Here is a 57,671-nt window from a genome sequence, read left to right as displayed (position 1 = left end):
GTGCCAAATCAAGAACCCGATGAAATTGTAGCACTTTTAAAAGCACATATTGAAAAACATAAACCAACTGGCGTTGAAGTGACAATCTCTGAATTCGATAAAGGTCGTCCATTCTTAACACCATTTGATCATCCACTTATCCAAGCAGCTGGTCGCTCGTACGAAAAAGTATATAATGTGCCAACTGCTTACACACGTGGAGGAGGATCAATCCCTATCGTGGCTGCTTTTGATGAAATTTTAGAATTACCAGTAGTGCTAATGGGCTTCGGTTTATCTAGTGAAAACTTCCATGCCCCAAATGAACACTTCCATTTAGAAAACTTCGATAAAGGATTACGCGTTTTAAGCGATTATTTATTCGAGGTAGCTGAATTACAAAAATAAAATCAACAAATCCCCTCGCATTTTTTTACGAGGGGATTTTACTATGTTATTCTCCAAAAATCGTAACGATATCTGCTGATTTTTTACGTTCTTTCCCTTTTGGTATTTCATCAAAATAGCCAACTTGTAGCATTGCGATAATACGCTCACCTGGCTGGACTTTTAAAGCTTCACGGAATTTTGGGTTATCTAGGAAAGCAGGAGTTTTCCAGCATGAACCGATCCCTCTATCCCATGCAAGCAATTGAATGTTTTGAATAAAAATACTTGCCGCCGCGTAATCTTCTAAACGCTCTTTTTGTCGTACATCCTCAGGAACAATCACAAAAGCATAACCACCCGGTAATGTGAATGTCATCATTTGCTTCGCTAAATCTTCACTTGAAAGCTCCTGCCATTTCGGTATAGCTAAATCACGCAATACATGATGAAGGGCAGATAACTCCTTTCCACATGCAACGACTAAACGCCAAGGCTCTCGATTACCATGATTCGGTGCCCATACCGCATCTTCAATAATTGCCAGTAAATCTTCACGATTTACTGGCTGCCCATTAAACTTTTTAATAGAACGACGCTCAATAATCGCATCCCTAACAGACAAAAATTGTTCGCTCATATACTCGTATCTCCTTCTATAACATTACAGCTATATTTTCTATCTTTTACATTATCACAAAATGATGAGCTTTAATACTGCTACCTTCCTAAGCAAAACTATCATCTATATGAATATAATAATAAGTCATGCTTGGCGTATAGGCCGTTGAATCTTCATAAAAATATGGCCGATTAATACTATCTGAAGTATGTGCGTTAACGTATGGAATACCATTTTGAATACTCGTCACAATTACAGAATGGTCAATCCTTCCATCACCTTGGAAATCATAAAAAATGACATCTCCAAGATCTAATTCCTCAGCAGATTGCACACGCCTTCCCTTCAAGCCATTTTTAGAGCCCTCCAAATACCATCTAAGGGAATGTGCAACAGACCAGCTAAAGCTCCAATTGCTATGTTGAACCCACCAACCTCTCTCTCTATTTGGAGCACCTCGCATTGGTGCTCCTCCAGCAAGTAAGCATTGAGAAATATAGTTCGTACAATCGACAGTAAAATTCGGAAATGCTGGATTACGCCTGTTCCACCACAAATTCGCATATTGTACAGCGGCCTGTCTGTTATACATTTTTGCCACACTTCCCCTCCTTATATTCATCATATGTACAAAGAGGTGTTTCTATTAGCTAGGTCCATATTCGAAAACCTATATAAAGTGGTCTTTATCGGTGGTATCTTTTCAATTTTAAGGTAGTTTTTGCTACAATAAGGTTAAAAGAAATATACATTTTTATTTTATGACTGGAAGGGATGTTGAAAGTGAAGCAGCATGCTGAGAAAGAAATTATACAGCCTACTCTTTTATGCGATAAAAAAGGTAATTTAAATCCAGCTGCCATCGGATTTGCACGTAAACCCCTCATAAACAGCAATTTAAGTGGCCATATTCTGCGCAAAAAGAAATGGAATTATTGGTGTGTCTACGGTGACGAGATCATATTCTCTGCTACTATTAGTCATCTAGACTACGCGGCGGTCTGCTTCGTTTATTTCCTTGAATATGAAACACAGCGCTATTTTGAAAAAACGATTACAATTCCATTAGGCGGAAATTTAAAAATGCCTACACAGGTGCTAGATTCCGTATCATACAAAAATAGTGACATGATGATTGAGATGACTTATATACAAAATGAAACACATCTATCCGTTTCAATTCCGGACTTCGATGGAGATGTTTTACGTGCGAAGCTTGTCATTCAGCATCCACCAACAGATGAGTCATTGAATGTAGTCATTCCTTGGAACCGTAAAACATTTCAATTTACAGGTAAGCATCATATACTTCCTACTTCTGGAGTTGTAACAATTGGCACTCGTCGCTTTACATTTTCACCTGAAGAAAACTTCTCTGTACTAGAATATAGTCGTGGTGTTTGGCCGCGTGAGTCAACATGGAATTGGGGTATGGCCTCACAGCGAGTTCGAGGTAGACGAATTGGGCTCAATTTAGGCGGTAAGTGGACTGACGGGACTGGAATGACCGAAAATGCTGTTTTCGTTGAAGGTCAAATGACAAAAATACATGAAGATGTACTGTTCAATTATAATCAAGAGGATTTAATGCAACGGTGGAAAATTAAGACGAAATTCTCTAACCAAGTTTCATTAACATTCTCCCCGTTTTTCGAGCGCGTATCTGTCACAAAGGCCGGACTTGTAAAATCTGAAGTACATCAAATGTTTGGCTATTACGACGGCTCCGTATTACTAGACAACGGTGAAACACTTGTAATCAAGCAAATGCTAGGCAGTATAGAAGAAAATCGTGTGAAATGGTAAGAACAAAATAAATTAATTGCTATATCCTTCTCATACTAGGGTTTAACGCACTGACATTCGCACATCCTCAGCGCGTTAAATCCGAAAAAGCCCATGACTCGCGTCTATTCGTCGCTTTAGCGGTTCTTTCCCCTCGCTCTGTCGGGGCTATCCACGATTTTGACGGTTCTATCCACGTTTTTGACGGTTCTATCCGTCGTTCTGGCCTTTCTTTCCGTCGATCTCGGCTTTCTATCCGTCACTTTGACCTTTCTTTCCGTCGCTTCGGCTCTTCTATCCGTCGCTTTGACCTTTCTTTCCGTCGCTTTGACCTTTCTTTCCGTCGCTTCGGCGATTCTATCCGTCGCTTTGACTTCTATCGGTCACCTTGGCCTTTCTTTCCGTCGCTCTCGGCTTTCTATCCGTCACTTTGACCTTTCTTTCCGTCACTTAAGGCGATTCTATCCGTCGTTCTGGCCACTCTTTCCGTCGCTTTGACCTTTCTTTCCGTCGCTTCGGCGATTCTATCCGTCGCTTCGGCGATTCTATCCGTCGCTTTGACTTCTATCCGTCACCTTGGCCTTTCTTTCCGTCGCTCTCGGCTTTCTATCCGTCACTTTACCTTTCTTTCCGTCACTTCGGCTCTTCTATCCGTCGCTTTGACTTCTATCCGTCACCTTGGCCTTTCTTTCCGTCGCTCTCGCCTTTCTTTCCGTCGCTTTGGCCACTCTATCCGTCGCTCTCGCCTTCCTACCCATCACTTTGGTGATTCTATCCGTCGCCCCTACTTCTAGCCGTCACCTTAGCTCTTTCATCCGCCACTTTGACCGTTCCATCACTGCGTCTATCCCCCCGGCCATTCCATCCAATCAATCTGCTAATGCAGATACTATCTTCTCCGGGTCATCTGTAAATATTGCCTGTACACCAAGCTGCTGCAGTTGCTTTGCATACTCAACATCATTTACTGTATACACACGTACAACGGCTCCTTCATTAAGAGCTTCTTTAACTGATTTCCGAAACGCTGTTGCTAAGCTGACATGTATAGCATTTGCCGGAATTTGAGCTGTGTAGCCATAAAAATCAACTAAAATTTCTGCAAATAGCGCCGCTTTTTCGATATACGGTGCCCTTTGTGAGACGATCTGAATGGATTCATGATTGAAGGAGGAAAGAATCACTCTCTCTGTCATTTGGTATGCAGCAACTTCCTTAATGACAAGAGCTTCTATACCGTTATACGGAAATATATCTGTTTTAAGTTCAATATTAATACGATGATTTGTACCTGCAAACAGCTCTAATATATCACCTAGCGTTGGAATCCTTTCACCCTCAAATTCAGGAGAAAACCATGAACCAAAATCAAATGCGCGAAGTTCTTGTAGCGTATAATCCTTTACGTAGCCAGAACCGTTAGATGTGCGATCAATCGTTTCATCATGAATCACGACCAACTCCCTATCCGCTGTTAAATGAACATCTAATTCAATCCCAACAATCGGAAGCTTGGATGCAGCTACAAACGCAGCGATAGTATTTTCAGGGTAACGTGCAGAAACGCCTCTATGGGCAAAAATATCCAATTCTAATAACCTCCTATTTCGCCCACCTCTCATCAGATTAGCGGGCGGGCCTTGAATTTCGGTTTTCCTTCTTCCTAAATAATCCTATTACAATTTCACTTGATGGTAAATATTTTATATAGTAGTATGAGAATCTACTTGAAATTGTAAGTACTTAGGAGGTGCTAAAATATGACTGTACAACATCCAGATTTTCAGGCTGAAGTGGAACGGCTAGTTTACACCAAAAATTACATGCAGCAAATTTTAAATGAATCGCAAAAAGATTTGCGATCTGCTCAGGAAAATATCCGTAAGTCGATGGCAGATCTTGATTATTTAGATTCAAGTTTGAGCTATTTAAATATCTTAGCAAATGCTCGTTTCTTTGAAATGGCTCGAAACCAAAAGGAAGGCTTAGAGGCTGTTCAAAAAAAGCCATACTTTGCCCGAATTCATTTTCAAAAAACTGGAGATCCTGAAGAATTTCTTTATATCGGTAAAACCTCTTTGTTTCATCGAGAAACCCATGAGCCTATTATAGTCGATTGGCGTTCACCGGTAGCAAACGTCTATTATGATGGTCGCCTTGGGGATATGGAATATGATGTGCGTGGAGAGATCCATAAGGGACACCTATTTGCAAAGCGTCAATATAAAATAGAAGATGGTAAATTGCTTGATATACAGGATATTGATTTAACAACAAACGATGAATTACTGCAAGAAGCGTTAGCTGGAAAAGCAGATGTGCGTTTAACAGAAATCGTCTCCACCATCCAAAAAGAGCAAAATGAAATTATTCGAGCTCATCTTCGTCAGCCTATCATCGTACAAGGGGCTGCTGGTAGTGGAAAAACAACAATTGCCTTACACCGAATATCTTACTTCCTCTACACAATGGGCGAACACTTTAACCCTGAGCAGCTCATGATTTTAGCACCAAATAAGTTATTTATCGATTATATTGGTGACGTTTTACCAGAGCTTGGTGTCGATAAAATTTGTCAAACAACCTTTACCGATTATGTTCTAGCTGCAACTAAACTAAAACTGAAACTTCAAAACCCTAATGAACAATTAGAATCTCTTGTTGCAGGAGAAGCCCAACAGACCATCTCTTGGATATCCGAAATAAAGGGCTCTCTTTATTATCGGGATGTAATCGAACGATATGTTCAAAAAATAGAGCAGGAAATTGCCAACCAATTCGAGGATGTTTCCATTGAAAAATATTGCATTATGCGCGCCTCCCATTTAAAGAAGCTATTTTTATATGAATTTTCTTATATGCCGATTGAAAAACGACTAGCTCATATTAAAAAGGTGCTAGCAAGCCATGTTCGTCAAAAGAAACAGGCTATTTTAAATATGCTCCATAAAAAATATGACGAAGCACTTGGTAAAGCACTGAATGGTATTCGTGATGATGACAAACGTCGTCGCGTTGTCACTAAGTTTATCGATGAACGTGATGAACGTATTCCTGCTATTGAGAAAGAGGCAAAATCAACAGTATCTGTTTATATGCGTCGCTTTGCTAAACATAACATTAAAACTCTCTATCGTACCCTTCTAACAAATGCTGAGCTTTTAGCAGAGCTTGCACCAGAATGGCATTATCTTGAGCAACAGCAATTTTTACAAATGCATGCTAAAGAACAATGGGTGCTTGAAGATTTAGCTGCACTTTATTATTTACAAGCTCGTATAAAAGGAATTCCAGATGAATGGAAAATGCGAGTTGTCTTTATCGATGAAGTACAGGACTATAGTTTATTTCAGCTTGCCGCTTTAAAAACAGGGCTTGAAACGGATATGTTTACTATGGTTGGTGATTTAGCACAAGGCATTCACAGTTATCGATCTCTTACTGCCTGGGAACCCGTTCAAAATCTATTTCCCCGAGCAAGCTTCAGAACACTTCAAAAAAGCTATCGAACAACAATTGAAATTATGGAGGTAGCGAACAAGATTTTAGCACAAATGGACGAACAGCTTCCCTTGGTTGAGCCCGTGGTTCGTCATGGCCATGTACCTACCTATATACAGGCACAATCATTTGATGCCCAGCAAATTAAGCAAATTTTTGAGAACATTCGAGCCAATGGACATCATTCCATTGCTTTAATTTGCAAAACTACTGCAGAGGCAAGATCCATGCAGCAAGCATTAAAAAACAATAAGATTGCCGCTCAGCTCCTAACTGAAACTGAGTCCATCAATCAGGAATTATTGCTCGTTGTTCCAAGTCATTTAGCTAAAGGCCTTGAGTTTGATGCAGTCATCGTAGCTGCCTTCGATATCCCTTTCTATGATACGAAGATTGATCGAAAGCTACTTTACGTGGCACTCACTCGAGCAATGCATGAGCTTTATTTAATTGGCCCATCAAAAAATACTTTTCTATTAGAAAATGAACAGATATAATAATCAGTTTCGCCTCGGCGTAATTGTAGCTGACGCTTTGCTTTCGCTACAGAAAACAATGGTAGCTGACGCTTCGCTTTCGCGCAGATTAACAATGCGTCCGGATTTTGAATTGCGGGACGTGGCGTTCTTAGACTGAGTTCCCCTATTTCAGCAGGTGTTACTGAAAAGAAACCACACACGCATACATCTCAACACTTTCTGAGGCGGGAGTCTTCTGCTGAATGAAAATAAAAAAGTCGCTATCACGGCGACTTTTTTATTTTATTGAATGCTCATTTATCAATTCCGAGGTGGTAGACGGTAAAACTTCCCTCTGAATAAATACGCTTTAACAACCTTCCACCATGAACGAGGTGCTTCCTTTCGAGGAGACTTTTTTTTAGGCAATGCCGGCATTCGCATGATAACGACTCCTTTCATAGGCTTCGCAATACTATATGAAGATAGTGACAAACTTATGTTCAATATTAACTTCTTTCAGCAATGTTTTCTGTACCGAAAGCGTAGCGACAGGTACTAATGTTTTCTGTACCGAAAGTGTAGCGACAGGTACTGATGGTTTTTGTGGCCGGATTTTGAATTGTGCTTGAAAAGTCTCTATTCAACTGACATTTTTTACTCGCTCTCAAACGTTCACACCGCCACACCGGATTCCTAAACAAATTGTAGAGAGCCAAATAAAAAGAGTGAGCAGCGATGCACCATCCATTACATCACTCCTCACCCTGTTTTTAGTTTTTCACGAAATAATCTATTTGTTGAGCTTTCATAAAGCCCGCCTTCTCATAAACAGAAAGTGCTTTTCTATTTTCAATTTCTACATCAAGCATGACATATTTCGCTCCATTTTCACTTGCAAAATCCTTTGAAAATGTCAGTAAAGCTGTACCAATACCTTGCCCTTCACAAGTTGGAAGAACAGCAAGTGCCGTTACCCATTGAATTTCATTTTCTTCAACGGTCGTTACTGTACCGACTACCATATCGTCTTTACGTGCTACCCAAAGCTTTCGTCCATTCGTTGACGTGTTAAAGGCAATTAGCTCCTCGGATTCTTCTGGTAAATCCCCAAATGCCTCACTATAAATAGTCATTAACGCTGCATGCTCCCCAGCATATGGAGAAATCTCAATATCGCTACGTAATTCAACTCGTTCCGCTCTCGTTTCTAGCGTTGCCTCTGAGAAGCTATATGTATAGCCTCTTTTTTCAATAAATGCATGGCCGAAAGGTGATCCATCAATGACTACTGCCAATTGACCTTCTGCACCTCGTTCGTCTAGTCCCGCTTGTAGCCCCCCGACTAAAGCGGTTCCAATTCCTTTTTGACGATGTAATGGTGTAACTACTAACGACCATTCATACGTATGTAACCCCATTAAATCAATTGCACTAGCCGCACCGACTAACACATCCTTGTCATCGTCATACGCAAGAACCATAAAACCTTTCGAATCAAAGGAGCTTGCCATTGGTATATTCATAATCGTTTCATATACACGATAATCGTTTAAAGTTGCTTCTTCACATAATGTTTTTAATTCATTTAAGGTTTCCCCATCTAACGGGAAAGACACTGTAATTACTGAAATATCCATTGTTTACTCCGTTCTTGTATCAAACTATTGCCCTATTGTAGCAAGAAAGAAAATAAGCTGGCAACAAAATATAATTGTAACTTCTCATAATCAGCGATTTCACTTTAATAAATAATGGATTTTTACTACTGTCCATTTCTAAAATGACTAAAACTAACTAGAAGCTATAGATACATATAATTAGATTTACACCTTATTTATCGTCAATAGATTCATTTATTTTATAACCAACCCCACTATTTATACCATTAAATTACATTTTATTATTAGGCTCTTCACCCAAATATGTACTTGACTACACATTCCATCCAAAAGGACGCTTAATAAAAACATACAAAAATCATTTTCATCAGATAAAAAGAGTGAGTAGTAACGTTCGACACACTACTCCTCACCCTGCTCTTTATTTTTCACACATTGCTACAATTACTCATCAAGATGATAAGATGAAGATTGTAACATCTGTGCATAAATGCCACCTGATTCAATTAACTTTTGTTGTGGCCCCGCTTCGACTAACTCACCCTTGTGCATAACAAGCACAATATCGGCATTGTGCACTGTATTTAAGCGGTGAGCAATAACAAAACTTGTTCTTCCCTGCATTAACGTGTCTAGAGCCTCTTGAATCGCAAGCTCCGTCACAGTATCAATGCTACTTGTCGCCTCGTCCAACAACAAAATTTTCGGGTCTGCAATCAATGCACGTGCAATTGACAATAACTGCTTTTGACCTTGCGAAATTTCACGACCATCTGCCGCAAGTACTGTATCATAGCCATTCTTTAGCTTCATGATAAAGTCATGTGCATTCGCACGCTTAGCCGCCTCTTCTATCTCCTCATCACTAGCATCTAATCGCCCATAACGAATATTTTCACGTACAGACGCCTCAAATAAAAACGGATCCTGTAATACAAAGGCCATTTGCGAACGCAAAGCTTGTCGTGCTATTTGCTGAACGTTCACACCATCAAATAAAACCTCACCCTTCGCTACCTCGTAAAACCTTGCAATAAGCTGTAAGATCGTTGTTTTCCCTGCTCCCGTTGCCCCAACAAGAGCTACTGTCTGTCCAGGCTCTACGTTAAAATTGACGTCCTTTAAAGTGTAAGCTTCCGCTTCTTGCTCATATTTAAAGTACACGTGTTGAAAACACACCTGTCCTAATAGTTTATGCTTCTGCGCGAAAGCAGCTTCCTCTTCAGGCTGTTCATCCAGTAACGCAAATACACGTTCCGCACCAGCAATCGCTGACAGTACTGTGTTAAATTGGTTGGCTAGATCGTTTAATGGTCGTGTAAATTGCCTTGCATACTCTGTAAAAATAACAATTACTCCGATTGACACATGTCCATAAAAAGCAAGTACGCCTCCAATACCAGCCACAATTGTGAAGCTCATATTATTTAAAAAGTTCATGACCTTTGGAATATACCCAGAGTATGTTTGTGCCCAAAAGCCAGTTCTTTTTAATCGTAAACTTTTTTCACGAAACTCCTCTTTCATTCGTTCCTCTTGTGAAAAAGCCTTCACAATCCGCTGACCTGAGATTGTTTCTTCAATCATGCCATTAAGCGCTCCTAAGGCCACTTGTTGCTCTTTAAATAATGGTGCTGTTCTCCGTGTAATCCAACGCATTGCCCAAAACATTATTGGTATAATCGTCATCGTTAATATCGTTAGCAAAGGGCTTAAACTTAACATAATAATCACTGTTCCTGTAAGCGTTAATACACTGGAAAACACTTGGATAAAGGAACTGTTTAAAGTTGAGCTAACTGCTTCAATATCATTCGTCATCCGACTCATTAATTCTCCATGCTGACGGCGATCGAAAAAGGCAATCGGGAGTCTTTGGAAATGGGCCAATACACTCGTTCGTAATCTATAAATTGTTTGCTGAGCAATACCAATCATCCAATAGTTTTGTAAAAATAATGATACTGCTAATAGAGCGTAAATGCCGATTAACAGCCTAATTCCTTTGCCTAGTCCTGCAAGCTCTCCATGCATTACATACGTGTCAATCATTTTACCGATTAGATATGGCCCAAGTAGAGCCAATATTGAGCTCACCATGACTAGTAACAGCACAATAATTAATAGTGCACGTTGTTCATCAACAATTTTCCATAAACGTAACAGTGTACTTTTCCAATCTGTCGCACGAGGTCCCTTCTTTTTCTTAACAGCCTGCTTCACATCATCTTGCGTCAAAATCGGTTCATAGCCAAAAGGTTTTTGGAAAAATCCCATTATTCCTCTACCTCCTGTTGGGAGATTGCGATTTTTTTATAGAGCGCTGAAGTTCGCAATAGCTCTTCATGTGTCCCGTATGCGACCACTTTTCCTGCATCAATGAGTAAAATTCGATCTGCCCCCTTAGCTGTACGAATTTTTTGAGTGACCACTAGCATTGTTGCTTGTTCTTCACTTAATGCTTCCCATAACGCTTGTTCCGTTTTAACATCAAGCGCACTTGTACTATCATCGAGCATCAATATATGACCTTTTCTTAATAACGCTCTTGCAATAGATAATCTTTGTTTTTGACCACCTGAAAGATTGACACCCTTCTGTCCGACTCTTGTCTCGTAACCATTTGGGAAATCCTCCACAGAAGCATGGATTTGCGCTTGCATTGTAGCCTGTAGCACGGCATCCATTTCAGCCTCTGCATCCCCCCAACGAACATTATCGGCAATGCTTCCTGTAAACAACAACGATTGCTGAGGGACATAACCAATGATTTCACGTAGTTCTTGTAAATCCCACTTCTGCGCATCTTTTCTCTCTACTACTATTTTGCCTTCTGTGACATCGTAGAAGCGAGGAATAAGCTGTAGCAATGTTGATTTCCCTGCACCTGTTGCCCCCATAATGGCTAACTTTTCACCAGATTTCACTTGGAAGCTTACATCGGATAGTACCGGTGAATCTCCCCCAGGATAAGTAAAGCTAACATGATCAAAAGCTAATTCTCCAAAACTCATGCCCTTAGGTGTTTTCTCTGAAGATGACGGTAGTTCAATCTCATTTTCAATAGAAAGTACTTCTGCCATACGCTCTGCTGATGCTTTTGCACGCGCATAAAAAATAATAATAAAGGCAAACATCGAAAACGAGCCTGTCATACGCATTGCATAATTAACAATAGCAACAATATCTCCAAGTGGAGTCGTACCTGCAGCTATTTGCTTCGTCCCAAACCATAGTACTGCAAGTAAACTCATATTCATGACGAATAACAATACTGGCATAATATACTCCATTGTACGAAGAGCCTTTACTGTATCTATTTTTAAGCGTGAAGCAACCTCGTCAAAACGCGACGCTTCATAAGCACCGCGTAAATAAGCCTTCACCAATCGAATCGCCTGCAAATTTTCTTGTAGTACACGATTTAAACGATCTATTCTTTTTTGTACGAGCCCAAAATAAGACACACCTTTGGCCACCATGAAAATAAGAAAAACAAAAATAATGGGTGCGCCAATAACTAAACACAATGCCAGCTTTGCATTTACAACAAAAGCCATCACAATGCTGCCAACAACCGCAAGTGGTGCCCGGAGCATAATTCGTAGACTCATAAACAACACCGTCTGCACTTGTGTCACATCATTTGTTAACCTTGTAATAAGTGACGCCGTTGAAAATTTTTGATAAGTAGCCAATGTAAAGGATTGTATTTTTTCAAACAGTGCATTTCGTAAATCATAGGAAAAGCTTTGTGCTGTATGTGATGAAAAATATGAATTAACGATACCAGCTAAAAAAGCTACAAAGGATAAAGCCAGTAAAACAGCACCCCATTGCAAAATCATCCCTTCGTTTTGGGCTCGCACCCCATCATCTATGATTTTAGCCATTATAAGTGGTTGAGCAAGCTCAACAAATAATTCCAACAACATTAAACATAACGCAATAAATGCAGTCCATTTATAAGGCTTTACATAGGAAAAAACCTCTTTCATATTCTTCCCCCTTGTCCTAAAAAGAGATTCCCTATAACCCGAACATAGTAACAATCTCCTGTAAAGATAGTATTTTTATGCTTTTCTCCTGCTATCGAAAGCCACGTTACACAAACAAGCATAACGAACACCCCAACTAATTGCCAATAACCTAATGATGTACCAAATATGATCACTTAAATAACCACAGCTGTTAATGGTTCAATACTAGAAAGAATACTAGTCTCAACTGTTGTAATATATTTCATGCTACTTACAAGCCACAGTTCCAAAGAATATTAAGCGTTACACCACCTATATGCATTCTCCAGCCAACAACAAGAAGTACACTCCATTCTACCTTCAGACGTGCAGGATACAACGTGATCAACAGCTACTCCCCATAATAAGGCTTTGTTACTAACTAACAAAACCTCAAACAAAGCGTTCGTTAGTAGGAGAAAAAGACCTATAAGCGTAACAATAATCCCTATCACTTGATATTTTTGGGGTCATTTTTTAAACTAAGAGAGACATAAGCAACAATAAATATCGGTGATAAAAACTGTAGTAAGGTAAACAGTACAGCATTACTTTCGTTGATCGCTGCCACGGGAACAAACTGTACATCCAACATCCCTATTATTCCGAAAATAAGGGGCTGTCTACTCCATAGTTTTCGCTAAAAATTGCATATCTTTTCCAGTTGGTGATCAATTTCATTGAACCAAAGACGATAAATATTATTCCTTTTAACCGTTCCATACAACTCCCGCATCCTATATACGTACTAAGGAATGTTATTTTTCTCCAATTTTTTTCTTAAGTTTCACTAGAAAAGTCCTATTTTTTTCATTATCAAATATTTACAATTATATTCGTAATGACTAATTCCCGATAATTAACTATAATATTAGTATATATAGATTACTCAAGGAGATCGAATAATCATGAGTCATATCCACAAATCATTTACGATTGATGAAAATTATTTAAATTCACTTCCTTTTCCTTCAATTGTCATAAATCAAGATGGACAAGTTATAATTTTGGGAAAACTTGCTGAACAGCTATTTGGTTTTTCAGCTACTGATACAAAAGAACTTACTGCTTCATTCATACATGAAAATATACTACGCCAGCTTTCACCAGAGACGTTTCAAACAATTTTACAAAATGATGACAGCATGTATATAGATCCAATTCAAATGAACTCGTATACCAATGAAAAAATTACGACAGAGCTGCTAACTAAACCATTTACTGAACAAGGAGAGCGTTTTATCCTTATAATGTTTATGTTACCAGAATTAATGATTAATTCTGTCTCAAATAGCAGTACTCTCGTAGACTTAAAACAAGGCTTAGACTCGACATTTATGACAATAACACTTGATCATGATGGATTTATTTTAGAATGTAATGCTGAATTTTTAAAAACGAGTCAATGGACACCTAAGCGCGTTATTGGTAAAACGTTTTGGCAGCTATTCCCTAACAATGAAGTGAGCGAAAAGATCACAAATACTATCTGGCGTAATTTGAACAATGGCAACACGTGGCAAGGTGAAGTTGAAAAAATCACAAAATCGGGCCAGTCTTATTGGGTACTATTAACAGCTATCCCGACATTTAATCTTGAAGCAAACGAGCAACAATTTATTTTAATTGAAAAAGACATTACGAAATCAAAGACAATACAACATCAGCTTGAAAAAATCGCTTATATTGATACAGAAACAGGCCTCATGAATGCACATCGTCTCGAAAAAGTGATTTCCAGCATGATTGAAGAAGAAAGAAACTTCTCTTTTGTCTATTTAAGTATAGATAAATTTTATACGTTAAAAGAGTTACATGATCATCATATCGATCAAGGCCTTATTGTAGAGTTTACAAACCGTATAAAAATGTATTTCCAAGATAGCACAATGGCACGCATTAACGAAAATGATTTTGTCGTAATTACACCTTTAAGTGAATGGTTTATTCAGGGCTTCCTGTCTTATTTACAACACCATCCAATTTATAACAGTAATGTTGCTGTCCCTATTTCTATTAGTGGAGGAATTACACGTTATCCTGAGGATCAAGCTACATTCTCCCAACTAATGAAAGCATCCATTGCTACTATTACAACTGTTCGTCAAGCAGGTGGCGGTAAAATCGTCTCACTATCAAAAGCAACACACAAGGCATTAAATCGTAAAGCTTTAATTGAAAAACGTTTACTTCAGGCACTTGACCAAAAAAATCTAAAAGTCCTTTATCAGCCACAAATTGACGTTTATTCAGGTAAAATCACAGCTGTAGAAGCATTAGTTCGTTGGGAAGATGAAGTAGTAGGCGTTGTCTCACCAGATGAGCTTATTCCAATTGCTGAGGAAACGGGTCTCATTAATAATATCGGTTCCTTTATGTTAGAAAAAGCTTGTGAACAGGCACTAATCTGGAAAAAAGCCGGGCTTGATTTAAAAGTATCCATTAACTCTTCTGTACGCGAATTTCGTGATAAAAACATGGCACAGTCAATACTTGAAATGTTAGCGAAAACAGGCTGTCCTGCAAGCCTTATTCAAATAGAAATTACAGAGAAATTTGCCTTAGAAGCAGAAGCTGCTACTTTTATTACACAACAAATGCGTAAGCTTGAAAATGAAGGCATCTCCTTTGTACTAGATGATTTCGGTACCGGATATGGCTCATTTAGATATATGCAAATTCTACCAATAGATACATTAAAAATCGATAAAGCATTTACTAGTGCTTTATTGAAATCCGAAAAAACACAAAAGCTAATTAACGGTATGGTACAACTTGGTAAATCTATGGAACTTAGAGTCGTAGCAGAAGGTGTTGAAACTGCTGAACAAGCAGACCTTTTAATCACTTATGGTTGCGACGCTATTCAGGGTTACCATATTAGTAAACCAATTACGTCAGAAGAAGTTGAAGCATTACTCGTTAAATAGTTAAATTAAAGAAGGAGGTTACGATTAAGAACGTAACCTCCTTCTCCCTATTTATTTTAACTTTCGCTTCGGCTTTTCTATCCGTTACTTTGGTTGAGTTTATCCGCCGCTCTAGCTTCTATCCATCGCTCTGGTCTTCAATCCGCCAAGCTCTCCCCCACATTTGCTGTAGAGCCTTACTTCTTATAGACTTTTCGGAATGTCGCTTTACTAGTACGAACAGAACGAAAAATAAGCTGCATAAATACTTCCGCGAACACAAGCCCCATAACGATTGCACCTGTAATTAAAAATGCCTTTAACCCATACTGTAGCCCCTGTAAATAATCATCCTCTACAACATTTCTCATTGCATTGTAAGCCATACCTCCCGGAACTAACGGGATAATACCACCAACAATAAAAATAATCATCGGCATTTTAAAGCGTCGAGCATACAAATGCGCAACAATGGCAATGACAAATGAGCTATAGAACGAGGCATTCACAATATCCATGCCATGTTCTGTTAGGACGAAATATATCATCCAGCCTATGACCCCAACAAAAACGCAATAAAGTAATACTTTTCTTGGTACATTAAATATAATTGCGATACCAGCAGTCGCAAAAAAACTAACAATCAATTGTATGATATAGTCCATGTCGTCTGCCTCCTAAAACGATAAAGTGACAGCAATAGCTGCACCAATGGCAAAAGCTGTTAAAAAAGCTTCTACTCCCTTTGCCATCCCCGATATAAAATGACCTGCCATTAAATCCCGAACTGCATTTGTAATTAATAAACCTGGTACGAGCGGCATAACGGAGCTAATGATAATTTTGTCTAATTCAACACCATAGCCACATTTCACGGCAAAGACAGCTATATATCCTATTGCTAATGAAGCAGTAAATTCTGAGAAAAATTTTACTTTTGTTAAATAATTGATCATCACAAGTACTAGGAAGCCTACCCCTCCGGCTAAAAACGCTACAGGAAAATCAGACCATCCTCCCTTAAACATTATAAGGAAAAAACCACTCGCAAGAGCCGCTGCTAAGACTTGTATATATGTTGGTAAAAAATAATTTGTTTTTTGTATCGACTTTAGCTCGTCATAAGCTTCTTCTAATGTTATCATGTGAGATGTGAGTCTCCGAGATACTGAATTTACCAAGGCTATTTTTTGTAAATCTGTAATTCTGTTGGAAATTGATACAATTCTCGTTGGCTGTGTCTTGCCTAACGAAAAAATGATTCCTGTTGGTGTGGCATAACATTGCGCATCCAGCATATTTTGAGAATGTGCCATGCGTAGCATCGTATCCTCGACACGGTATGTTTCTGCACCACTTTCAATCATAATGCGCCCTGCAAGCAATAAACAGTCCAACGTAAATTCATTATCTGCTTCATGTAAAACCATTACAGCTATCTGCCCTCCTATCAATTATGCCTCGGCATAATTGCGTCTGGAATCGGCTTTGTGCTGGCACAAAGAACTCCTTTCCGATTCCGTGACATCCGCCGGAGGCTTTAACTTATTTCAGTGGGTGTTTTTGCACCCACTGAAATAAGTTAAGGTTCCTTGCCCATAGTATCGAACTGCAAATAAAAACTCAACTGAAAATTTTTAACTTTTAACAAAAACACTTTGGCTTTCATATGCTGAAATGTGTAAGTTGCTGAGTTATTTATTCATGAAGATCGGTTCCCTATTAATTGATTGCAAAACTTCGTAGATTCGTATAACTTTTTCAATGACTAACACGTCTGATTTTATAGAAAAATAAATAAGGAAAGGAGCGTATCCATCAAAATGCCGGAACGCAGAAGAAGAAGACGCGGCCAAAGAATTGATTTTCTATTAATCGGCCTCATCATTACATTATCTACTATTATTTTAGTCATTATCCTATCAAAGGATGATTTTAAGTTTCAAAAAATTAGTGCCTCAAAAGAGACAACTTCAGATTCAATAAAGAGTAATCTATCTACAGAAAGTTCTGCGTTTCCAGGTATACGTATTGTAACAGATGTTTCTGATGATAAGCGAACACCTTTTGCTATTCACTACCCAGAAACAGATAATGAAGCTTTTAACGACGCTGTATTACAGTACATAAAGGATTCAAAAGAAAACTATCTGGCATCTATGAAAAAAAATAAAGATAAAAAGGCTAAGGGCGAGCTTAATATTAGTCTGGAAACTTTCCCATATCAAAAGCATTACTATTCCTTTGTTCTAACAACAATGCTGTACACAGGCGGAGCCAATCACGAGGTTTCAACGAAAACATTCTTCATCAATAATGAAACTGGTGAATTAATTTCTATTCAAGCATTATTACACAACGATGAAAACAACTTATCGACATTAGCAACTCATGTACGTAATGACTTACAACGAAACCCCCAGTTAAAAGATGAGCTTATCCAGGATGAGCTCTTAAAGGTAACTGAACCGAAGTGGTCTAACTTCAATCGCTTTGCCATCGTTGATGATTCATTACAATTCTATTTTGATGAGTATGAGATTGCTAGCGGAGCAGCAGGTGCGCCAATTGTGAAGCTTCCCCTTTCACTTATTAATCCGTTGTTAGCCCCTGATTTCCAGATTGCCATGGAAAAACCGGCGAAACCAATTAATACAGGTGACCCTAATGCAAAACGTATTGCCTTAACTTTTGATGATGGCCCACATCCAAAAGTTACAGAACAAATTTTAGATACCCTTGATAAATATCATGCAAAGGCTACCTTCTTTATGCTTGGCAGTCGTGTACAATATTACCCTGATATTGCGAGAGACGTACTTGCACGTGGGCACGAAATAGGTAATCATTCATGGAACCATCCTGTACTAACAAAACTGCCACTAGAGTCGGCAGTAAACCAATGCACATCTACAGTTGCGGAGATAGAGAAAGCCATTAATCAAAAGCCAACTGTATTTAGACCACCATACGGAGCAACAAATGATGCTATTAACGCTCAAATCCCTGTTCCTGTTGTCTTATGGACAATTGATACATTGGACTGGAAGCATCGCGATGCACAACAGTTACTACCTAATATCAAAAATAATTTACACAATAATGCGATCGTCTTAATGCACGATATTCATCAATCAACCGCTGACGGTCTTGATGCCGTACTTGCCTATTTACAAGGGCAGGGCTATGAATTCGTGACAGTATCAGAGATTCTTCCATATCGCCAATAACTAACCAAAGAAAAAGGCCAATAAACTCAAGGTTTATTGGCCTTTCTTTTGTAAAAAAAATGGTCGAATAGAACGTTTAGTCACTTTAAAGAGGGTGATTTCCGTTCCAGGCTACTCGCTTTCCCACGGGAGTCGAGTAGCCTTCCACTTCAATCAACAATAGCGTAGAACTTTTATATATTTTTATACATTTAAAAGTGAACAGTATAGCTACGAATTATAATTTAACAGAATGATTTATACCTATGATGTGATTGTACATCTGTTGCTGTCACTTCTTTGGCACTGTGCTTTCATACAAAAATCTGTTGCTAGAGTTTCATATCACTATAAATCTGAGTGATATACCAGAAATCACATTCTATATATAGTGGAGACTGTGCGACTCCTTTGGGATCACAGCGTCACAAATGAGACCCTCGAGTGAGCAATTAGAGGAACGAAGGCTAAGAGCAAATGTTTTATCTGCGCGAAAGCGAAGCGTCAGCGACAAAAGCGCCCAGTCGGAACGGAAATCACCCCCTCGTTTTGCAGAAGAATCTTACTTCATTTAATATGGCACTTTAATCTCTCTGACCTAATAGTTTTTCAACAACATAAAAAGTCCAATAAACTCAATCTTGGGTTTATTGGACTTTCTATTTATTTTATTGTTAATGTATCAAGTGGCTTAAAGTCTTTTAAGTTATAACTCTTCACTTCATTGCGTGCTACTGTGTAAAGAGCGTCATCTATATAGATTACACGCTGTACAAGCTGCTCCCAATTTTCATACTGCTCGCCAGTGCTTTCGTTAATGATATTTCCTTTTAGCACAATGCCTTTATCCGCAGTGATTTCATAGATTTGTGCGCCTTGACCTTTGTAAACAATTTCATCTCCCTTCCCTGCCTCATAAAGGACAACCGGGAAACCAAAGTAATTGTATTCTGGATTACGAAATAGCGCTTTAGGATTGTATTGAACATCCGAGTACGAGCCCTTACCACCGATTTTCACTGAAGATTGTTCCTTTGGATTTTTGAAATCTGAAACATCAAACAATGACATTTTCATATTTGTTGTAACTGTAAAATTACGCTTTGAATTGGCATCATAACGTTGCTCTGTATCATAGCCAATGCCGATTAAATGCGTATCGTCTAATGGATGTAAATAGTTACTAAAGCCTGGAATCTTCAGTTCACCTAATACTGTTGGATTCTTTGGATTTGCTACATCAATCACAAACAGTGGATCAACTTGTTTAAAAGTTACCACATATGCTCTTTCACCCATAAAGCGTGCAGAATACACTTTTTCACCAGGAGCTAAATCTTTTACCGCACCAAGCTGGTGTAAATTTTCATCTAAAATAAATAGGTGGTTACGTGATATATTTTTTTCATCCCACATGTTCCCTTCCGTTGTAACGATGCGGAAATTGCCCTCATACTCATCCATTGAATATTGGTTTAACACGGATCCTTTTACTTTCGTAGTACCTACAAAATTCAGGGCAGTTCCATCAACATTCCATTTAAAAACTTGTGTATCCGTTGTTCTCGGCATCCAGATCATATCCGTAATGCGACCAGCAGCAGGAACGTCTGAACTTCCATCATAAATTGGTGTTGTTAAATAAAGTGCATTCTCCGACATATAAAGCCCACTACTGCCACCTAAATATCCCTTAGTATTTGCAGTTGTCTTGGCACCATTTTTTAAATCTATAGCTGTAATCAAGCTATATGTTCCATCCATAGTATTTGGTAAAATAGAAATTTTCTCTAAAGGTAAGCTTTTGTACTCTTTACCTTCTAAACTATCAAATGTTTTTGGTTTTAAATCTGGCGCTTTTTGCTCTCGAAGCATCCAATAATTCGTATACATATTACCGATTAAATATAATGTGTCGTTTGTTATTCGAATATCCTGTAAATATCCCTCTTGCCCCACTTCACGTATAAACTTAGGATTCTTAGGATTTGAGATATCATACAAAGTAGCTGTCAACATACTTGTGTCTGCTTTTTCTAAATATTCGTCTCCAATCGCTATTAATAAATTATTATATAATGCTAGCTTCGAAATATATTGTGATCCTTTCAGCTTGATTGTTGTTGCTAATTTTAAATTTTTCGGATCTTTCGCATCAACTACCGTAATACTTTGATCCTTTACAGCATAAATAAAGTCATCTTTAACAACAACGATATCACCTTCCTCCACGCCCTCTACTTGATTATTTGTTGTGGAGGCATCTTTTGCACTCGCTTTCTCCTCGTTGCTTGCCATTTCTACGCTTGTTTCATAGTCCAATTCTTTTTGTGAGTGGTTGGCTAAAAGTGCTTCGAAATATTGTTGCAGCTCTTTTTCTGATTTTACCGCTTCTAGCTTTTCAATGATGGTAAATGGTATTACTTGTGAGGCTGTTTTAGTTCCGCTTAGTGCAAATGCTTCTTTATTCACATGTAATTTATAGCTACCAGGTGCTAAATCGCTAACGATCAGTGTCTTTTTATCGTCCCCCAATGTTATTGTTGCTAGCACCTTTTTATTTTTGCTATTTGTTACGTATACATTGGCATCCGTTATTTTGCTTTCCTTTATTGCCTCTATAAAGGACACTTGCCAGCTATGCTTTGTCATACTCGCACTTGCAGTCTGTGCCTCCACTTTTTGGGGCACCATCAGCGAAAAAGTTCCTGGCAAACTAGCTAGTACGGCGATGAGTAAAATGGCTATCCACTTATTTTTCATCATTTTTCCTTCCTTTCATAATGTTGTTTATTAATTAGACTACCAAAGAACAGGAAAGTTACACTATTCTGAATTTTTTTCAAGCAACACACCTGCTGATTAGACAAATTAATCCACTCTTTAGATTTGCTCTCATATTAAGGCTGATCGTATTATTTAACTTTATCACTAGCATCAATACAACTATCCAAAAAACGAAAAAATGTACAACTTTATATAAAATTGTACATTTTCTTATTTTAGGGCGTTATTAAATTCTTAAGTTGATGGATGTGGGGCAATACTCGAATAAGGAAATGGGATTAATCCTGTATAACCCCTACGACCTTTCCAATTGTAATAAAGGTGAAACACCATAAAAAAGCACCAATCGCAGCAAACGTAATATATGTTTTTAATTTCATTTTGCCGATTCCCGCAAAGTAACAGGTTACGTGTCTGAAACCGGGAATAAAGTATCCGAAAAGAAGTGTATACGGCCCGTATTTCTTCATCCACCTTTCTACTTTCATCATTCTCTTTTCTTTCAGTCCTATCCATTTTCCATATTTAGCTATTAAAGGACGACCAGCTTTTCTTCCGATTAGATAACTGATCATCATCCCTATAAGCGCTCCTGCAAAACTAACGAAAATAGCAAGTTCATAATTCAGGACATGAATATTTGTAAAATAACCGACAATTGTCATTAGGACTTCATCGGGTATCGGCAATCCAACGATTCCAAGAAGCAACATTAAAAAAATTGCTATATACCCATAAGATCCGATTAATTCTTGAATTGTTCCCATCTTTCCACCTCTGAATTTTCAACCGCAAGTCTTTTAAAATGTGGAAACTTAATCGTGCTCACCATCAAATAAGAAAGCACACATGTGCTTAATGCTAATACGATTGAGTTATTCATAAAACTTAATATAACAAGACATATTCCTGCGAATGGGATCGGCATTCCAATGAATGTCGGAGACTTGCTTTGAAGAACATTAAATCTTGATAGGCGAATTGCTCCACAAGTGCCATATGCCAGCGTACACAAAATCCCAATATACGGAATACTATACAATGCTACATTGTAAGCAAGCATAGCCGGAGCCACACCAAACGTAATCAAATCAGCAAAAGAATCAAGTTCCTTCCCAATATCCGAAACGGCATTTAGCTTACGTGCGACCATGCCGTCGAAAAAGTCAAGAAACATACCAACAAAAATGAAGACCGCTGCTGTATAGAAATCTTGAATAAACAAAGAGCGAATAGCAAGAAGTCCGCAAATAAAGTTTCCAATTGTAATCATACAGGGTATAAATTTCACAGTATATTAAACCTCCAATTCATTCAAACCAACACAATGGATAAAAAAACAGTCTTACAGCACACCTTGAAAAATAGAATTTTCATTTTATAGCGACAGATACAGAAGAATCCCCCTCTGAAGGTGGTGAGATAGAGGCGAAATTGATTTCTCGACTTCTCCACAAACTGCTAATTATATTGTGAATGGTATTTAAGTAAACGATAATACTAGGTAAAACTTTTCGAATTAGGGAATTGTCTATGTCCACAAAGAGAGCTTCTTTGAATGTCACCGGAACAATTTGGGATTTGATTGTTCTGAAGGCTTCCCCCACTTTTCTAATTATCTCACTAAGTCTTCTGTCAATTGTTTTTCTTTCCACACAAATGTAATACCGAGGCCAATGACCATAATAACAGCAGCGAAAAGGTAAGGATAGTGGACGTTTACGTCAAATAGTATTCCGCCTATCGTTGGCCCGATGATATTACCTAAGCTCGTATAGGTCGAGTTCATTCCAGCAATAAACCCTTGATCTTTACCGGCAGATTTTGATAAAAATGTCGTCAATGCCGGACGAAGCAAGTCAAATGCGAGGAAGATGAGGCTAGTTACCACCAACACTGCCCAAAATCCTGAGATCACGGTGGATATAACCGCCAATATTGCACCTGTAATTAAACATAATTGGATCAATTTCTTTTCACCGAGTTTATCTACCATTTTTCCAAACATAAATATTTGCACAATAACACCGAAGATTGCGCTTATCGTAATAATGGTTGCAATGTCCTTCGGCGTGAAGCCGAATTTATGATCAGAAAATAGACTAAAAACAGTTTCATATGCAGACAAGCCGAAAGCGAGTACAAATACAATGATAAATGGAATGAAATAAAGTGGATTAAGTGATTTTTTTAAATCGTTTATAAAGTTTGTTTGCTTTGTTTTAGCAGAAATTTCTGCAAGTTGTTCTTTTGTAAGCGGCTCTTTTAAAATAAATATTGATAAAATGCACGCTACAAAGGCAATAGCTGCCGCAAAGAAGAAGGGCATGCGTATACCGTATTCTGCAATAAAGCCTCCAAAGCCAGGTCCTATAATAAAGCCAGTACTAATGGCGGCAGAAACATAGCCCATCGCTTTTGGTCGATCCTGAACGGATGTAATATCTGCAACATATGCAGTAACACCTGGTATAATAAAGGCGGCACTAATTCCCCCTAACATCCTTGATAGATAAAGCACCGATACATGCGTGCCCAAACCAAAGATAAGTTCTGAAATACCAAAAAGGAATAAACCGATTGTGATGATGTTCTTCCTGCCATAACGGTCAACCCAACGACCTGCGAGTGGTGACATAAGTAGTTGTGCCATCGCAAATACGGCAATAAGATACCCCATCGTTTTTCCTGATAATTGCATGCTATTCATAAATGACGGCATAACAGGAATGACAAGACCAATTCCGAGAAAAGCAATGAATACATTGCTTAGAAGTATAATTAATATCGACTTTTGTTCTTTAATTGTTTTCTTCATGTACCAACATCTCTTTCTATAAGAATCATTGATGTGAAATAGCTCTAACTGTCTATGAGGCTTCTAATTTTTTACATGAATGGGTTCCAAATTAATTTGTATTTTGTACAAATAAACGTTTCAATTGTTTACGGAATCGAATAATAGCTACAATTATAATAACGCCAAAAACAATCTCCCAGACATGCTGTCCCATCATACTAAAGACAGAATGCATTTTATCACCTAACCAGTAACCACCAATTAAGAAGAACGATACCCAAAACAGAGCACCTGAATAAATTATTATTGCAAAACGGCGAAATGATAAATTGATTATTCCTACAAAGTATCCAGTAAAATGACGTACACCTGGAATGAAGAATCCAATAAAAAGCAGGAAATATCCATATTTATCAAACCACATTTTCGTTAAATCGATTTTTCTCTGTGTTAAAAACACATACTTTCCATACTTTTGTACAAACGGCATACCTAGTTTATTACCTAGAAAATACTGAATCGTCATCCCAACACTTGTCCCAATAAACGATAGTATAATTAATATCAGTAAATTTAAGTCTCCTGTATGTACTAAATACCCTGCATAAACTAATGTTGGCTCCCCTGGGAAAGGAAAAGCGATATATTCTAACAGCAATCCAACTAATACAACATAGTATCCATACTGTTGAAATAATTCATAAATCCATTCCATTTCATCTCTCCAAAGGTTACTTTTTTCATCGTAGATCTCCCAATTTCTTAACAATCATATTTGGTGTTTCCCATTTATCATGATCGAAATCTGAAATAGATACTTCAATATCTAAACGCTTTTGCAATTCTACTAATAAAGATACTGTATTGGTATTTCTCATCCTATTTTGCAATTTAAAATTCCATCTGTAATTACTCCATAGCTTCTTTTACTAGTATTTTTAACATTTTTTCAAATTGTTCTATTTCCTCTGCGGTACATCTTTTTTTCAAATTCATAATTATATTATTCATATAATTATCATTAAGACTGTAATACTCCATAAATTTATCTGTTACTTGAAGGTAATATACACGTTTATCTTTTTCGTCATTGAATTTTGTAAGATATCCTTTTTTAATCAATTTGTTGATTCTATACGTGGCATTCGGCTGTGATATATTAAAAAACTCTGCTAGCTCGCTATATGTAGGCTTTTTTAAGAAATATACAACTTCAAGGCATGCCATTTCTACAGCACTTATATTTTCAATCTCTACTGTTTGACCTCGAGATGAATTTTTATAAAAATTCATAGCAAGTTTCATATACAAATCTTCAAAGAGTTCATTCAACACATTTATTTCTCCTTCCCGCAATAAACTTAAAACTTTTTAATTAAAATATTTTAAGTTTATACTAAATCAAATAATCTTCATTGTCAATTGTTATAAAAAAACTAATTAAACACTGTAAAAAGGTTGATTAAAGAAGATTAAAGCGAGGTTCAGGTAATGGGCTCAGGTTAGCAAAAGCCTGTAACGGAAATCAGCCTCTTCGAATGTATGAAAATGGTTAATCAACACACCTGAAATCTATCAATATTAAAAGTGACCTTGTTTTATCAAATATTGTTCAAAGAGAGTCGTTTTCTTTATTTTAAAATCAAGGTTTGTGAGGAACTTTAATCAAACTTCATTACAAACCTACAATAAGTAGTTACATGTCATTTTAAAAGTTAAAATAAAAACAACCTAGCCTCCTCTCCTTAGAAAGGGGACCAAGTTGTTTTTCATTTGACATTTAGATCTGTGTATTCATGTGTTTAAAAAATAAGCCTAATATAAAAAGTCTTGATAAGATGCTTACTCTTCAAATGGCCATCTCGGTAGCATTTTTGCTAGTGGCTTATCTTGACGTTTTCCTAATACATAATCCGCCTGCATGACTGTATGAATCTCACGCGTACCTTCATAGATCACTGGGGCTTTCGAGTTACGTAAATAACGAGCGACTGGATATTCATCCGAATAACCATATGCACCATAAATTTGTACAGCATCATCCGCTGCTTTATTGGCAAAATCACAAGCCTGCCACTTTGCTAATGATGTCTCTCGTGTATTGCGTACCCCTTTGTTTTTCAACTCACCAACACGATATACAAGCAAGCGACTCATTTGATAGCCCGCTTCCATTTTGGCAATCATTTGCCCAACTAGCTGATGTTCTCCAATAGATTTTCCAAAGGTCTCGCGTTCATGACAGTATTTCACGCTCGCCTCGATACATGCTTGAATGAGACCGACAGCACCTGCTGCTACTGTAAAACGACCATTATCTAGCGCAGACATGGCAATTTTAAAACCTTCCCCTTCTTCTCCTAGACGATTCTCTACAGGTATACGTAGATCTTCGAAAAAGAGCTCCCCAGTATTGCCAGCACGAATACCATATTTGCCTTTAATGGCCTTCGATGTGAATCCCGCCATGGATCGCTCTACGATAAAGGCGCTAATACCATGATGTTTCTTCGCTTTATCAGTGTAGGCGAAGACGATAAAATGGTCGGCTATATCACATAAAGAAATCCATGTTTTTTGCCCATTTAAGACGTAATCATCTCCATCACGTACAGCTGTGGTAGACATCGCCGCTACATCTGACCCTGCGCCAGGCTCTGTTAAACCCAACGCCCCAATCCGAACACCTTTCGCCTGCGGAACAAGGTATTGCTGTTTTTGAGCCTCTGTTCCCCATTGCATTAAGGTCATACTATTCAACCCTGTATGAACTGAAACAGCAGTGCGAAACGCTGTATCCCCACGTTCAAGTTCTTCGCAGACGATAGCCAGCGCATTGTAATCCATGCCACTGCCACCGTATTGTTCAGGTACACAAACACCCATTAGTCCAAGGTCAGCAAGTCTTGACCAAATCTTCGAATCAAAGCCACCTTCAGTATCCCACTTCGCAATATGTGGAATGATTTCATCATCCACAAACTGCCGGACTGTTTTTCGTAGCATTTCTTGCTCAGTAGTAAATTCGAAATTCAAGACTAGGCACCTACCATTTCACGATCATTGTAGATTTATGAGAGGTTTCCTTTATAACAACGCCTCGTTTTGCCATCTCTTCAATATAAGTATCACCTGGTACAATTGATTCAGGCGCAAATACACCGCGCTCTGTAATTTTATCTTCACCAATCATCTGTGCCACGACCGAAATTGTATTAGCTGTTGCTCGAGCCATAGCTGTTTCATTAATCGTCATATCTTTTCGCACAATCATTTCGTACTCATAAGTCACCTGCTGCTGTGCTTTTTCACCTGCTACAATAACACGCAGTAGTACTGCATCTTGTTTTGTACCAAGCTCAAGCTTCTTTTTAAGTGCCTCACGAACAACTGCACGCACAGGAACTTCCTGATCTTCTACCGCTACCTTATTACCAGCATCAAGGAATCCTAGATCTGCTAATAACTTAAATTTCTCTGCATGTCCCTTATAACGAATTGTTTTATATTCTAATGTGCTGACATTTGGGAATGTCTTATACAATGTCGATATGCCGCCAGATGTATAAAATGCCTCAAGCACACCAAAACCTTCGAAATAAATAGGCTCAACACCTGATAATGATGGAACTTCTTGAAGTTTGCCTTTTTGAATCGTCTTTGATGGCTCTGTATAATGATCAAAGACACCATCTAGAGAAAATACCCGTGTATAATGAAGAGGTGGCTTAGGCTCTGTAGGAATACCACCAACAAAAAGTTTAATCGATTCTACCTCATCTAATTTCGAAGCACCGTAACCCGCTAATATGTTGACCATACCTGGGGCAACACCCAAATCTGGAATAATCGTTACACCTTTTGCTTTTGCTTCTTCATTAAGATCTAATATTTTTTCCGTTACACCACCAATATGACCACCTAAATCTACGGAATGAACACCCGCCTCAATGGCTGCTCTTGCTACACGCTCATTAAAGGAATAGAATAAAGCATTAACGACGACATCGCCTTTAGAGATGACCCCCATTAACGAGTCATCACGCTCCGCATGAAGCTCTACAACTTCAACCTTATCTGTATTTAACGAGTCCACAAAATCCTGTGCTATTTTTACGTCTATATCCCCTAAAAACACACGCTCTACTTTGCTATTTTTTATTAAATCACGAGCTACCTCTTTCCCCATTAAACCTGCACCTAATACAACAACTTTCATCAAGAACATCCCCTTTCATTGATCTGTTATTCTGTATCGATTTGTGCTCTTTGTAATTTACCGCTATAGTCTACATAAATGCTTTTCCATTCTGTATAAACATCCAAAGCAGCAACACCTGAATCACGGTGACCATTCCCCGTACCCTTTGTGCCACCAAATGGTAAATGGATTTCAGCACCCGTTGTGCCTGCATTCACATAAACAATACCTGTATCTAAATCTCGTTGTGCGCGGAAAATCGTATTAACATTTTGTGAGAAAATTGAACTTGATAAGCCAAACTTTACGCCATTGTTTACTTCGATTGCTTCATCCAAACTTGCTACTTCAATTAGCGAAACGACCGGACCAAAGATTTCTTCCTGTGCAATAATCATGTCAGGCTTCACATTAGTAAATAGCGTAGGCTCATAATAAAACCCTTTATCATAAGGAGGCTCAGATAAAATTCTACCTCCAGCTAATAATGTCGCGCCTTCCTGTTTGCCGATTTGCACATAGTGATTAATTTTTTCCAATGCGGCTTTATTAATTACAGGTCCGATTTTTACACCTTCATCTAGGCCGTCTCCAATTGTTAGCTTTCGCATTTCTTCCAATAGACGTTTTTCTAATTCCTCTCTTACATCTTTATGCACGATAACACGACTACATGCCGTACACCTTTGACCAGCAGTGCCAAATGCACTCCATAAGATTCCTTCAGTAGCTAGCTGTAAATCCGCATCATCCATAACGATGACTGCATTTTTTCCACCCATCTCCAATGAAACCTTTTTCAAATGTTTACCACCTAGCTCTGCCACCTTACTGCCTGTTGTTGTAGAGCCGGTAAATGAAATGACCTTGACGTCAGGATGTTCAATTAATGCAGCTCCTACTGTCGGACCTGTACCAAAGACAATATTTGCTACTCCGCCTGGTAAGCCCACCTCTTCAAAAATTTTACCCATTTCATACGCCATCATTGGTGTCTCATTAGAAGGCTTCCAAATAAACGTATTACCCGCAACAATTGCAGGGAACGACTTCCATGTAGCAATGGCAACTGGGAAATTCCACGGAGTTATTAAACCAACAACTCCAATAGGTGCCCGTACACTCATAGCAAATTTATTGGCAAGCTCAGACGGTGTTGTTTCCCCAAACAACCTACGCCCCTCACCAGCCATATAATAAGCCATATCGATCCCTTCTTGTACTTCACCTCTAGCTTCTTCGATGACCTTCCCCATTTCTTTTGTTAAAACGGTCGCCAAATGCTCCTTCTTCTCTTTCATTTTTTGACCGATGGCATATAAATAGTCAGCACGTCTAGGCGCAGGTACTAATGCCCAGCTTTTTTGTACTTGCTTCGCAACTGCTACCGCTTCATCTACCTCACTTGCCGTAGAACGCGGTATTGTAGCCAGCTGCTCCCCATTTGCAGGGTTGGTCACTACTATACTTTGTAAATGTGAATGTGATGTTACCCATTCACCACCGATATAGTTTTTGATTTCCACTACAAACACCCCCTGAAATATCTATGATGCCTCTGCTCCGTCGTTACCAGCCGCATCGCTTCGGACAGATATCATCTATTACAGAATTAAATGTGTCAAAATTCCGAATTTTCAACAAATGATAATCTATAAAGCTATACTTTCAGCTTAACAACATCGATGAAAATCGCCAGAGGCTTTATTTTCTTTTAGCTAAACATAGATGAAGAGTCACTGATGGAATTCTTTTGTGAGCACTGGATATCAATCACAAAAATTTTAGCTAAACGAAAATAAAATACACATTCTAGTTTTTTATATTCGACATTTCCTATCTTAATCCCTTTTTTTCTAAATTAATTAATTATACATTGAAACTAATGTGACTTATAATCGTATATATAACAAAATTACTTTTTTGGAGGAATCCTATTATGAATAATCATGAAATTGACTACAAATTATATGGCGATGATATGCAATACGTGCAGGTTGAGCTTGATCCACAGGAAACAGTGGTAGCTGAAGCTGGTGCTTTAATGATGATGGATGATTCTATCCATATGGAAACAATCTTTGGTGACGGTTCAAGAGGAAGCCAAGAAAATGGCCTTATGGGAAAATTATTCGGAGCTGGAAAACGCCTAATTACAGGTGAAAGTTTATTTATGACGACATTTACAAACGTTGGTTCAGGTAAACGTCATGTGTATTTTGCTTCTCCATACCCTGGTAAGATTATACCAATGGATTTAAGTCAATTAAACGGCAAAATTATTTGTCAAAAAGATGCGTTTTTAGCTGCCGCAAAAGGAGTTTCAGTTGGTGTTGAATTCCAGAAAAAAATCGGTGCAGGGTTCTTCGGTGGTGAAGGCTTCATTATGCAAAAGCTAGAAGGAGATGGTATGGCTTTTGTTCATGCAGGTGGAGCAATTCACGAAAAAACGCTACAACCTGGTGAAGTATTACGTGTGGATACAGGTTGCTTAGTTGCTATGACATCCGATGTAGATTACAATATCGAAATGGTTGGGGGCGTAAAAACTGCTCTATTCGGTGGTGAAGGTATCTTCTTCGCGACTTTAAAGGGGCCAGGTAAAGTATGGATTCAATCATTACCATTTAGCCGTTTAGCAAGCCGCGTCTTCGCTGCAGCACCAATTTCACAAGGCGGTGGCGGTCAATCTAGAGGTGAAGGCGGCATCGGCGGTTTATTTGATATGTTTAATAAATAATAGACGCATTAGCCCTATTTTTAAAAGGAGCACATCTTTTTTCGATGTGCTCCTTTTCTTATAGATGAATAAAACAATTGAATTCCCCGTTTTTCGGTACTTCTATCGTTACGTTCCCCCTTACGCTTTGTTAAAAAAAGCACCCTCCATCTTCTGTGTCATCAATCTATTCGATTCGATGGAGCCTTGCCCTGTCCAAATGCAGTAAGAGCCTTAACGTTCAGCATCAGCATAGCCGTTCTAGTCTGAAGCGAGGCACTACCGATATGCGGAAGCGCTAAAACATTTGGAAGCGTCAATAATGGGTGATCCAACGCAATCGGTTCATGTTCAAACACATCTAGACCTGCTGCCCACAGCTTACCACTTTTCAAAGTTTCATAAAGTGCCTTCTCATCAATAATGCCACCACGTGATGCATTGATTAACACCGCGTCATCCTTCATTAAAGCAAGTTCCTCTGCTCCTATAAGTCCTACCGTATCATTATTATACGGCGTCATAATCACAACAAAATCCGATTGCTGTAAAAGATCCTCCAACGACACATACTGAAATCCATACATTTCTTCAGCCTCATGGCGACGTCTACGATTGTTATATAAAATTTTCATATCAAACCCTTTTGCTCGTCTTGCAACAGCCTGTCCAATACGCCCCATGCCAATAATTCCTATAGTAGCTCCTGACACATCTTTACCTACTAATTGCATTGGATACCAGCTTTTCCATTTACCTTCGCGTAAATATCGTTCACTTTCTGGTATTCTACGAGCAGTCGCAAGCAATAATCCCATTACAAAATCAGCAGTGGTATTTGTTAAAACTCCTGGAGTATTTGTTGCCATTATTCCGCGCTTACGCAAAGCTTTAATATCAATATTATTAAATCCAACCGCTAAATTGGTCACCAGTTTTAAATTGGGTGCGTGTAATAATAACTCTTCATCGACTTGATCAGCAAGCGTCACCCACAATGCATCACAATCCGCGACAGCTGCCAGTAGTTTTTCTCGCGGTATAACAATTTCCTCTTCCTCCCATTGATCGATATCATAATACTCTTTTAATGGCTCAATTATATGCGTTGGGAACTTACGTGTAATAAATAATTTCTTTTTCATATTCCGAACACCCCTCTATTTAATTCGCCTATAGCGTAACACTTAGAACGCGCATTTTCTAGGAATTTCTTATCTTTACTTGTACAATAACTCATACTTTCTATCACTCTACATACTTCATTCGTCTATTTGTTGTTTTATCCTTCTATTAAGCGACTTTATCCTATTTATATTAAATAATAGAAACTGGACTTATCCCCATAACGTGTGGTTGATTTCCGTTCCGACTGGGCGCTTTGTTGCCGCTGACGCTTCGCTTTCGCGCAGATAAAACATTTGCCGCTGACGCTAGAGCAAAGCTTCCTGGGGGCGTCCGATGAGCCGCTTCGCTTCGCTCCAGGGTCTCGGGCCAACAGATGTTTTTTGCGCGAAAGCGTAGTGCTAACGTAGCGGCAGCATCATGATGTTGGTCACGAGGGCGTTATCACAGGGCATGATGGTTTTAGCCTTCGTTCCTCTATCGTTAATCCCCAAGGAGTCGCCCAGTCTCCGCTCATACGTTTAAATAAATGTCACACACAACTTTTAATGATGAGTCATGAAAACACCAAAATAAACAGAAAATAGAAAATTTCAGTTATTCTCCCACCTACCTTCTTTCGTTAAATTTCAAGTTGGTAGTCTTATTGCCCGTTAATGTGGGATAAACTAAAAAAGCCACTCAACCTTTAACAGAAGAGTGACTTTCTAATTTACATAAAGATAATAAAAGCCAATACAGCAGCTAGTACTAAACGATAAATAGCAAATGGCATTAATTTCACTTTTGAAACAAGTGCTACGAAGAATTTAATAGACAGTAATGCAAAAATAAATGAACTAATGAAGCCCACTGCATAGAAGCCAAAATAATCCATAGATAGCGTATCCCAGTTTTTCAATACAGATACTAGACTAGCACCTGCCATAATTGGTACTGCCATAATGAAAGTAAAATCTGCCGCTACACGATAACTCATACCAAATAGTACACCACCAGAGATTGTTGCACCCGAACGAGAAAACCCTGGCCAAAGTGATAAACATTGTACTAAACCTACTTTAAATGCTAAACCATAAGAAATCTTATCTAGCGAATCCACTTTTGGTTTTTTCGGTGCAAATTTATCTGCAATAATCATTAAAATTGCCCCTGCTATTAAAGCATAAATTACATGTTCTACTTTAAATAAATGATCATCGATAAAGTCTTTAAATGCAAAACCTAATACAGTTGCTGGCAACATGCCCACAATAACATGCATTAAGTTGAAGCGACCTTTCATCGAAGTAGATTGTCCCTCGATTTTATATAGCCCTACTAAGCTCAACATTCGTTTCCACATCACAACGACTACGGCTAATATAGAACCTAGTTGAACAACAATTTTAAATGTATTAGCGGGATACATCCCTAAAAACTCCTCTGTCTTTAGCCACATATCGTCCACAATAATCATATGACCTGTCGATGACACTGGTGCAAACTCTGTCAACCCTTCGACCATACCTAAAATTAACGCCTTTAATAACTCTATGATATCCACATCTTCACCTTACCTTTTATTAATTAAATATCCACATATAATAAAATACTCTTTTTCATGTACATTGGCTATAGTCTTCAGCTGTGAGTAGACAACATTAACACAAAAATATAATTATAGCTGTTAAACATCGAACAGTCTAAACACTAGCTTCTGCCGCCTTTATGATTTAATGGAAATTGATATCTACCACCCATAATTCTGAACGGCTGCCTATTCGCATCGGAGGACCCCAAAAGCCAAAACCTGATGAAACAAGTGTATGCATTTTCCCCTTCATCTTATAACCATAATCGAGCTCAAATACACGAGCCGTTATATACTGATTAGGCCATAGTTGACCTTTATGCGTATGCCCTGACATATGAAAGTCTACACCCATTTTTGCAGGTGTATTTATATTATTTGAGGTATGATTCATTACAAACCAAGGCAAGTCATCTGTTAACTTCAATGCATCTAGTTGCTTTCTATCCTTGTTTGTCCTATCCTCTTGACCCGTTAATAGTAACGCATTATCGATTCTAATAGTTTCGTCCCTCAAAATTTTCACATTTGCGTTTTCCATCTCTTCAACAAATTCAGGAATTTTCTTGCCGTAATATTCGTGATTACCAAGTACACCATATACTCCGTATGTAGAAGTTAGCTTCTTCATCACATCTGCCATTCCTTCTTGAACAAACCATTTAGGATCATCATCCACAATATCCCCAACTAAAAAGACGATATCAGGCTTTGCTTCATTCGATAAAGTAACAAAGCGCTGTAAATGTTTTTTGTGTGATAGAACACCTAAATGAAAATCTGATGCCACTACAACTCTCAACGACTCTAGATTACTACTTTTTTTATCCATCGTTATTTCTAAATGACGGACTACAGGAGAATACGCCAAATAGGAGCCTACAACACTTAGTACAAACAACATAGCAATTGCTATACTACCAATTATCTGTACATTTTTAAAGGGACTTGACCAAATAATCAAGTGTGCTGCCATACAAAGCAATAACCCGTATTCAAAAATAAACATCCAGTAATTACTAATAATCGAAAACACTCGTAAAGACTCATGCAGTCTGCCAATAATAATACTAAATGCAATGATATATAGCACTAACCAATATAAAATTGGATAACGGAACCATTCCATTGCCACAAGCCATTGCCTTAATCCCCACCCTAAGTAAAAAGTTAATGCACTATATATACTTATTAAAAGAATTCCACCAATTACTTTAGGCATATTTTAGTCCTCCACTTTTATATTTTCTTAGTCGATTATAGCATTATACTTACTATTTATATTTGCTCTAAGTACTTTCACTATTCGTCTTTAGAAAGTAAGGGAAAAAGGACTACCAATTGGCACCTTATATCAAGTGTACATCTTCCTGGGAATTCAATCGTATGATTTACATGACAATCCCTAATAGGAAAGTGACAATTTCGTAATTTAAGCGATTACTTACCACTTTAGCTATTAGAGTGGAGGCTGGGCGGCTCCTTGGGGAACAGCGATAGAGGAACGAAGGCTAAGAGCATCACGTCCTGTAATAACGCCTTCGTGACCAACATCGATGCTGTTGCCGCTGCCGCTTTGTTAGCACTACGCTTTCGCGCAAAAAACATCGTGCTGCTGCCGCTTCGTTAGCACTACGCTTTCGCGCAAAAAACATCTGCTGGTCCAGGCGGCTCATCGGACTCACCCAGGAAGCTCTGCTCTGCGCGAAAGCGTAGCGTCAGCGGCAAATGTTTTATCTGTGCGAAAGCGTAGCGACAGCAACAACAAAGCGCACATCCGGAACGGAAGTTAACCCTAAATTATGGTAATGACCCCACTTTTTGATTAATACTCTTTAACTTCGCCCATTTTTCCAGTAACATTATAAATAGTAAGAAAATTTACACATTTACGAGTGAAAAAGGGGTGCTGTTCCAATGACAAGATACAAATTCGAATCAACAGAGCATGAGTTATTTCGTAAAACTTTACGTAAGTTTTTAGCAGAAGAAGCTGAACCACACTATCCACAATGGGAGAAAGATCATCTTATTCCAGTTGATTTTTGGCGTAAGCTCGGAGAAATGGGCTATCTATGTCCCCAAGTAGAAGAACAATATGGCGGTCTCGGGCTCGATTTTAGCTTCGGCGTTACTATTCAAGAAGAGCTAGAGCGAGTAGGTTCAAGTCTTATTGGCGTTGGTTTGCATAACGATATCGTCGTGCCCTATATTGAGGCATATGGCTCAAATGAGCAAAAATCACGCTGGCTACCTAAATGTGTTACAGGTGAATATATTACAGCGATTGCTATGACAGAGCCAGGCGCAGGTTCAGATTTAGCAAACCTCCAAACAACTGCCATTCGTGATGGCGATCATTACATCGTCAACGGACAAAAAACATTTATTACAAATGGTATTCATACAAACTTGGCGGTTGTGGCTGTCAAAACAAACCCTCAGGCAGAAAAAAAACATCGTGGCATTAGCCTTCTTGTCATAGAGGACGGAACACCTGGCTTCACGAAAGGCCGCAAGCTCGAAAAAGTCGGAATGCATGCACAGGACACAGCTGAGCTATATTTCGAGGATTGTCGAGTACCTGTAGAAAATCTTCTCGGTGAAGAAGGTAAAGGCTTTATCTATATGATGGAAAAGTTGCAGCAAGAGCGTTTAGCAGTGGCCATTGCTGCACAAACGGCTGCTGAGGATATGCTAGCCTTAACGATTGATTATGTAAAATCACGCGAAGCTTTTGGTAAGTCAATTAGTGATTTCCAAAACACACAATTTAAAATAGCGGAAATGGCAACAAAAATTGAGCTTGGCAAATCTTTTTTAGAATCTTTAATAGAAGAGCATATTGCAGGAAATGATGTTGTAACAAAAGTATCAATGGCAAAATACTGGATAACAGAAAATGCACGTGAACTTGCTATCCAATGTATGCAGTTACATGGTGGCTACGGTTATATGGAAGAATATAAGATTGCTAGAAGATATCGAGATATTCCTGTCATGTCTATTTATGCCGGTACCAACGAAGTTATGAAAGTAATTATTGCCAAGAATTTAGGGTTATAACTAAGAAAAACTACTATTCTAATGAAATTAAGGTGTGATATTGAAAATTGTAAGGCTCTTCGGTACAACGAGTAGCCTAAGTGACGAAATGAAGGGCCGGAACGACGGATAGAAGTGCTTAAGCGACGGGATGAAATGCCGGAACGACGGATAGAAGGGTCCAAGTGACGGATAGAAACGTCAAAATCGTGGATAGAACAGCAAAAATCGTGGATAGAAACGTTCAAGTCGTGGATGGTCCCACCAAAGCGACTGAATAAAGGGCCAAAATGACGGATGGAAATTCACAACATTCAAAAGGATTTCCTCACATATTTTATTTTTCACCCTAAGGAAAACAGCGGCAAAATGTTTGCCGCTGTTTTTTTGTCTATGCAACTGGAATTCGGACGATAACCTTAAATAAATCTCCGTCTATTTCTATACTCATACGAGCACCATGTAAATCTACGATGGATTGCGCTATGGCTAAGCCGAGCCCTGAGCCCTCTGTATGACGTGAAGCATCTGCTCGTTTAAAGCGTTCAAATAATTCTTCGGCATCCTCGCTAATTTCATATTTGGCGACATTCTTTACCGTGAATTCCGCATCGCCCTCAGGCGTATGTTTTAATGTAACATAAACACGTGTGCCTTCTAATGCATATTTCAATACATTGACAATTAAATTATCAATCAATCTCCACCATTTTTGACCATCTACATATGCGTAGATTGGCTCATGTGGTTTTGTCATACGTAAATCTAAACGCGCCTTGGCTAAATCTTCCTCATGTTCCCCTACGGCCTGCTGCACCAGCTGATTTAAATCAACTCGACTACGATGAAGCTCAATATTGCCACTCGCCATTTTTGATACTTCAAAAAGATCCTCTATTAATACCTTCAAACGCTCTGATTTCTTATCGAGAATATGAATATATTGCTTACGCTCTTCCTCTGAAATATTAGGATTTTTCAGTAAATCAGTGTACGTAATAATCGACGTTAACGGTGTACGTAAATCATGACTAACATTCGTAATTAACTCTGTTTTTAATCGCTCACTTTTTGCCTGCTCATGCATGGACGTGCGTACGCCTTCTCTTAAATGATTAAGATTTTCTGCATGCCCTGCAAGCGGTGATTTGCCCATTACCTTCACATTACGATTTAAACGTCCTTCCGCCATGTCTTTTGTATCCTTCATAATTCGGTTTAAATAGCCCATTCTAGAAAGGAAGACAATCATGGCTGGTATACCGATCATTGCGCAGATGACAAATACAAAGAAGGGAAAACCGCCACCTCTTAACATTGTAGCAACAAGACTTCCACCACCGAAAAACGCTGCTCCGATCATCACAATGGAATGCAATGCAATGGAACGATTTATAAATAAATCTGTAATTGATTCTCCTAGTGACCATAGATAGCTAGCTTTTAAATTCTCTTCTAATTTCCGTGCTGTATTCACTCGATCATACAACCAAATTAGCTGAATAAAGAATGCAATCGCGATGATCATTAAAACGCCTGTTTTAAATAGTAAATCTATAATAAAGCGTACATAATTGTATTGAGAGTAAGGTCCAATTGATTCCATAACAATATGTGATGCAAACCAATACATAGAGCCAGTTATGAACAATAATCCAATTTGGTAATCAATTTTCAGCTTTGCAAGAGCTTCTTTTTCCTTTATACCTAGTACCATTCGCAGTACTTCTTTACGCCCTTTCCACGCAAAAATAGCCGCTACAATACTCGTTAACCATATAAAGAAGTAGATATATTGATTGAGTTTAAAATGGTCATAGCCTTCCATAACATATGCTGTTTGTGCTGATTTTTTAGAAATTGTAATGGTACCAGTGTAATCAGCAGTTTCTCTAAGATTATCTGTGTTAACGTAGGCATCATTTTCATAAAAAATATAGTTCAAACTATTACTAATATTCTCAGTAGTTAATGGATGCTGCTCAGTGTACTCTATTTTATAAGCGCTACTGTCAGAAACATCGCCTGAACGATACGTTTTGCCTGTTTCAGTGTTCGTTAATTCATAAGACCAGTAATTATTATTTTTCACAAAATTCTTTGCTTCATCTTGTGCTGCCTTTATATATTGATCAATGAGTGCTTCCTTATCAGCAAGAATTTTCTTACGAACATGCTCATCATCCTCAAAGTTTGCCGTAATATCTTTAATTTTCTCATCTCGCTCTTTCTCAAGCTTTGTTTTTAAGTCCGTTGCATTTACATTAGCAGCTTCTTGAATACGTTCCTCATATTGAGCTTTAATATTATCTATCTGGCTTCCTATTGTTCCATAGCGATTACGATGCTCTTCAATTTCATTTTGCGTAACCACTATTTTACTTTTTAAATCCTTAGCAACTGGTAAATTTAACACTAATGGTCCTAACTCCGACTGAAAATTATCAAGTTCGTGCTGGAAATTATCGGATTGGAAGTAGGACTTTCCAATATATTGATACCCAATATTGGAGAACGTAAATATACCGAAAATCACCCAGATTAAACATATAAGAGCGAAAAGAGGTTTCCAATTTTTCAACATACTAATAACACCTCTCTATAAAATTTTCTCAAGTAATTGTAATACCTCTGAAGAGCGGGCATTTACCAGCTGATACGCATATACACCGAAATAAATCAGCCCAATAACCCCTGTTACAAACCCTGTAATCGTAATATACTGCTCTATTTTATTTCTCCATTTTATAGCCAACGCCCCACACCACCTTTAAATAACGTGGATTTTTCGGATCTGCTTCGATTTTCTCACGTATTTTTCGAATGTGTACTGCCACAATATTTTCTGCATTGTAGGCTTCCTCATTCCATACACGCTCATAAATCTCTCTAATTGAAAATACACGCCCTGCATTTTTCATTAATAATTCCGTAATTTTATATTCGATTGGTGTTAATCGAACAGGTTCCCCTTCTAAAATGACTTCCTTGGCGTCTTCATCTAATACAAGTCCGTCGATTTCCACCTTTGCTGCTTCGTCATTGTACGTCCCAAGTTGCACATATCGTCTCAGCTGTGATTTTACCCGAGCCAACAGCTCTAATGGATGAAACGGTTTTGTGACGTAATCATCGGCACCTACAGACAAGCCATGAATTTTGTCGCCATCCTCTGCCTTCGCACTAAGCATAATAATGGGAATATTGCGCGCTTCTCTAATCTTAAATGTCGCTGTAATTCCGTCCATATTTGGCATCATAATATCTAAAATAATTAAATGTACTTCATTGTTTTCTAGCTTTTCAAGTGCCTCTAAGCCGTCAGCAGCTTTAATGACATTGTAGCCTTCATTTTTCAAATAAATTTCAATACCATCACGAATATCTTGATCATCGTCCGTTACAAGAACTGTTAGTTTCGTCATGATATGCACCTCGCTCTCAAATAATAGTGTACCTGTTAAATCTTAAAAACCAGTTATTATAAAAATGAAGAAATTCTTAAGGTTTTAATGAATCCTATCAAATGTATTAGTTAACACCATTTGGCTCATCACCATAACGTGGGGTTGATTTCCGTTTCGACTGGGTGCTTTTTCTAGGGGCACGCATACAAAAATAGTGTAAGACTTGTTCTCAAATCTTTTTTCGTCCTCCGAATGTCAGTACAACAATGCCACCTAATAACATTGCTACACCAATCCAGGAAGTCACACTTAAATATTCTCCGACTAAAAAGACCCCAAGTATAGCTGCTGTCAACGGCTCTGCTAGTGATAGTGTTACAGCCGTCGATGAAGTAATTTTCTGAAGACCTTTTAAAAACAATAAATAGGCTATGCTTGTACACATTATTCCCATGAACAGCATCGTCCATAGATTGTGTGCGACAGCTAACCAGCTAAAACCACTACTGATTGAGAAAGGAAGCAAAAATAACGCACAAATTGAAAATGTCATCGCTACTGCTGGAAGTGCCTCCTCTTGTGTCATAAGCTTTTTACTAATATTTGTGTACATGGCGAAGGAGAAACCTGCCCAAAGAGCTAGTCCGATCCCTCCCATATGAACAGCCCCTTCCCCATTATTAACGAATAATAAAATGCAGCCGAGTATTGCCATAATTGTTGCTATGCCCCACACCTTTGTCGGTCGAGTTTTCCATAGTATCCATTCTAAAACGCCTGAAAACATAGGAGCACTGCCAATCGTTGCAACTGTTCCAATAGCTACACCTGTTAGACGTATTGATGTGAAAAAAAGACCTTGGAATAACGCAATGCTCGCAGCAGCTAAAATTGTCCATTTCCACGACCATTTACGAAAGTTAATTTTACGTAGCAAAATGACCATAGCTAATAATAGTCCGCCACCAATTGCAGAGCGAGCTGTTGCTACCGCTATCGGGGATACTCCATCATCTAAGAATGTTTGTGCGGTTCCTGTCATCCCCCACAATATTGCCGCTAGTAGTACGAAAAATGGATACATCCTTTTTTGCCCCCTTTGACCTTACCACTCATTAACATTAATAATACAGATTTATCCAAAATCAAACAATTAACATATTTCTTTTTCTTACATTAGCCACAGTATGCTTTCTTTGCAAGGGACGTTATAATATAAACAACAAAAGGAGCGAAAATTATGTATAAAACCATTGAAGAAACAGCTATAGATCTTAGTATGCCTGAGGATCAAGTACTGCGTTTGGTCTATGAGGGACGCATCCGTTCTGTTTATGATGGAGATCAAATACTGATTAATAGCGGGCAATTCAGTACTTATTTTAATCAACTAGAACTGATAAAGGAGGAAATCGAAATTTGGCGTAATACACCCATTCCAGAGGATATTGATGTTAAAGATGAGGATTAAAAAATGCCTAGCATTCAAACAATTTGATATTGTGAATGTTAGGCATTTATATTATTTTAGTTAAAATCAGGCGGACACAGTTAACTCTTGCCCGTTATATTGTTACGACAAACCCAGCTCGTTTACCAATAATTTCTGCATAATCCTCAACCATTACACTAGCTGTTGGATACATACCTGCGCCAGGCCCTACTAATGTTAATGTGCCAATATAATTTGTATCCAACGCTACAGCATTATTCACGTCATCCACCGGATAAAGTGGATGTTCTTTATCAACTAATTGTGGGCCAACCTTTGCTACTACTGTACCATCCGCCAACTTCTCAACCTCTGCAACATGACGATAGCGTAAGCCTTTTTCACACGCTTCTTTCACTTGCTCGGCTGAAATGCTATCAATCCCGATCACTTCTACATCAGCCCAATCTGGCTGCTCTCCAAATGCTAGTGCGCTTAAAATCATTAATTTCTTAAAGGCATCCTGGCCTGAGATATCATTATATGGATCTGCCTCTGCATACCCTAAATTTTGCGCCTCTTTTAAAGCTGTTTCGAACGACCAGCCCTGTGCACGCATTTTTGTTAGAATATAATTGCATGTGCCATTTAAAACTCCTTGAATACGACTAACATCATTGACTAGTAAAATATTTTTCATCGTTTTAATAACAGGCACACCACCAGCTGTTGTTGCCTCAAAGCCGACAAATACACCATTCTCTTTTGCAAGATCCTGTAGCTCTAAGCCTCTTTTCGCGAACATCACTTTGTTAGCTGTAATGACATGGCATTTATGCTCTACAGCACGTTTTAAATAAGTAAATGCTGGCTCCTCATTGACAATCGCTTCAAATACAACCTGCATACCTGGCTCTGCTAAAACGTCATCCATACTAGTTGTCATTAAATGCGCTGTGCCTGGTACACGTTCACGGCTAGCATCTGTCACTAAAATTTTTGCTACTTCTAACTCAATTCCTAATTTATGTTTAAGCTCTTCACGCTTTTCGTTTAATATATGGTAAATTCCTTGACCTACCGTTCCAAATCCTAGGATCGCTGCCTTTATAGTTGCCATTCTTGTTATTCCCTCCAACTTACATTCCGCAGTTTCATTAAATTTAATTACGCCTTAGCTTAATTCGTACAGATTTTGAATTGTGCGCAGACTGTACATCGTAGGCCAGTTTGCAATGTTTCTAACTTCAGTTCAGCAGATTTAGAGTCATGGCATTTCGCTCTCGCCATTTGCGAAAGTCTTCTTTAACTATCATTTCACTTTCGCTACACAAACCCTTTACTGAATGTAGATAATAAATCTGTGCAACACACACAAATTCAAATAATTCAAAATTCAACTTAGAAAAATTGTAACGCAAATACATACAATGCACAAGAAAAATCTTTCTAGAGAGGACATTTGTTTTCTCTAGACGTGCAGAAGAAATCGGTTTCATTCCCTTTATTATACGTTTCTTTAGTTGTTCTATAATATTTGTACAAATATTGACGGTTTTTTCTAAAGAAAACGAAAGTCTTTCTTCTATTATATATGTATGCTTAAACGTTCATAAAAATTGTTCCTTTAAAAGATACCAATAAAAAATTTTTTCAGGTCAGTTAATCTATCTCTCTCCCACTTATCAAATCTAATTAAAAAGCTCATTCCCTGTAGCAGCAGAGAATGAGCCGAAATATATGAGGGAGAATTAACTAGCTTCTGATAGCATTTGATAACGATATGTTGATAAAGTCTGTTGTACAAGTTCAATTTCTTCTTGTGTAAAGTTTGGTATTGCATACGTACGTTCAACTAATTGGAATGTACCGTATTTTAAGTAATACTCTGTCGCAGGTACAGGAATGTGACTTGCACCATATATTTCATATGCTTCGAAGACCTCTTCTACTATATAGCCTTCCTCTTTAGCATAAACGAATTCATTAAAAGCAGAATGTCCAAATGTCTGTATCCATTTGTTTTCAACTGACGCAAGTATGTTTTGAATGGCCATGTTGTTCACAAACACATGATTTTCATTTAGTTCATAAATAAGATAAGATGCCATGTTTTGCGCACTATAAACATTTCCCATTTAAAACACTCCTTTATCATCAGTTTTTAGATCAGAGTAGCTACTGGCTACGCTAATATTCAAAAGTGGAGAATACTTATGAAAAACAATTTTGTTCTAGGTTGGTAGCCTTTCGAACGCTTAAGTTATTCCCTAGTATAATACAAGGATTTAAATAAGTCAATAATACTTATATAAATACTAGGAATTATTTGTACATACTTTCGGATTACTTACCGAATGGGGTAAGTGGTTGATGCAGCAACGTTTTACGTATTACCGAATGAGGCCCATCAAATGAGACAATACGTAAACGCTACAACATTAGCCAATTTTTATTAAGCCTCTATTGTTTGTTGAGAAGCTGTTACTTGTTCAATAGCTTGTTCTAAATCTGCAATGATATCCTCTACTGCCTCTAAACCGATTGATAGGCGAATGAGCGACTCGGTTACACCAGTTTGGATTAACTCTTCAGCTGATAGTTGCTGATGTGTAGTAGATGCTGGATGGATAATTAATGATTTGGCATCCCCTACATTTGCTACGTGCGAGAATAATTTCACACTATCAATTAGTTTACGCCCTGCTTCACGTCCACCTTTAATACCGAATGTAAGCACTGAACCGAAGCCATTTCTCAAATATTTTTTTGCTAAATCATGAGTAGGGAAATCTTCTAAGCCATTGTAATTTACATATTCCACAGATGGGTGGTTACGTAAATATTCAGCTACTGCCAATGCATTTTCATTGTGTTTAGGAATACGCAAATGAAGCGTTTCTAACCCTTGTAATAAATTAAATGCTGCATCTGCACTTAACGTTGGTCCAAAGTCGCGTAGCAATTGTACACGCAGTTTTGTGGCAAATGCAGCCTCTGCTGTGTCAATACCATAACGCAAACCGTGATAAGAAGCATCTGGCTCAGTAAAGCCTGGGAAACGCCCACGAGTCCAATCAAACTTTCCTGCATCTACTACAACGCCACCTAAAGTTGTACCATGTCCGCCAATCCATTTTGTTGCAGAATGAACGACGATATCTGCACCGAAGTCAATTGGTGTAGAGCCATATGGTGAAGCAAATGTACTATCGATAATTAATGGCAAGCCGTTTTCATGTGCAATATTCGCTACCGCTTCAATATCTAGCACTTTTAAACTTGGGTTACCATAAATTTCAGCGAACACCGCTTTTGTTTTATCAGTAATCGCTGCTCGGAAATTTTCAGGGTTTGTTTCGTCTACAAAAATTGTTTTAATACCGTAGTTTGGTAGTGTATTGGCAAATAAATTATAAGTACCTCCATATAAAGAACTCGCCGCGACAATTTCATCACCTGCACCCGCAAGATTTAAAATGGAAAATGCGATAGCTGCTGCACCAGATGAAAGTGCTACTGCTGCTGTACCGCCCTCTAATAAAGCGACGCGTTTTTCAAAAACATCTACAGTTGGGTTTGTAATACGAGTGTAAATATTGCCAGCCTCCTCTAAGGCAAAAAGACGTTGCGCATGAGCAGTGTCTTTAAAAACGAAAGCCGTTGAGCGATATACGGGTACTGTGCGAGATCCTGTTACTGGGTCTGGCTCTTGGCCACCGTGTAACAGCAATGTTTCTGGTTTAAAATTTGTCATTGTATACCTCCAAATGGTTATTTTTTTACGATGGCACCGGAGATGAGGAGGATTTTTCAGTAGAAAACAAAAACCCTCTTCAGCTAAGAAGAGGGTTGCGGTTGCAAGTTTTCCTCCCCTTATCTGCCAGATCCAAGTAAGAATCTGTAGGAATTAGCACCTTAGCAAGTTCGTCACTTACTGGTTGCCGGGCATCATAGGGCCTATCCCTCCGCCGCTCTTGATAAGAGTATGAGATTCAATTTCCATCGTTGTTACACAGTATAAACATAGACTTTTTTTCTGTCAACACTAAAATTTTATTTTTTCCGAAACTTCTGTCTGCTTCTGAACGTATTACGAACGCATACACTATTTTAGTATTTATTTAGAAAGGAGGAGTTTTATGGTAAAAGCCGTTATTATTTTTCTACTTGTTGGTTATTTAATTGGCTGTATTCACGGCTCTAAAGTCGCGCAGTTCTTATCCGGGGTCGATCTAAAAAAGGCTGGTCATGGAAATGCTGGTGCTTCCAATGCAACACTTTCCCTTGGATGGAAATACGGCGTATTAGTCGCCCTTATCGATATCGGTAAAGGTGTAGCAGCTATTATAGGTGCCCATTTCTATCTAGCAGATGCAACAAATTTAACAGAAGTACAAGTTTGGCTCTTAACCTATATCATAGCTGCCGGTGTCATCCTAGGTCACAATTTTCCATTTCATATGGGCTTCAATGGCGGCAAAGGAACTGCATCAATCATAGGGATCCTACTAGCAGTTGATTGGGAGATTGGTTTATTTGCACTCATTTTATTTGTTATTTTATCTTTCGCGACGAATTATTTAATTGTCGGTGTACTTGAATTTTATCTTGTTTTTTGTACAGCAACATATTTATGGATTCCTGGAGTAGGTCCAACGATTATAGCCCTACTACTTTTTGCAATAGCAATCATTTTGCATATTGAAAATATAAAGAGATTAATTCAGGGAACTGAGCCTAAAGTGACTTCTGCATTTAAGAAAAAGAAAAAACAAGTGTGTTGATTAACCATTTTTATCCATCCCGATTAGAAGGCTTTGATTTCCGCTACGGGCTGGGTCTTAAACGATCACTTTGCCGGCTCTCCTGATTACTTCGGGGCCCCACCCGATCACTCAGAGACCTTGCTTGTCCCTAGCTTTTCGCGCAATACTTCTTAACAACTAAAAGCCTTAAAGGAACAAGTCAACTGTCCTTCAAGGCTTTCTTCATTTTATTATTTCGATAATGCAGGGTCCTTCATCGTCCCGTTTTTTGCGTAATTGACATGCCATGAAAGTGCTTTTTCTAGATTGTGTGGCGTATGGTGCCCACCTGTTGCTTCGTTAGCATCGTTAAAATACTTCCGTAATTGCTCACGATATTCCGGATGTGCACAGTTATCGATAATGAGTGCAACCCGTTCTTTTGGTGCAAGCCCTCGCAAATCTGCTACTCCCTGCTCTGTTACGATTACGTCTACATCATGCTCCGTATGGTCCACATGCGATACCATTGGGACGATACTAGAAATATTTCCGCCTTTCGCATAAGATTTTGTGACGAAAATACCTAATCGTGCATTACGCGCAAAGTCTCCAGAACCGCCGATTCCATTCATCATCTTTGTGCCAGAAACATGCGTAGAATTCACATTCCCGTAAATATCTACTTCAAGCGCTGTATTAACAGAAATTAACCCGAGTCGGCGAATAATTTCTGGTTGGTTAGAAATTTCTTGCGGGCGTAATACTAATTTATCAGTATATTTTTCGAAATTACTATACACTCGGTTTCCAACTGCCTCGGAAAGAGTAATAGAAGTAGCAGATGCAAAGTTTACCTTACCTGCATCTATTAATTCAAATACCGCATCTTGTAGTACTTCCGAATATATTTCCAAGTTCTCAAACTCAGAGTCTTTAAAGCCAAATAATACAGCATTTGCTACTGAACCTACTCCTGATTGGATTGGTCGTAAACTATTCGTTAAACGGCCTACTTTAATTTCTTCACGTAGGAAGTTTAATAAATGATTGGCCATAATATCTGTTTCTTCATCAGCAGGAACGATTGTTGATGGTGCATCTAAAATATCTGAAATCACAATACCTTTTACTTTATCTAAGTCTAGTGGAATACCAATTGTGCCAAGTCGATCCGATACATCTTGTAATTGAATTGGATCACGTTTCCCCTGTGGTCCTGGCACAAAAATATCGTGCACACCCTCTAATGCATCAAGCTGAGCTATGTTCAACTCTATGATTATTTGGTTTGCCTCTTGCACAAAAATCGGAGAGTTACCAACTGAAGTTGTAGGAATTAGTAAGCCGTCTTCTGTAATAGCAGTCGCTTCAATAATTGCAAAATCAATAGGACCAATAATGCCTTGACGTACTAGTTCCGCATTATGTGACAGGTGCGCATCAACGAATGTGATTTCACCGCTGTTGATTTTATTACGAATACCGGCATCCGCTTGGAAAGGTCCGCGTTTGCGAATAACGCCAGCTTCTGCTAAGTATTGGTCAACTTCTGGCCCAAGCGATGCACCTGTATATACATCTACCTGGAAGCTCTCTTTTTTGGCTTTTTCCACAAGTGCCAGTGGGACCACTTTAACGTCACCAGCACGTGTAAATCCGCTCATCCCAAGTACCATACCATCCTCAATCCAAGATGCTGCTTCTTCTGCTGTTACAACCTTGCTCCGTAGCTGTTCATTACGAAGCTTTTTCGCTAACTTTTCTTCCATCCCTTATTCCTCCATCCCACTTTATTTTTGTTCAACTAGATTATTTAGCTCAATTTTTCCGGCATAAAAATCCATTTATTGGGGTATAAACCAAATAAACCGCCGCACAAACAATTCTATACTATTGAGAATTTTTAATCTATATTAACCAATATATTTAATTTTACGAGAAATTTAATGCATTTTAATACTATACAAAAATAATGGTAAGCTCGCATAAATTCGATTTATTTAAAAAAGCGTGATATGCTCTTGTTATATAAGGGGAAAAGGAGATTCTTTTAGATGGTTAAACAATTGTTACGTAACCACTCTTCGGTTCGTATTTATGATGGAAATCAAATTTCTAAAGAAATTATTGAAGAATTAATTGCTACTGCACAAATGGCTGCTACATCACATTTTGTACAAGCTTATAGTGTTATTTGGGTAACAGATGAAGAGAAAAAGGAAAAATTAGGTTTACTCTCTGGTAATCCTCGTCAATACGAAACTTCTGGCGGTGCCTTTGTCTTCTGTGTAGATTTCAAACGTCTTCAAATGGCAGGTAAATTAGAAGGTGTAGACATTGTAGCGGATTCAGCAGAAAATGTTCTTGTTGGTGTAGCTGATGTATCATTATTCGCTCAAAACTTTGTCATTGCGGTAGAATCTATGGGATATGGTATTTGTTATATTGGCGGCGTGCGTAATAAGCCTGAGGAAATAAGCGAATTATTCAATCTACCTGATTATGTATTCCCACTATTCGGCTTAACAATCGGAGTTCCTGCTCGTCGCAACGAAGTAAAACCTCGTTTACCAGTTGCAGCAGTATTACATGAAAATGAATACAATGCAGAAAAATACGAAGAGCTTTTACCTGCTTACAATGACACAATGGAAACATACTACAATAATCGCTCATCGAATCGAAAAATTGATAACTGGACAAAGCAAATGGCCGACTTTTTAATCGAACAGCGCCGTCCTCATATTACAGATTTTTTAGCGAAAAAAGGTTTCAATTGGAAATAACTTTATCAACAAGGTATGTGGCGTTACTATCGTATGATAGTAACGCCACTTTTTTCATATTTAATTAAATTGTATTATATATACGTACTTATAAGCACATTTATAAGCTAACACACCCGTTGAAGTATTTATTTATAATTAGCCGACGGTAATGTTTCAGTAAAACAGAATGAAATTAACTTGGTATATTTTATTATCCAGCTGTCTTCTATCTATAATTTAATTTCCAATTTGTTTTTCATTTACATAAATTAAGTATTCTTGAGCTTCCAAGAATTCCTCTTGTGACTCTGTAGGAATTATTTCGACCTCAGGAATACTTGAGACTCCTAGTTGTGCCATAATCGTTTCATAGGTCATTAGGGCTTGAATATATTGTTCATATTCTTCAGCTGTTAAAACCTCTTTGCTTGATGGGAGTCCGTTTAATTTGTCAAAGTATGGTTGAATTTCGTACATAGCTTCTTTAATTTTCTCTAATGGTTCTACAGGGAGTTGAGAATAATCTATGTTTCCATTGTTATCACCATATTCCAGTTTTGCATTTGTAAATACATTTAGTAAATCTTTAAATTGTTCAAATTCCTCTTTTCCTAGGTCACCTTTTGCTTGATTTAGTTTTGCATCAAATAATAAGTAACTTTCCATTGTAACATTTGCCACATGTTTTTTTAGATTATCAAATGAACCATATAAATGATCGGCAAGTAACGCCTGATAAGCAAATACACCTGTTGGAATCATTAAACAAGCAGAAATAACAGCTATAGCCAATCGTTTTTTTACAAAACGATTCAGTTTACCACCCATTTCAGAATTTGCTTTATTAATGCCCAATTTACTTCTTTCATGAATCTCTACAGGGATTTCAATTTTTGATAACTCTTGCTTTAGATGGTTATGCATAGTTATCTACCTCCTTTAAATTTTGGCGAAGCTTATCTAACGCACGGTATAAGACAGACTTTGCGGTTCCAAGCGGGATGTCTAATATCTCTGAAATTTCCTTTAATGTACGATCGTCGTAATATTTTAGTAAAATGACACTCTTCTCATCCTCTTTTAAAGTATCAATCAGCTTGTGTAAAGATAAAGTAAGTGCAATGTCTTCATCTTCTGCCCCAGTAAGCACTTCAAAGTCTAAATTTAGCGGGATCACCTTTTTATTTTTATTGATTAAGCTCAATGCACAATTAATCGTAATTTTCATGAGCCATGTCTTGAAATATTCTGGTTTTTTCAATGTACTGATTTTCTTAAATGACTGATAGGCCACTTCTTGAACAAGATCTAATGCATCATCTTTATTTTTTACATAGACATAAGCCATTCGATAAATATCTGCTTCGTACTGCTGAAAAAGCATTAAGTAAGCTTTATCATTTCCTTTTTGTGCTTTCTTTACTAGACGTTCAAGTTTCATCTTAATTCCTCCTTTCGTTTTGGTTTTACATCTATTAGATAAACTGGAAGGTGATTTGGCTTAAATTTTTTTAATTAATTTTATGTAATGGGGTTTGGGAAGGTTTAATGAATGTACACTTTGTCAAAATAACACATAACTAAAATCAGTAGTTCAAAGTATTGGGATGGGAAATTGTAAAAAAATAAGCACTTATTTTGTTAATAATCGCCATTGTTTTATTAGCAATTTGGTTCGGGGCTTAGTTATATCGAAATAAAAAAAACAGAATTTAATCTACACGTTAATGTAGATTAAATCTGCCTTTTTGTTTTAACAGCAACAATCTTTGAGAAAACAGCCTTACTCTAAAAAGGACTTCCTAGACAACCTCTTTGCCTTTATACACTGATGTAAGAGTTATCAGGAATTAGCTCTATCTGCTCTGATTTTTACCAGATGGAAACTCGATCCTCTGGAGCTACATACATGCCATCTCCAGGCTTGATTCCATAGGTATCATAGAATTGCTGGAAGTTCACAATCGTGCGGTTTACCCGAATTTTATTAGCTGAATGTACATCGTTTTTGCTCAGAATCACTGCAAATTCTTTTGTTGTTGTGGATTTCCACATTTCTGCATTGCTTTCGAAATATGCTTTATAATCTGGATTACTCATATTGGATACAACTTGTAGTGAAGCGGCCATTCCGCCCAAATCGGCGACATTCTCGCTTAGTGTAAGCTGACCGTCGTTTAACACACCCGGAATAATCTCGATGTTATTATAGAACTCAATCAGTTCCTGGTTTTTCTCTTTGAATTTCTTAAAGTCTTCTTCTGTCCACCAGTTATTTGCATTTCCATTTTCGTCGTATGCAGATCCGTTGTTATCAAATGCATGGCTGATTTCATGGCCAATGATCATGCCAATTGCCCCATAGTTTTCTTCAGGTTTAGCGTTAATGTCATAGAAAGGCGCTTGAAGAATACCGGCAGGGAACGTAATTTCGTTATTAAGCGGATTGTAGAAAGCATTTACGGTATATACGCTTGTTCCCCATTCCGTTCTATCAACCGGTTTTCCTAGCTTGGCTTTTGTGTTATCAATGTATGCTTTGTTTACTGTGAAGGTATTAGAGAACAGCGAGCCGCCTTCGTCATATGTCTTGATCGCTACTTTATCTAATGTCGTATCCCACTTATCTGGGTAACCAATCTTAACAATCATCGTATCTAGCTTTTTAATCGCTTTATCTTTTGTCGTTTCTGACATCCAATCAAGGGATTTAATTCTTTCTTCATACGTAGCAATTAATTTCTCTACCATTTGCTCAACATCTTTTTTAGCTTCCGGTGAAAAATGTTTCTCGGCAAACATTTGCTCCAAATATCCGCCCATTGTGCCAGTTGTCTTGGCTACTGCGATTTCCTGATCTGTTTTTTCTCCTGTAACGCCATATAACGTTGCGGAAAACTCATTTGCAGCGTCTCTGAATTCATCTGACAACAAACCGCCTGTTGCCGAAAGCAGTTGTACTTTTGAGTAAGCTTTAAGTACGTCAAGATTAGCTTCATTCAAGAGTTCCGAGCCTTTTTGCGCCAACTTTTCATCGATTACGATCACTTTATCTGCACTGTCGACTTTCATCGATTTCAAGACTTGTTTCATATCTACTGTTTTGAACATGTCATCAAATTGTTCGATCGTATACGGATTATAGTATTTATTGACATCGCCTTGTTCATGAGGTTCAAGCGATACGGAGGCTAGGCTTTTCTCCATTCCATAAATTTTCTCGGCATGGGCTTTCGCTGCAGACTCTTTCTCACCCGATGACACGAGAAGTTTGGTCATATATTGAATATAGGCTTTTTTCGCTTTTTCGTCTTCCGTTATAAAACTGTTCTTATCCAGACCGGTAGCTAATCCAGTGTAATACAAAGCATTTTCACTGCTGTTCTTTGCATCGCCCATGATTGCAAAGCTGAATAATGAACTTAGACCCAATTCTTTCTCCAGGGTAAGATCTGCTTGAACGAGCTCATCAAGCGTTTTAGCCCCGTCAATGTCCTTTACATATTTTTGAATGGGTTCAATCCCTTGTTTATTTCTATTTTTTGTATCTAACGCTGTCGCATAGAAGTCTGCAATTTTCTGTTCTTTTGTTCCTTCTGTGAATTGTTTGCCAGCGAGCTCATCTATTATTTTTTCTATTTTATTGTTATTTTGCTTATGCAGCTCGGGAAAAACGCCGCCCATGATTTCTCCTGCCAGAATTGTCGATTTATTTAACCATTCCTTATTAATTGCTTCATAAAAATCGTCATTTAAATGGGAGCCTTTAAGCGTCCACACTCTGGCAATCATGTTTTGGAACTCATCGATTGTAATATTGTCATTTGCGCCTAATGTACCGTCAGGTTTGCCCGTCAGTACGCCTGCTTTTGCCAGTTTATCGATATCTTTCTTAGCCCAAGCGGGTACATCGGTGAACTCGACGCCAAATGTTCCACTGCGCAGATCATTTCCGACTGGCTCTGGCAATTCGCCGAATGCTCTACTCAACATGACTAAAGCTTCAACCTTCTTAGCTGGCTCATTCTCTCTTAAATCGTTAAAGCCTTGCATAACGTATTCTTTATTAATTCCTGGTTGATAAGCGTCTGCTGCCACCAACAAGGTTTTAACGATCTCTCCTCTTGTCGCTGGTGGCGACGTTTCATCGGCATACACCGATACGCTAACTGATAGGACCATTATTATGGCCATGAATAAAGATAAAAACTTCTTTTTCATCTTCGTGCTCCTCTACGATATATTTGTATAAATAAAGATAAATGAGTAGAATTTAGTATATCCCCATTTATATTCCATTATAGTTAATTTATTTTAGTTTGAAAATATGTAAGGAGCTTTTTCATTTTCAAGAGAGCATTATCTAGTCTAGAGCTTTTAAGCTAGAGCGGTACCACAAGATGTGCAGAGATAATAAAGTTGTTTAATTTTTTTCTTAGAAATAAAAGAACCACTTGTCTTTCAAATCGACAGTTAGAGTTAAAGTTGTTTAAAATTTATCTTTATATACCTGTCTTTGTATAAAAAAAGTTCTTTACTAATAAGTAGTGTAATTACTGCGTTTTTCAACTTAGTAAAGGACTTTTTTATCCCGACTCAATTTTTCGGACGATGTCTATATTACTTGATTGAAGGCTATTTTTGCTTTGTTCACATCTCCTAATCAACCATTTCCCAAAATTGAGATGCTACTTTGGAAATTCTTTGGTCTTTTAATTTTACTATTACAGGCTCTAAATGAAAATCAAATTGTTTCAATTCAAAAAGCGTTGTATGTTCTAAAAATGATGATGTGTAATCCATTCTTGGAATAACGGATAATCCTAGTCCTCTACTAACAAGTGCTACAACCATCCTTATATCTTTACACTCGATAATGATATTTGGCTTGACTTGATGTTCATCAAACACTTTGAAGAGGTCTTCATTGAAGGAGAGTCCTTCCATTGCTCCTAGCATAATGAATGGGAACTGTGCAATCTGTTCAATCGTCACATGTTGTGATGAAAACGATGTTGCCCAACTTGTTGGAATAATCACAGCGGTTGGTTGTTTTTCTAATATTTTCATCTCATATTGTTTACTATTGCCCAATCGTAAAAGTAAGGTAACATCAAGTTCTCTTTGCTCTAGTCTTTTTAATAATTCTTCTGAATTTCCAGTTACTATATTTATTTTAACATTAGGGTATTGTGTTCTAAACGTACTAACATAGTCAATGAGCATATTCGAACATGTAGACGATACACCGATACTTACTGTTCCTCCTATACCTTGTTCAATTTCTTGAATTTGCTGCTTTACATCTTGAGTTTGCAGTAGCATTTGATTGGCATATTGGTATAGTATTTCACCTGTTTCTGTAAGCTCCCATTTTTGACGATATCGATGAATTAAAGTTGTGCCAAGATCATTTTCAAGCTTTTTTAATAATTGACTAAGTGGTGGCTGCGCGATATGGAGCACTTCTGCTGCTTTAGAAATGCTTCCTTGGTTCACAATTTCTTTAAAGTAATATAATTGTCGAAAATCCATTGTATCTCTCCGTCATATGTTTTTTTATATGATTAGTTTATCATATATATATTTTTCATATGTCGAATTTGGCGTTATATTTAATTCTATAGCTATAGTTTTTATATTGATAATATTAACTAGAAAGTGAGAGATACTATGAATCATCGGAACAGAACCTTAAAGCGCATCATCTTATACGTGCTCGGGTTATTTTTCATGTCGATTGGCATTAGCATGTCGATTCAAGCAGGATTTGGTGTATCGCCTGTGTCATCATTAGCATATGCAAGTACGCTAACGATTGGTTTATCGGTTGGTGTGACAATGGCGCTTGCAAATGTTTTATACATTATTATTCAAGTAATATTAAGTAAACGAATGGAGCTAAATGAATTTGTGAGTCAATTCATTATTTCGTTTTTATTTGGGTTTTTTATGGATGCAACGCTCTTCCTTGTACAACTTTTCCCTACACCTGAAACTATCTTTGCTCGAAGTGTATATTTGATTATTAGTTTATTTGTTATAGCGGTCGGTTTAATGGGCTATACAACAGCGAAACTGCCATTAATGCCGTATGATGCGTTAACTTATGCAATTAGTGAAAAATTTAATTTGAAATTCGGTAAAGCAAAAATTTTGAGTGATTTAATAAACATTTGTGTGGCTGCTGCAATCTGTATAGTTTTTATTCAATCATTAGGCTCAATCGGAATCGGTACACTAATTGCCGCCTATTTTATCGGCAAAATTTTAGGGTGGATAATACCGTATTATCAACCAACTCTTCAACAATGGGTATTTAAAACAGAGAAGGCTGCCTAAGTAATCATAATAAAGTAAAGGAAAAATAGATGCATCAAATTCCTCAGCCGAAGTCAAATAATGAATTTTACACCTTACAAAGTGCCAGTCCACATTAGGAATGGTACTTCTTTATTACTGCCTTTTCTTCGACCTTCTATCACATTGCTTAAATGATAAAACAAACATCGTATTAAAACTAACCTGCCGTTTAGTTAAAGAAGGATTTTTAAGCAACTTTTTTATTTTTTAAAGGACTTTTTTATTCAGTAAAGAACATTTTTATCGGCTAACACAAGAACCAGTTGCCAAAGTCGATGGCAGCTTTTCTTATTATGCGAACGAGGCAGTATAATGTAATAAAGGGTCGGTGAAATAATTACTACATCATTATAAAGCGTTCATTCATCAGTGTTTACTTTACATGATAACCAAATATTATTTTAAGTACACCTAATATAGCACTGAAAGGATTTCGACCATGCACATTGAGATTTAAAGTCATGTTGAGCATTATTTCTCCTAAACTAAGTGAAGTTTTTGAGGTTAGCGCCTGCTGAAATTTTATAATCAGAATCAAACTCGTCCTCCGCCGATTAAAGATGTTCGTGTTTAGATTAGAATAAAACAAATAATTAGATTACAAGCGTGAGGCAATCCGCTTCCGAATTTAGGTCAATGACTTAGGACATCTTACCTACCATTTCCTATTATTTAAACATATGCTATTAAAGATTATAGAAAGGATAGGTGAGATAATGAATGTAAGACCAGCTTGCAAGTGTTTAGAAACTGTTTCTGTTAGGGACATGAGGGAAGTCTTAAGTAATTTTAGAAATTCACCTGGTGACATTCAAACTATTACTAGAAGCAAAGCTGTGTTGAATTTTTCGGACATTTCCTGTGGAACGGTTACAGCAAATCTTCCTAATGATGGTGGACAATTGGATATTGCAATATGTTATATTTTTTCCTACAGGCCATTAATGGTTAATACTTCAACATGTGTTAGGCCAAAATGCAAAAATTGTAGTTGTATTGAAGACCCCTGTGTAATATCCATTCGCGAACGGTTAGAATTACACAAGGAAAATAACCAATTATTAAATGTCTATTCAACTGGCTTAAATTCGATAACTCGGGTAAATGTGATTGAAGTCCGTGATGGTGTAGCTACGTTTAAAGAACCTGGTGTAAAAAATGTGATTTTTGTATCACTATGGTTAATTGAAAGTTTAGAACCCACAGTTTAGTTAGTACATCACTCGAAGACAAGACACTCGCCGTCCGTGTGACCTCTCCATCGATGAAGGTCAGTGCTCCCCTACTCGTTTTCCATGAGACAAACGTGACAAGAGGGTCTAATGTTCTTATTCCAATAATGGTCATCCATACTTCTTTTATACAATTAGCGTATGCAATAATAACAATTTGGTAAATATGTTTTTTAAGTAACGGGGTGCGTTTGTTGAACAAGAGCTACAAAGAAATACCCAAACTTATTTATAAAAACTATTTACTAATATTACCAGAAAAGAAAGCAACTTGATCAATCTTTGTTCAATGTACTTTCTTTTCATATACTATAAAAAATGACTTTTAAAATTACGTATCAAACTTTATTCCAAACCAACAAACCTTCAGGTCCTGCATCTCTGTCAGTTGGCGCTCAATATATTGCTCCATCGTCTATATTTCTTAACCTTCAGCTAGATCGTTGGCAGGAATCACAATTAATTGCAAATAAAAAAGCCGAGGAATAAATCCTCGACTTTTTCAGGTGCCTAGCGACGTCCTACTCTCACAGGGGGAAGCCCCCAACTACCATCGGCGCTAAAGAGCTTAACTTCCGTGTTCGGTATGGGAACGGGTGTGACCTCTTTGCCATCATCACTAGACTATTGTCGACCTCCAATACACGGCGTATTACTGCGTCAGCTTTTCTCGCTCAATCGGTCACGTACAGAGGTACGCTCCCTCATTCACTCGTTTGCTTCCTTGTACTACTTGTGTCTTGAAGCTCTCTTCGGCTTCCAATATACGTCGTATTTCTTCGTCAGCTTCTGTCGCTCAGTCAGTCACGTACTTGAGTACGCTCCTTCCCTCTCTCCATCGCTTCCTCGAACTACTCGTATCTTGAAACCCTTATATGAAAGGTTTTGTTCTTTCAAAACTGGATAAACGTGCATTGAATGTTTCAAACATTTTGGTTAAGTCCTCGATCGATTAGTATTCGTCAGCTCCATGTGTC

45 protein-coding genes, 1 rRNA gene, 1 pseudogene and 1 riboswitch (1 of these 48 running past the window's edge) are annotated in these 57,671 nt (G+C 37.9%); of the genes and pseudogenes, 13 read left to right on the top strand and 34 right to left on the bottom strand.

Annotated features, from left to right (window positions below; genetic code table 11):
• Positions 1–387: the 3' portion of a dipeptidase gene (locus BFJ97_RS13315; protein WP_068985144.1), read on the top strand. It extends 996 nt beyond the left edge of the window; 387 of the gene's 1,383 nt are visible here — the last part of the coding sequence; its start codon lies off the left edge, out of view; the stop codon is at positions 385–387.
• A 46-nt stretch (positions 388–433) separates the two neighbouring features.
• On the opposite strand, the gene BFJ97_RS13310 is transcribed toward BFJ97_RS13315, so the two are convergent.
• Both BFJ97_RS13310 and BFJ97_RS13305 read right to left on the bottom strand, forming a co-directional pair.
• Positions 434–1,006, bottom strand: a complete 573-nt coding sequence (locus BFJ97_RS13310; protein WP_068985143.1) for a nitroreductase family protein — start codon at positions 1,004–1,006, stop codon at positions 434–436.
• Positions 1,007–1,094: 88 nt separating this feature from the next.
• Positions 1,095–1,589, bottom strand: coding sequence for an amidase domain-containing protein (locus BFJ97_RS13305; RefSeq protein WP_068985142.1), 495 nt, complete (start codon positions 1,587–1,589; stop codon positions 1,095–1,097).
• 182 nt (positions 1,590–1,771) lie between these two features.
• Between BFJ97_RS13305 and BFJ97_RS13300 the strand changes: the two genes are divergently transcribed.
• Together BFJ97_RS13300 and BFJ97_RS24205 are read left to right on the top strand one after the other, a co-directional pair.
• Positions 1,772–2,794, top strand: coding sequence for a DUF2804 domain-containing protein (locus BFJ97_RS13300; protein WP_068985141.1), 1,023 nt, complete (start codon positions 1,772–1,774; stop codon positions 2,792–2,794).
• A gap of 473 nt (positions 2,795–3,267) precedes the next feature.
• Complete coding sequence (locus tag BFJ97_RS24205; RefSeq protein ID WP_139114439.1) at positions 3,268–3,567, top strand: hypothetical protein; 300 nt, start codon at positions 3,268–3,270, stop codon at positions 3,565–3,567.
• Between the two features lie 75 nt (positions 3,568–3,642).
• Here BFJ97_RS24205 and BFJ97_RS13295 read toward each other — a convergent pair whose 3' ends face one another.
• A complete protein-coding gene (locus tag BFJ97_RS13295; protein WP_068985140.1) occupies positions 3,643–4,362 on the bottom strand; it encodes a glycerophosphodiester phosphodiesterase in 720 nt (239 codons plus the stop codon).
• A 171-nt stretch (positions 4,363–4,533) separates the two neighbouring features.
• Here BFJ97_RS13295 and helD point away from each other — a divergent pair, with 171 nt between their 5' ends.
• Positions 4,534–6,771, top strand: coding sequence for an RNA polymerase recycling motor HelD (helD, locus tag BFJ97_RS13290; protein WP_068985139.1), 2,238 nt, complete (start codon positions 4,534–4,536; stop codon positions 6,769–6,771).
• 734 nt (positions 6,772–7,505) lie between these two features.
• Here the strand turns inward: helD and BFJ97_RS13285 are convergent.
• From BFJ97_RS13285 to BFJ97_RS13275, 3 genes are all read right to left on the bottom strand, one after another.
• Positions 7,506–8,372 carry a GNAT family N-acetyltransferase gene (locus BFJ97_RS13285; protein ID WP_068985138.1) on the bottom strand — a complete coding sequence of 289 codons (867 nt, stop codon included), beginning with the start codon at positions 8,370–8,372 and terminating at the stop codon, positions 7,506–7,508.
• A 426-nt stretch (positions 8,373–8,798) separates the two neighbouring features.
• Positions 8,799–10,631: an ABC transporter ATP-binding protein gene (locus tag BFJ97_RS13280; protein WP_068985137.1), complete on the bottom strand. Its 1,833-nt coding sequence runs from the start codon at positions 10,629–10,631 to the stop codon at positions 8,799–8,801.
• Entirely contained in the window at positions 10,631–12,352 is a 1,722-nt protein-coding gene (locus BFJ97_RS13275) for an ABC transporter ATP-binding protein (RefSeq protein ID WP_068985136.1), read from the bottom strand. The genes BFJ97_RS13280 and BFJ97_RS13275 overlap by 1 nt, the downstream gene beginning before the upstream one ends.
• A 929-nt stretch (positions 12,353–13,281) precedes the next feature.
• On the opposite strand from BFJ97_RS13275, the gene BFJ97_RS13270 reads away from it, so the two are divergent.
• Positions 13,282–15,303, top strand: coding sequence for a bifunctional diguanylate cyclase/phosphodiesterase (locus BFJ97_RS13270; protein ID WP_068985135.1), 2,022 nt, complete (start codon positions 13,282–13,284; stop codon positions 15,301–15,303).
• Between the two features lie 176 nt (positions 15,304–15,479).
• Here BFJ97_RS13270 and BFJ97_RS13265 read toward each other — a convergent pair whose 3' ends face one another.
• Complete coding sequence (locus BFJ97_RS13265) at positions 15,480–15,947, bottom strand: threonine/serine exporter family protein (protein WP_068985134.1); 468 nt, start codon at positions 15,945–15,947, stop codon at positions 15,480–15,482.
• Positions 15,948–15,959: 12 nt separating this feature from the next.
• Positions 15,960–16,712, bottom strand: a complete 753-nt coding sequence (locus BFJ97_RS13260; protein ID WP_068985133.1) for a threonine/serine exporter family protein — start codon at positions 16,710–16,712, stop codon at positions 15,960–15,962.
• Positions 16,713–17,105: 393 nt separating this feature from the next.
• Here BFJ97_RS13260 and BFJ97_RS13255 point away from each other — a divergent pair, with 393 nt between their 5' ends.
• A complete protein-coding gene (locus BFJ97_RS13255; RefSeq protein WP_068985132.1) occupies positions 17,106–18,512 on the top strand; it encodes a polysaccharide deacetylase family protein in 1,407 nt (468 codons plus the stop codon).
• 642 nt (positions 18,513–19,154) lie between these two features.
• On the opposite strand, the gene BFJ97_RS13250 is transcribed toward BFJ97_RS13255, so the two are convergent.
• The 10 genes and pseudogenes from BFJ97_RS13250 to BFJ97_RS13205 form a co-directional block, all read right to left on the bottom strand.
• The gene (locus BFJ97_RS13250; protein ID WP_254660167.1) at positions 19,155–21,257 is read right to left on the bottom strand and encodes a beta-propeller domain-containing protein; all 2,103 of its coding nucleotides are present in this window, start codon (positions 21,255–21,257) and stop codon (positions 19,155–19,157) included.
• 299 nt (positions 21,258–21,556) lie between these two features.
• Positions 21,557–22,045 (bottom strand): DedA family protein, encoded by a 489-nt coding sequence (locus tag BFJ97_RS13245; RefSeq protein WP_068985130.1) that lies wholly within the window; start codon positions 22,043–22,045, stop codon positions 21,557–21,559.
• Entirely contained in the window at positions 22,024–22,569 is a 546-nt protein-coding gene (gene pssA / locus BFJ97_RS13240; RefSeq protein ID WP_068985129.1) for a CDP-diacylglycerol--serine O-phosphatidyltransferase, read from the bottom strand. Before pssA ends, BFJ97_RS13245 begins: the two co-directional genes overlap by 22 nt.
• Positions 22,570–22,893: 324 nt before the next feature.
• A complete protein-coding gene (locus tag BFJ97_RS13235; RefSeq protein WP_068985128.1) occupies positions 22,894–24,096 on the bottom strand; it encodes an MFS transporter in 1,203 nt (400 codons plus the stop codon).
• 91 nt (positions 24,097–24,187) lie between these two features.
• The gene (locus tag BFJ97_RS13230; protein ID WP_068985127.1) at positions 24,188–24,793 is read right to left on the bottom strand and encodes a DedA family protein; all 606 of its coding nucleotides are present in this window, start codon (positions 24,791–24,793) and stop codon (positions 24,188–24,190) included.
• Positions 24,794–24,818: 25 nt separating this feature from the next.
• Positions 24,819–24,944: pseudogene (gene dltC, locus BFJ97_RS13225) on the bottom strand (D-alanine--poly(phosphoribitol) ligase subunit 2); the annotation flags it as partial.
• Between the two features lie 43 nt (positions 24,945–24,987).
• Positions 24,988–25,413 (bottom strand): MarR family transcriptional regulator, encoded by a 426-nt coding sequence (locus BFJ97_RS13220; protein WP_083227035.1) that lies wholly within the window; start codon positions 25,411–25,413, stop codon positions 24,988–24,990.
• A 507-nt stretch (positions 25,414–25,920) separates the two neighbouring features.
• The gene (locus BFJ97_RS13215; RefSeq protein WP_068985126.1) at positions 25,921–27,114 is read right to left on the bottom strand and encodes an acyl-CoA dehydrogenase family protein; all 1,194 of its coding nucleotides are present in this window, start codon (positions 27,112–27,114) and stop codon (positions 25,921–25,923) included.
• A gap of 10 nt (positions 27,115–27,124) precedes the next feature.
• The gene (locus tag BFJ97_RS13210) at positions 27,125–28,297 is read right to left on the bottom strand and encodes a saccharopine dehydrogenase family protein (RefSeq protein ID WP_068985125.1); all 1,173 of its coding nucleotides are present in this window, start codon (positions 28,295–28,297) and stop codon (positions 27,125–27,127) included.
• 26 nt (positions 28,298–28,323) lie between these two features.
• Positions 28,324–29,805: an aldehyde dehydrogenase family protein gene (locus BFJ97_RS13205; RefSeq protein ID WP_068985124.1), complete on the bottom strand. Its 1,482-nt coding sequence runs from the start codon at positions 29,803–29,805 to the stop codon at positions 28,324–28,326.
• 413 nt (positions 29,806–30,218) lie between these two features.
• Here BFJ97_RS13205 and BFJ97_RS13200 point away from each other — a divergent pair, with 413 nt between their 5' ends.
• A complete protein-coding gene (locus tag BFJ97_RS13200) occupies positions 30,219–31,019 on the top strand; it encodes a TIGR00266 family protein (RefSeq protein WP_068985123.1) in 801 nt (266 codons plus the stop codon).
• A 161-nt stretch (positions 31,020–31,180) separates the two neighbouring features.
• Here BFJ97_RS13200 and BFJ97_RS13195 read toward each other — a convergent pair whose 3' ends face one another.
• From BFJ97_RS13195 to BFJ97_RS13185, 3 genes are all read right to left on the bottom strand, one after another.
• Complete coding sequence (locus BFJ97_RS13195) at positions 31,181–32,143, bottom strand: 2-hydroxyacid dehydrogenase (RefSeq protein WP_068985122.1); 963 nt, start codon at positions 32,141–32,143, stop codon at positions 31,181–31,183.
• A gap of 692 nt (positions 32,144–32,835) precedes the next feature.
• Positions 32,836–33,669 (bottom strand): undecaprenyl-diphosphate phosphatase, encoded by an 834-nt coding sequence (locus BFJ97_RS13190; RefSeq protein WP_068985121.1) that lies wholly within the window; start codon positions 33,667–33,669, stop codon positions 32,836–32,838.
• A gap of 169 nt (positions 33,670–33,838) precedes the next feature.
• Entirely contained in the window at positions 33,839–34,918 is a 1,080-nt protein-coding gene (locus BFJ97_RS13185; RefSeq protein ID WP_068985120.1) for a metallophosphoesterase, read from the bottom strand.
• A 695-nt stretch (positions 34,919–35,613) separates the two neighbouring features.
• Between BFJ97_RS13185 and BFJ97_RS13180 the strand changes: the two genes are divergently transcribed.
• The gene (locus tag BFJ97_RS13180; RefSeq protein ID WP_068985119.1) at positions 35,614–36,762 is read left to right on the top strand and encodes an acyl-CoA dehydrogenase family protein; all 1,149 of its coding nucleotides are present in this window, start codon (positions 35,614–35,616) and stop codon (positions 36,760–36,762) included.
• 370 nt (positions 36,763–37,132) lie between these two features.
• Here BFJ97_RS13180 and BFJ97_RS13175 read toward each other — a convergent pair whose 3' ends face one another.
• The 4 genes from BFJ97_RS13175 to BFJ97_RS13165 form a co-directional block, all read right to left on the bottom strand.
• Positions 37,133–39,325: a sensor histidine kinase gene (locus BFJ97_RS13175; RefSeq protein ID WP_068985118.1), complete on the bottom strand. Its 2,193-nt coding sequence runs from the start codon at positions 39,323–39,325 to the stop codon at positions 37,133–37,135.
• Positions 39,326–39,340: 15 nt separating this feature from the next.
• A complete protein-coding gene (locus tag BFJ97_RS24720; RefSeq protein WP_175401747.1) occupies positions 39,341–39,496 on the bottom strand; it encodes a hypothetical protein in 156 nt (51 codons plus the stop codon).
• Positions 39,474–40,166 carry a response regulator transcription factor gene (locus BFJ97_RS13170; RefSeq protein ID WP_068985117.1) on the bottom strand — a complete coding sequence of 231 codons (693 nt, stop codon included), beginning with the start codon at positions 40,164–40,166 and terminating at the stop codon, positions 39,474–39,476. Before BFJ97_RS13170 ends, BFJ97_RS24720 begins: the two co-directional genes overlap by 23 nt.
• A 211-nt stretch (positions 40,167–40,377) precedes the next feature.
• Positions 40,378–41,232 (bottom strand): DMT family transporter, encoded by an 855-nt coding sequence (locus BFJ97_RS13165; protein WP_068985116.1) that lies wholly within the window; start codon positions 41,230–41,232, stop codon positions 40,378–40,380.
• A 156-nt stretch (positions 41,233–41,388) separates the two neighbouring features.
• Between BFJ97_RS13165 and BFJ97_RS13160 the strand changes: the two genes are divergently transcribed.
• Complete coding sequence (locus BFJ97_RS13160; protein ID WP_068985115.1) at positions 41,389–41,619, top strand: excisionase; 231 nt, start codon at positions 41,389–41,391, stop codon at positions 41,617–41,619.
• A 94-nt stretch (positions 41,620–41,713) separates the two neighbouring features.
• On the opposite strand, the gene BFJ97_RS13155 is transcribed toward BFJ97_RS13160, so the two are convergent.
• From BFJ97_RS13155 to BFJ97_RS13145, 3 genes are all read right to left on the bottom strand, one after another.
• Positions 41,714–42,700 carry a homoserine dehydrogenase gene (locus tag BFJ97_RS13155; RefSeq protein ID WP_068985114.1) on the bottom strand — a complete coding sequence of 329 codons (987 nt, stop codon included), beginning with the start codon at positions 42,698–42,700 and terminating at the stop codon, positions 41,714–41,716.
• Between the two features lie 631 nt (positions 42,701–43,331).
• On the bottom strand, positions 43,332–43,718 hold the full coding sequence (locus tag BFJ97_RS13150; RefSeq protein ID WP_068985113.1) for a hypothetical protein: 387 nt from the start codon (positions 43,716–43,718) through the stop codon (positions 43,332–43,334).
• A 317-nt stretch (positions 43,719–44,035) separates the two neighbouring features.
• Positions 44,036–45,337, bottom strand: a complete 1,302-nt coding sequence (locus tag BFJ97_RS13145) for an O-acetylhomoserine aminocarboxypropyltransferase/cysteine synthase family protein (protein WP_068985112.1) — start codon at positions 45,335–45,337, stop codon at positions 44,036–44,038.
• Positions 45,338–45,453: 116 nt separating this feature from the next.
• A riboswitch (SAM riboswitch) is annotated at positions 45,454–45,567 on the bottom strand.
• Between the two features lie 155 nt (positions 45,568–45,722).
• On the opposite strand from BFJ97_RS13145, the gene BFJ97_RS13140 reads away from it, so the two are divergent.
• Entirely contained in the window at positions 45,723–46,367 is a 645-nt protein-coding gene (locus BFJ97_RS13140; RefSeq protein ID WP_068985111.1) for a glycerol-3-phosphate acyltransferase, read from the top strand.
• Positions 46,368–46,579: 212 nt separating this feature from the next.
• Here BFJ97_RS13140 and BFJ97_RS13135 read toward each other — a convergent pair whose 3' ends face one another.
• Positions 46,580–48,100, bottom strand: coding sequence for a succinate CoA transferase (locus BFJ97_RS13135; protein ID WP_068985110.1), 1,521 nt, complete (start codon positions 48,098–48,100; stop codon positions 46,580–46,582).
• A 285-nt stretch (positions 48,101–48,385) separates the two neighbouring features.
• On the opposite strand from BFJ97_RS13135, the gene chrR reads away from it, so the two are divergent.
• Positions 48,386–49,117: a class II chromate reductase ChrR gene (gene chrR / locus BFJ97_RS13130; RefSeq protein WP_068985109.1), complete on the top strand. Its 732-nt coding sequence runs from the start codon at positions 48,386–48,388 to the stop codon at positions 49,115–49,117.
• 219 nt (positions 49,118–49,336) lie between these two features.
• Here chrR and BFJ97_RS13125 read toward each other — a convergent pair whose 3' ends face one another.
• From BFJ97_RS13125 to BFJ97_RS13110, 4 genes are all read right to left on the bottom strand, one after another.
• Complete coding sequence (locus BFJ97_RS13125) at positions 49,337–50,023, bottom strand: DUF3600 domain-containing protein (protein WP_068985108.1); 687 nt, start codon at positions 50,021–50,023, stop codon at positions 49,337–49,339.
• The gene (locus BFJ97_RS13120) at positions 50,016–50,540 is read right to left on the bottom strand and encodes a sigma-70 family RNA polymerase sigma factor (RefSeq protein ID WP_068985107.1); all 525 of its coding nucleotides are present in this window, start codon (positions 50,538–50,540) and stop codon (positions 50,016–50,018) included. Before BFJ97_RS13120 ends, BFJ97_RS13125 begins: the two co-directional genes overlap by 8 nt.
• Positions 50,541–50,971: 431 nt before the next feature.
• Complete coding sequence (locus BFJ97_RS13115; RefSeq protein WP_068985106.1) at positions 50,972–53,320, bottom strand: M13-type metalloendopeptidase; 2,349 nt, start codon at positions 53,318–53,320, stop codon at positions 50,972–50,974.
• A gap of 438 nt (positions 53,321–53,758) precedes the next feature.
• Positions 53,759–54,634, bottom strand: a complete 876-nt coding sequence (locus BFJ97_RS13110; protein WP_068985105.1) for a LysR family transcriptional regulator — start codon at positions 54,632–54,634, stop codon at positions 53,759–53,761.
• Positions 54,635–54,772: 138 nt separating this feature from the next.
• Here BFJ97_RS13110 and BFJ97_RS13105 point away from each other — a divergent pair, with 138 nt between their 5' ends.
• Together BFJ97_RS13105 and BFJ97_RS13100 are read left to right on the top strand one after the other, a co-directional pair.
• Complete coding sequence (locus tag BFJ97_RS13105; RefSeq protein ID WP_068985104.1) at positions 54,773–55,441, top strand: YczE/YyaS/YitT family protein; 669 nt, start codon at positions 54,773–54,775, stop codon at positions 55,439–55,441.
• A 737-nt stretch (positions 55,442–56,178) separates the two neighbouring features.
• Positions 56,179–56,673, top strand: coding sequence for a hypothetical protein (locus BFJ97_RS13100; RefSeq protein ID WP_068985103.1), 495 nt, complete (start codon positions 56,179–56,181; stop codon positions 56,671–56,673).
• A gap of 529 nt (positions 56,674–57,202) precedes the next feature.
• Here BFJ97_RS13100 and rrf read toward each other — a convergent pair.
• A 5S ribosomal RNA gene (rrf, locus tag BFJ97_RS13095) occupies positions 57,203–57,318 on the bottom strand.
• Positions 57,319–57,671 lie beyond the last annotated feature (353 nt).

Source organism: Lysinibacillus xylanilyticus (assembly GCF_001708185.1).
In the GTDB taxonomy this organism is placed as follows: domain Bacteria; phylum Bacillota; class Bacilli; order Bacillales_A; family Planococcaceae; genus Lysinibacillus; species Lysinibacillus xylanilyticus_A.
The sequence above is the reverse complement of the archived record's forward strand: the minus strand, read 5'-3'. Positions and strand labels throughout refer to the sequence as shown.

What these genes read in the sequence shown, in the direction of transcription:
- BFJ97_RS13250 (WP_254660167.1), bottom strand. Translation starts at nt 21,257, where the DNA reads ATGATGAAAAATAAGTGGATAGCCATTTTACTCATCGCCGTACTAGCT.
- BFJ97_RS13310 (WP_068985143.1), bottom strand. Translation starts at nt 1,006, where the DNA reads ATGAGCGAACAATTTTTGTCTGTTAGGGATGCGATTATTGAGCGTCGT.
- helD (WP_068985139.1), top strand. Translation starts at nt 4,534, where the DNA reads ATGACTGTACAACATCCAGATTTTCAGGCTGAAGTGGAACGGCTAGTT.
- BFJ97_RS13135 (WP_068985110.1), bottom strand. Translation starts at nt 48,100, where the DNA reads ATGGAAGAAAAGTTAGCGAAAAAGCTTCGTAATGAACAGCTACGGAGC.
- BFJ97_RS13230 (WP_068985127.1), bottom strand. Translation starts at nt 24,793, where the DNA reads ATGGAATGGATTTATGAATTATTTCAACAGTATGGATACTATGTTGTA.
- BFJ97_RS13200 (WP_068985123.1), top strand. Translation starts at nt 30,219, where the DNA reads ATGAATAATCATGAAATTGACTACAAATTATATGGCGATGATATGCAA.
- BFJ97_RS13275 (WP_068985136.1), bottom strand. Translation starts at nt 12,352, where the DNA reads ATGAAAGAGGTTTTTTCCTATGTAAAGCCTTATAAATGGACTGCATTT.
- BFJ97_RS13180 (WP_068985119.1), top strand. Translation starts at nt 35,614, where the DNA reads ATGACAAGATACAAATTCGAATCAACAGAGCATGAGTTATTTCGTAAA.
- BFJ97_RS13160 (WP_068985115.1), top strand. Translation starts at nt 41,389, where the DNA reads ATGTATAAAACCATTGAAGAAACAGCTATAGATCTTAGTATGCCTGAG.
- BFJ97_RS13165 (WP_068985116.1), bottom strand. Translation starts at nt 41,232, where the DNA reads ATGTATCCATTTTTCGTACTACTAGCGGCAATATTGTGGGGGATGACA.
- BFJ97_RS13285 (WP_068985138.1), bottom strand. Translation starts at nt 8,372, where the DNA reads ATGGATATTTCAGTAATTACAGTGTCTTTCCCGTTAGATGGGGAAACC.
- chrR (WP_068985109.1), top strand. Translation starts at nt 48,386, where the DNA reads ATGGTTAAACAATTGTTACGTAACCACTCTTCGGTTCGTATTTATGAT.
- BFJ97_RS13245 (WP_068985130.1), bottom strand. Translation starts at nt 22,045, where the DNA reads ATGGGAACAATTCAAGAATTAATCGGATCTTATGGGTATATAGCAATT.
- BFJ97_RS13140 (WP_068985111.1), top strand. Translation starts at nt 45,723, where the DNA reads ATGGTAAAAGCCGTTATTATTTTTCTACTTGTTGGTTATTTAATTGGC.
- BFJ97_RS13280 (WP_068985137.1), bottom strand. Translation starts at nt 10,631, where the DNA reads ATGGGATTTTTCCAAAAACCTTTTGGCTATGAACCGATTTTGACGCAA.
- BFJ97_RS13105 (WP_068985104.1), top strand. Translation starts at nt 54,773, where the DNA reads ATGAATCATCGGAACAGAACCTTAAAGCGCATCATCTTATACGTGCTC.
- BFJ97_RS13260 (WP_068985133.1), bottom strand. Translation starts at nt 16,712, where the DNA reads ATGGTTTTACATGAAGCAGATAATGAATTTACGTTGGACTGTTTATTG.
- BFJ97_RS13120 (WP_068985107.1), bottom strand. Translation starts at nt 50,540, where the DNA reads ATGAAACTTGAACGTCTAGTAAAGAAAGCACAAAAAGGAAATGATAAA.
- BFJ97_RS13270 (WP_068985135.1), top strand. Translation starts at nt 13,282, where the DNA reads ATGAGTCATATCCACAAATCATTTACGATTGATGAAAATTATTTAAAT.
- BFJ97_RS13115 (WP_068985106.1), bottom strand. Translation starts at nt 53,320, where the DNA reads ATGAAAAAGAAGTTTTTATCTTTATTCATGGCCATAATAATGGTCCTA.
- BFJ97_RS13170 (WP_068985117.1), bottom strand. Translation starts at nt 40,166, where the DNA reads ATGACGAAACTAACAGTTCTTGTAACGGACGATGATCAAGATATTCGT.
- BFJ97_RS13185 (WP_068985120.1), bottom strand. Translation starts at nt 34,918, where the DNA reads ATGCCTAAAGTAATTGGTGGAATTCTTTTAATAAGTATATATAGTGCA.
- BFJ97_RS13210 (WP_068985125.1), bottom strand. Translation starts at nt 28,297, where the DNA reads ATGAAAGTTGTTGTATTAGGTGCAGGTTTAATGGGGAAAGAGGTAGCT.
- BFJ97_RS13110 (WP_068985105.1), bottom strand. Translation starts at nt 54,634, where the DNA reads ATGGATTTTCGACAATTATATTACTTTAAAGAAATTGTGAACCAAGGA.
- BFJ97_RS13255 (WP_068985132.1), top strand. Translation starts at nt 17,106, where the DNA reads ATGCCGGAACGCAGAAGAAGAAGACGCGGCCAAAGAATTGATTTTCTA.
- BFJ97_RS13145 (WP_068985112.1), bottom strand. Translation starts at nt 45,337, where the DNA reads ATGACAAATTTTAAACCAGAAACATTGCTGTTACACGGTGGCCAAGAG.
- BFJ97_RS13235 (WP_068985128.1), bottom strand. Translation starts at nt 24,096, where the DNA reads ATGAAGAAAACAATTAAAGAACAAAAGTCGATATTAATTATACTTCTA.
- BFJ97_RS13155 (WP_068985114.1), bottom strand. Translation starts at nt 42,700, where the DNA reads ATGGCAACTATAAAGGCAGCGATCCTAGGATTTGGAACGGTAGGTCAA.
- BFJ97_RS13175 (WP_068985118.1), bottom strand. Translation starts at nt 39,325, where the DNA reads ATGTTGAAAAATTGGAAACCTCTTTTCGCTCTTATATGTTTAATCTGG.
- BFJ97_RS13150 (WP_068985113.1), bottom strand. Translation starts at nt 43,718, where the DNA reads ATGGGAAATGTTTATAGTGCGCAAAACATGGCATCTTATCTTATTTAT.
- BFJ97_RS13125 (WP_068985108.1), bottom strand. Translation starts at nt 50,023, where the DNA reads ATGCATAACCATCTAAAGCAAGAGTTATCAAAAATTGAAATCCCTGTA.
- BFJ97_RS13100 (WP_068985103.1), top strand. Translation starts at nt 56,179, where the DNA reads ATGAATGTAAGACCAGCTTGCAAGTGTTTAGAAACTGTTTCTGTTAGG.
- BFJ97_RS13195 (WP_068985122.1), bottom strand. Translation starts at nt 32,143, where the DNA reads ATGAAAAAGAAATTATTTATTACACGTAAGTTCCCAACGCATATAATT.
- BFJ97_RS13265 (WP_068985134.1), bottom strand. Translation starts at nt 15,947, where the DNA reads ATGGACTATATCATACAATTGATTGTTAGTTTTTTTGCGACTGCTGGT.